At 73.8% G+C, this 57,671-nt stretch carries 45 protein-coding genes and 3 tRNA genes (1 of these 48 only partly in view); 30 read left to right on the top strand and 18 right to left on the bottom strand.

Annotated elements, in window-relative coordinates; translation table 11 throughout:
* The first annotated feature begins 442 nt into the window (after positions 1 to 442).
* The 4 genes from ACZ6EJ_RS03050 (at position 443) to ACZ6EJ_RS03065 (ending at position 3,098) form a co-directional block, all read left to right on the top strand.
* Positions 443 to 607 carry a hypothetical protein gene (locus ACZ6EJ_RS03050; protein WP_469264107.1) on the top strand — a complete coding sequence of 55 codons (165 nt, stop codon included), beginning with the start codon at positions 443 to 445 and terminating at the stop codon, positions 605 to 607.
* Between the two features lie 10 nt (positions 608 to 617).
* On the top strand, positions 618 to 911 hold the full coding sequence (locus ACZ6EJ_RS03055; protein WP_469264109.1) for a Dabb family protein: 294 nt from the start codon (positions 618 to 620) through the stop codon (positions 909 to 911).
* A 219-nt stretch (positions 912 to 1,130) separates the two neighbouring features.
* Positions 1,131 to 1,997 (top strand): RNA polymerase sigma factor SigF, encoded by an 867-nt coding sequence (locus ACZ6EJ_RS03060; protein WP_469264111.1) that lies wholly within the window; start codon positions 1,131 to 1,133, stop codon positions 1,995 to 1,997.
* A 234-nt stretch (positions 1,998 to 2,231) separates the two neighbouring features.
* A complete protein-coding gene (locus ACZ6EJ_RS03065; protein WP_469264113.1) occupies positions 2,232 to 3,098 on the top strand; it encodes an RNA polymerase sigma factor SigF in 867 nt (288 codons plus the stop codon).
* Positions 3,099 to 3,567: 469 nt separating this feature from the next.
* Here the strand turns inward: ACZ6EJ_RS03065 and ACZ6EJ_RS03070 are convergent, their stop codons facing one another.
* Positions 3,568 to 3,783: a hypothetical protein gene (locus ACZ6EJ_RS03070; RefSeq protein ID WP_030077455.1), complete on the bottom strand. Its 216-nt coding sequence runs from the start codon at positions 3,781 to 3,783 to the stop codon at positions 3,568 to 3,570.
* Positions 3,784 to 4,558: 775 nt separating this feature from the next.
* On the opposite strand from ACZ6EJ_RS03070, the gene ACZ6EJ_RS03075 reads away from it, so the two are divergent.
* The 4 genes from ACZ6EJ_RS03075 to ACZ6EJ_RS03090 all read left to right on the top strand — a co-directional run bounded on the left by ACZ6EJ_RS03075 (position 4,559) and on the right by ACZ6EJ_RS03090 (position 9,987).
* Positions 4,559 to 5,071: a MarR family winged helix-turn-helix transcriptional regulator gene (locus ACZ6EJ_RS03075; protein ID WP_469264116.1), complete on the top strand. Its 513-nt coding sequence runs from the start codon at positions 4,559 to 4,561 to the stop codon at positions 5,069 to 5,071.
* Between the two features lie 127 nt (positions 5,072 to 5,198).
* A complete protein-coding gene (locus ACZ6EJ_RS03080; protein ID WP_469264254.1) occupies positions 5,199 to 7,637 on the top strand; it encodes an MFS transporter in 2,439 nt (812 codons plus the stop codon).
* Between the two features lie 230 nt (positions 7,638 to 7,867).
* Positions 7,868 to 8,686, top strand: a complete 819-nt coding sequence (locus tag ACZ6EJ_RS03085; RefSeq protein ID WP_469264117.1) for a YceI family protein — start codon at positions 7,868 to 7,870, stop codon at positions 8,684 to 8,686.
* A 362-nt stretch (positions 8,687 to 9,048) separates the two neighbouring features.
* Complete coding sequence (locus ACZ6EJ_RS03090; protein WP_469264256.1) at positions 9,049 to 9,987, top strand: NAD(P)-dependent oxidoreductase; 939 nt, start codon at positions 9,049 to 9,051, stop codon at positions 9,985 to 9,987.
* Between the two features lie 197 nt (positions 9,988 to 10,184).
* Here ACZ6EJ_RS03090 and ACZ6EJ_RS03095 read toward each other — a convergent pair whose 3' ends face one another.
* Entirely contained in the window at positions 10,185 to 10,973 is a 789-nt protein-coding gene (locus ACZ6EJ_RS03095; RefSeq protein WP_469264119.1) for a TetR/AcrR family transcriptional regulator, read from the bottom strand.
* A gap of 102 nt (positions 10,974 to 11,075) precedes the next feature.
* Complete coding sequence (locus tag ACZ6EJ_RS03100; protein ID WP_469264121.1) at positions 11,076 to 12,812, bottom strand: MFS transporter; 1,737 nt, start codon at positions 12,810 to 12,812, stop codon at positions 11,076 to 11,078.
* Between the two features lie 752 nt (positions 12,813 to 13,564).
* Between ACZ6EJ_RS03100 and ACZ6EJ_RS03105 the strand changes: the two genes are divergently transcribed.
* Positions 13,565 to 14,464 carry an endonuclease/exonuclease/phosphatase family protein gene (locus ACZ6EJ_RS03105; protein WP_469264122.1) on the top strand — a complete coding sequence of 300 codons (900 nt, stop codon included), beginning with the start codon at positions 13,565 to 13,567 and terminating at the stop codon, positions 14,462 to 14,464.
* 181 nt (positions 14,465 to 14,645) lie between these two features.
* Here the strand turns inward: ACZ6EJ_RS03105 and ACZ6EJ_RS03110 are convergent, their stop codons facing one another.
* The 3 genes from ACZ6EJ_RS03110 to ACZ6EJ_RS03120 all read right to left on the bottom strand — a co-directional run bounded on the left by ACZ6EJ_RS03110 (position 14,646) and on the right by ACZ6EJ_RS03120 (position 19,461).
* Positions 14,646 to 15,392, bottom strand: coding sequence for a response regulator transcription factor (locus ACZ6EJ_RS03110; RefSeq protein WP_469264123.1), 747 nt, complete (start codon positions 15,390 to 15,392; stop codon positions 14,646 to 14,648).
* A gap of 541 nt (positions 15,393 to 15,933) precedes the next feature.
* Positions 15,934 to 16,827 (bottom strand): DUF2797 domain-containing protein, encoded by an 894-nt coding sequence (locus ACZ6EJ_RS03115; protein WP_469264125.1) that lies wholly within the window; start codon positions 16,825 to 16,827, stop codon positions 15,934 to 15,936.
* 51 nt (positions 16,828 to 16,878) lie between these two features.
* A complete protein-coding gene (locus ACZ6EJ_RS03120) occupies positions 16,879 to 19,461 on the bottom strand; it encodes a helix-turn-helix domain-containing protein (protein ID WP_469264126.1) in 2,583 nt (860 codons plus the stop codon).
* Between the two features lie 483 nt (positions 19,462 to 19,944).
* On the opposite strand from ACZ6EJ_RS03120, the gene ACZ6EJ_RS03125 reads away from it, so the two are divergent.
* Both ACZ6EJ_RS03125 and ACZ6EJ_RS03130 read left to right on the top strand, forming a co-directional pair.
* Positions 19,945 to 20,817 (top strand): hypothetical protein, encoded by an 873-nt coding sequence (locus tag ACZ6EJ_RS03125; protein ID WP_469264128.1) that lies wholly within the window; start codon positions 19,945 to 19,947, stop codon positions 20,815 to 20,817.
* A gap of 44 nt (positions 20,818 to 20,861) precedes the next feature.
* Entirely contained in the window at positions 20,862 to 21,983 is a 1,122-nt protein-coding gene (locus ACZ6EJ_RS03130) for an alpha/beta hydrolase (RefSeq protein ID WP_469264130.1), read from the top strand.
* A gap of 63 nt (positions 21,984 to 22,046) precedes the next feature.
* On the opposite strand, the gene ACZ6EJ_RS03135 is transcribed toward ACZ6EJ_RS03130, so the two are convergent.
* Complete coding sequence (locus ACZ6EJ_RS03135; RefSeq protein WP_469264131.1) at positions 22,047 to 22,262, bottom strand: hypothetical protein; 216 nt, start codon at positions 22,260 to 22,262, stop codon at positions 22,047 to 22,049.
* Between the two features lie 123 nt (positions 22,263 to 22,385).
* On the opposite strand from ACZ6EJ_RS03135, the gene ACZ6EJ_RS03140 reads away from it, so the two are divergent.
* Positions 22,386 to 22,775, top strand: coding sequence for a hypothetical protein (locus tag ACZ6EJ_RS03140; RefSeq protein WP_469264133.1), 390 nt, complete (start codon positions 22,386 to 22,388; stop codon positions 22,773 to 22,775).
* A 211-nt stretch (positions 22,776 to 22,986) separates the two neighbouring features.
* On the opposite strand, the gene ACZ6EJ_RS03145 is transcribed toward ACZ6EJ_RS03140, so the two are convergent.
* Both ACZ6EJ_RS03145 and ACZ6EJ_RS03150 read right to left on the bottom strand, forming a co-directional pair.
* Positions 22,987 to 23,059: transfer RNA gene (locus ACZ6EJ_RS03145), tRNA-Arg, on the bottom strand.
* 221 nt (positions 23,060 to 23,280) lie between these two features.
* Positions 23,281 to 23,371: transfer RNA gene (locus tag ACZ6EJ_RS03150), tRNA-Ser, on the bottom strand.
* Positions 23,372 to 23,634: 263 nt separating this feature from the next.
* On the opposite strand from ACZ6EJ_RS03150, the gene ACZ6EJ_RS03155 reads away from it, so the two are divergent.
* Together ACZ6EJ_RS03155 and ACZ6EJ_RS03160 are read left to right on the top strand one after the other, a co-directional pair.
* Positions 23,635 to 24,189: an SSI family serine proteinase inhibitor gene (locus ACZ6EJ_RS03155; RefSeq protein WP_469264135.1), complete on the top strand. Its 555-nt coding sequence runs from the start codon at positions 23,635 to 23,637 to the stop codon at positions 24,187 to 24,189.
* Positions 24,190 to 24,483: 294 nt separating this feature from the next.
* A complete protein-coding gene (locus ACZ6EJ_RS03160) occupies positions 24,484 to 28,800 on the top strand; it encodes a hybrid sensor histidine kinase/response regulator (protein WP_469264137.1) in 4,317 nt (1,438 codons plus the stop codon).
* 119 nt (positions 28,801 to 28,919) lie between these two features.
* Here ACZ6EJ_RS03160 and ACZ6EJ_RS03165 read toward each other — a convergent pair whose 3' ends face one another.
* The gene (locus ACZ6EJ_RS03165; RefSeq protein WP_469264139.1) at positions 28,920 to 30,569 is read right to left on the bottom strand and encodes a long-chain fatty acid--CoA ligase; all 1,650 of its coding nucleotides are present in this window, start codon (positions 30,567 to 30,569) and stop codon (positions 28,920 to 28,922) included.
* Positions 30,570 to 30,774: 205 nt separating this feature from the next.
* Complete coding sequence (locus tag ACZ6EJ_RS03170; protein ID WP_469264140.1) at positions 30,775 to 31,341, bottom strand: SigE family RNA polymerase sigma factor; 567 nt, start codon at positions 31,339 to 31,341, stop codon at positions 30,775 to 30,777.
* Positions 31,342 to 31,895: 554 nt separating this feature from the next.
* Between ACZ6EJ_RS03170 and ACZ6EJ_RS03175 the strand changes: the two genes are divergently transcribed.
* Positions 31,896 to 32,846, top strand: coding sequence for a bifunctional DNA primase/polymerase (locus ACZ6EJ_RS03175; protein WP_469264141.1), 951 nt, complete (start codon positions 31,896 to 31,898; stop codon positions 32,844 to 32,846).
* Between the two features lie 189 nt (positions 32,847 to 33,035).
* Positions 33,036 to 34,070 (top strand): hypothetical protein, encoded by a 1,035-nt coding sequence (locus ACZ6EJ_RS03180; protein WP_469264143.1) that lies wholly within the window; start codon positions 33,036 to 33,038, stop codon positions 34,068 to 34,070.
* Positions 34,071 to 34,317: 247 nt separating this feature from the next.
* Here ACZ6EJ_RS03180 and ACZ6EJ_RS03185 read toward each other — a convergent pair.
* Positions 34,318 to 34,404: transfer RNA gene (locus ACZ6EJ_RS03185), tRNA-Ser, on the bottom strand.
* Between the two features lie 87 nt (positions 34,405 to 34,491).
* A complete protein-coding gene (locus tag ACZ6EJ_RS03190; RefSeq protein ID WP_469264145.1) occupies positions 34,492 to 36,021 on the bottom strand; it encodes a S1C family serine protease in 1,530 nt (509 codons plus the stop codon).
* A 201-nt stretch (positions 36,022 to 36,222) separates the two neighbouring features.
* On the opposite strand from ACZ6EJ_RS03190, the gene ACZ6EJ_RS03195 reads away from it, so the two are divergent.
* The 3 genes from ACZ6EJ_RS03195 to ACZ6EJ_RS03205 all read left to right on the top strand — a co-directional run bounded on the left by ACZ6EJ_RS03195 (position 36,223) and on the right by ACZ6EJ_RS03205 (position 39,073).
* Positions 36,223 to 37,059 carry a glycerophosphodiester phosphodiesterase gene (locus ACZ6EJ_RS03195; RefSeq protein WP_469264146.1) on the top strand — a complete coding sequence of 279 codons (837 nt, stop codon included), beginning with the start codon at positions 36,223 to 36,225 and terminating at the stop codon, positions 37,057 to 37,059.
* Positions 37,060 to 37,132: 73 nt separating this feature from the next.
* Positions 37,133 to 37,813, top strand: coding sequence for an ATP-binding protein (locus ACZ6EJ_RS03200; protein WP_469264148.1), 681 nt, complete (start codon positions 37,133 to 37,135; stop codon positions 37,811 to 37,813).
* Positions 37,814 to 38,107: 294 nt separating this feature from the next.
* Entirely contained in the window at positions 38,108 to 39,073 is a 966-nt protein-coding gene (locus ACZ6EJ_RS03205) for a DUF5926 family protein (protein ID WP_469264150.1), read from the top strand.
* A gap of 425 nt (positions 39,074 to 39,498) precedes the next feature.
* Here ACZ6EJ_RS03205 and ACZ6EJ_RS03210 read toward each other — a convergent pair whose 3' ends face one another.
* Positions 39,499 to 40,233 (bottom strand): bifunctional DNA primase/polymerase, encoded by a 735-nt coding sequence (locus ACZ6EJ_RS03210; protein WP_469264151.1) that lies wholly within the window; start codon positions 40,231 to 40,233, stop codon positions 39,499 to 39,501.
* 703 nt (positions 40,234 to 40,936) lie between these two features.
* Between ACZ6EJ_RS03210 and ACZ6EJ_RS03215 the strand changes: the two genes are divergently transcribed.
* Together ACZ6EJ_RS03215 and ACZ6EJ_RS03220 are read left to right on the top strand one after the other, a co-directional pair.
* Complete coding sequence (locus ACZ6EJ_RS03215) at positions 40,937 to 42,307, top strand: PP2C family protein-serine/threonine phosphatase (protein WP_469264153.1); 1,371 nt, start codon at positions 40,937 to 40,939, stop codon at positions 42,305 to 42,307.
* A gap of 97 nt (positions 42,308 to 42,404) precedes the next feature.
* Positions 42,405 to 43,886 (top strand): aminopeptidase P family protein, encoded by a 1,482-nt coding sequence (locus tag ACZ6EJ_RS03220; protein WP_469264154.1) that lies wholly within the window; start codon positions 42,405 to 42,407, stop codon positions 43,884 to 43,886.
* A gap of 108 nt (positions 43,887 to 43,994) precedes the next feature.
* Here the strand turns inward: ACZ6EJ_RS03220 and ACZ6EJ_RS03225 are convergent, their stop codons facing one another.
* Positions 43,995 to 44,528 (bottom strand): ATP-binding protein, encoded by a 534-nt coding sequence (locus ACZ6EJ_RS03225; protein ID WP_469264156.1) that lies wholly within the window; start codon positions 44,526 to 44,528, stop codon positions 43,995 to 43,997.
* Between the two features lie 270 nt (positions 44,529 to 44,798).
* Between ACZ6EJ_RS03225 and ACZ6EJ_RS03230 the strand changes: the two genes are divergently transcribed.
* The 9 genes from ACZ6EJ_RS03230 to ACZ6EJ_RS03270 all read left to right on the top strand — a co-directional run bounded on the left by ACZ6EJ_RS03230 (position 44,799) and on the right by ACZ6EJ_RS03270 (position 55,165).
* The gene (locus ACZ6EJ_RS03230) at positions 44,799 to 45,611 is read left to right on the top strand and encodes a hypothetical protein (RefSeq protein ID WP_469264158.1); all 813 of its coding nucleotides are present in this window, start codon (positions 44,799 to 44,801) and stop codon (positions 45,609 to 45,611) included.
* Between the two features lie 132 nt (positions 45,612 to 45,743).
* Positions 45,744 to 46,499, top strand: a complete 756-nt coding sequence (locus ACZ6EJ_RS03235) for a YcnI family copper-binding membrane protein (protein WP_469264160.1) — start codon at positions 45,744 to 45,746, stop codon at positions 46,497 to 46,499.
* A gap of 42 nt (positions 46,500 to 46,541) precedes the next feature.
* The gene (locus tag ACZ6EJ_RS03240; protein WP_469264162.1) at positions 46,542 to 47,207 is read left to right on the top strand and encodes an SCO family protein; all 666 of its coding nucleotides are present in this window, start codon (positions 46,542 to 46,544) and stop codon (positions 47,205 to 47,207) included.
* A complete protein-coding gene (locus ACZ6EJ_RS03245; protein WP_469264164.1) occupies positions 47,204 to 47,650 on the top strand; it encodes a copper chaperone PCu(A)C in 447 nt (148 codons plus the stop codon). Before ACZ6EJ_RS03240 ends, ACZ6EJ_RS03245 begins: the two co-directional genes overlap by 4 nt.
* Before the next feature lie 13 nt (positions 47,651 to 47,663).
* The gene (locus ACZ6EJ_RS03250; RefSeq protein WP_469264166.1) at positions 47,664 to 49,691 is read left to right on the top strand and encodes a copper resistance CopC/CopD family protein; all 2,028 of its coding nucleotides are present in this window, start codon (positions 47,664 to 47,666) and stop codon (positions 49,689 to 49,691) included.
* 32 nt (positions 49,692 to 49,723) lie between these two features.
* Positions 49,724 to 51,016 carry an iron uptake transporter deferrochelatase/peroxidase subunit gene (efeB, locus tag ACZ6EJ_RS03255; protein ID WP_469264258.1) on the top strand — a complete coding sequence of 431 codons (1,293 nt, stop codon included), beginning with the start codon at positions 49,724 to 49,726 and terminating at the stop codon, positions 51,014 to 51,016.
* A gap of 414 nt (positions 51,017 to 51,430) precedes the next feature.
* The gene (gene pheA / locus ACZ6EJ_RS03260; protein ID WP_469264167.1) at positions 51,431 to 52,366 is read left to right on the top strand and encodes a prephenate dehydratase; all 936 of its coding nucleotides are present in this window, start codon (positions 51,431 to 51,433) and stop codon (positions 52,364 to 52,366) included.
* A 694-nt stretch (positions 52,367 to 53,060) separates the two neighbouring features.
* A complete protein-coding gene (serS, locus tag ACZ6EJ_RS03265; RefSeq protein ID WP_469264169.1) occupies positions 53,061 to 54,338 on the top strand; it encodes a serine--tRNA ligase in 1,278 nt (425 codons plus the stop codon).
* The gene (locus tag ACZ6EJ_RS03270) at positions 54,335 to 55,165 is read left to right on the top strand and encodes an HAD family hydrolase (protein WP_469264170.1); all 831 of its coding nucleotides are present in this window, start codon (positions 54,335 to 54,337) and stop codon (positions 55,163 to 55,165) included. Before serS ends, ACZ6EJ_RS03270 begins: the two co-directional genes overlap by 4 nt.
* A 66-nt stretch (positions 55,166 to 55,231) precedes the next feature.
* Here ACZ6EJ_RS03270 and ACZ6EJ_RS03275 read toward each other — a convergent pair whose 3' ends face one another.
* The 3 genes from ACZ6EJ_RS03275 to ACZ6EJ_RS03285 all read right to left on the bottom strand — a co-directional run.
* Complete coding sequence (locus ACZ6EJ_RS03275; protein WP_469264172.1) at positions 55,232 to 55,927, bottom strand: hypothetical protein; 696 nt, start codon at positions 55,925 to 55,927, stop codon at positions 55,232 to 55,234.
* A 321-nt stretch (positions 55,928 to 56,248) separates the two neighbouring features.
* The gene (locus ACZ6EJ_RS03280; RefSeq protein ID WP_469264174.1) at positions 56,249 to 56,968 is read right to left on the bottom strand and encodes an ABC transporter permease; all 720 of its coding nucleotides are present in this window, start codon (positions 56,966 to 56,968) and stop codon (positions 56,249 to 56,251) included.
* A gap of 29 nt (positions 56,969 to 56,997) precedes the next feature.
* Positions 56,998 to 57,671, bottom strand: the 3' portion of a protein-coding gene (locus ACZ6EJ_RS03285) for an ABC transporter ATP-binding protein (RefSeq protein ID WP_469264175.1). It continues 238 nt past the right edge of the window; 674 of the gene's 912 nt are visible here — the last part of the coding sequence; the start codon falls outside the window, past its right edge; its stop codon occupies positions 56,998 to 57,000.

Here is a 57,671-nt window from a genome sequence, read left to right on the forward strand (position 1 = left end):
CCCGCCCCCCCCCCCCCCCCCCCCCCCCCCCCCCCCCCCCCCCCCCCCCCCCCCCCCCCCCCCCCCCCCCCCCCCCCCCCCCCCCCACGCCCCCCCCCCCCCCCCCCCCCGGCAAGCAGGTCGGGGGAAGCGGCATCGGGGGGACAAGCCGCTTCCCCCGGTGGGAACAGGGCCTGCTGGTCGGCCGCCGCGGTCGGGGGGTACGCGCGACGGGGACCGGTGATGAGGTCCCGTTCCGGCCCACCGGGTTCCTGCCAGGTTCGGTGGGCTCGGTATCCAGTGTGCTGCGTCGCGGGAGGCGCGGGGGCGGACGAAAGGCCCCGATGGCCGGGCCGTAGGTCCTTAAAGTCCGCGTCAGTGATCGAAAGAGGCCACCGGATACGGCCATCCGTGCGGTTACAATCGCCCGATCGCACACAGGGTCGACGGGGGAGGCAGGGCTGTGGCGCAGGCGAGGAAGATCGCGCTCTACATAGTGGTGGTCTTCGTGCTGTACACGATCATCCAGTCTCCCGAGCGGGCGGCCGAACTCGTCCAGGTAGGGTTCGAAGGCATTTCCAGCGCCGCCAAGAGCGTCGGTGACTTCATGTCAGAACTGGTGAGGTAGGGAACCCCGGATGATCCGCCACCTGGTCCTTTTCAAGCTGAACGAGGGCGTCGAGCGGGACGACCCGCGGGTCGTCGCCGGTGACCGGGCCTTCCGGGAGCTGAAGGGGCGGGTTCCGGAGCTGGAGTTCTGGGAGTGCGCCTGGAACATCACCGACCGGCCGATCGCGTACGACTACGCCATCAACTCCGCGGTCGCCGACGAGGCCGCCCTCAAGCGTTACATCGAGCACCCGGCCCATCAGGCCGCCGCGGCGCAGTGGCGGGAATTCGCCACATGGGTGATCGCGGACTATCCCTTCTGATCTTTCTCCGCCATCGGTTCACTCCGGCGTGTCAACCCCCCACCGCTCTGGTGGGGGGTTTTCGTTTCTCCTGGCGTCCGATGGGGTCAACACGGCTCTTTGCGGTGCTTGCACACAGTGGGCATGTCTTGTGATGCTATGACCGCTTTTGACGGATGAGTTGACCGTAGTTGACCGCAAAGGGGTGGCGTCACCGTGCCGGCCAGTGCAGCGCCTCAAGTGCCACCCCAGAACGCCCAGACCGAGGACGTCCGATCCGAGGGCCGGCAGACCGACAGCATCCAGACCGAGACCCCGGACCCGACCGCCACACCCGCCAGAGCCCGCGGCGCGGACACCCGAGCGCTCACCCAGGTCCTCTTCGGCCGGCTCAAGGACCTGGAGCCGGGGACTCCGGAGCACGGCCGGGTCCGCGCCGCCCTCATCGAGGCGAACCTTCCCCTCGTGCGGTACGCCGCGGCGCGGTTCCGCAGCCGCAACGAACCGATGGAGGACGTCGTCCAGGTCGGCACGATCGGACTGATCAACGCGATCGACCGGTTCGACCCGGAACGCGGCGTCCAGTTCCCCACGTTCGCCATGCCCACCGTCGTCGGCGAGATCAAACGCTACTTTCGCGACAACGTGCGCACGGTCCACGTCCCGCGCCGACTGCACGAGCTCTGGGTCCAGGTGACCGGCGCCACCGAGGACCTGACGACTGCCCACGGCCGCTCGCCCACCACCGCCGAGATCGCGGAACGGCTGAAGATCTCCGAGGACGAGGTGCTGGCGTGCATCGAGGCCGGGCGCTCGTACCACGCGACCTCCCTGGAGGCCGCCCAGGAGGGCGACGGGCTGCCCGGACTGCTCGACCGGCTCGGTTACGAGGACCCCGCGCTCGCCGGTGTCGAACACCGCGACCTCGTACGGCACCTTCTCGTCCAGCTCCCCGAGCGCGAGCAGCGCATCCTCCTCCTGCGCTACTACAGCAACTTGACCCAGTCTCAGATCAGCGCTGAGCTGGGCGTCTCGCAGATGCACGTGTCAAGGCTCCTGGCCCGAAGCTTCGCTCGATTGAGATCCGCAAACAGGATCGAGGCGTAGCCGGAACGGGTAGACCCTCCACAGGCGGATTCTGACGGCGCATAAGCCCTGCACCCCCTGTTTCCAGGGCGGATTCGGCACTGACTTGTCGACAAGTCACTACAGCGTGTTGCCGACATGTGACATTCTGCTCGAAGCGCGTTTGCCGCAGCCCCGCCTCCGGTATTCAGGTGGAGGCTGCGTTCCTCCGATGGTCGCGGCCGCCGCGACCGTCCGCGACCTCAAGGGGGTGGCATGTCCGAAGAACAGGGCAGCTCGAAGGTGCTCACGCTCACGAAGAGCGTGCCGGCACCCGCCGTGCTCACCAGCTCACCGGAAGCCATCGACACCCGTACGCTGTCCCGCTCCCTGTTCCTGCGGCTCGCCGCGCTCGGCCCCGCCTCGGGTCCCGAGGGTACGGACAGTCCGGAGCGGACGTATGTGCGGGACACGCTCATCGAGCTCAACCTGCCGCTCGTGCGGTACGCCGCGGCGCGGTTCCGGAGCCGCAACGAACCGATGGAGGACATCGTCCAGGTCGGCACGATCGGCCTGATCAAGGCGATCGACCGGTTCGACTGCGAACGGGGCGTGGAGTTCCCCACGTTCGCGATGCCCACGGTCGTCGGCGAGATCAAACGCTTCTTCCGCGACACCTCCTGGTCCGTACGCGTGCCCCGGCGCCTCCAGGAACTGCGGCTCGCACTGACCAAGACCAGCGACGAGCTCTCCCAGAAGCTCGACCGCTCACCGACCGTCCCGGAGCTGGCCCGCGCGCTCGGGGTCTCCGAGGAGGACGTGGTCGACGGTCTCGCCGTCGGGAACGCCTACACCGCCTCCTCGCTCGACTCGCCCTCCCCGGAGGACGACGGCGGCGAGGGTTCGCTGGCCGACCGCCTCGGCTACGAGGACGCGGCGCTGGAGGGCGTGGAGTACCGGGAGTCCCTGAAGCCGCTGCTGGCCAGGCTGGCCCCGCGCGAGCGCCAGATCATCATGCTGCGGTTCTTCGCGAACATGACGCAGTCGCAGATCGGCGAGGAGGTCGGCATCTCCCAGATGCACGTCTCCCGGCTCCTCACCCGCACCCTCGCCCAGCTCCGCGAGGGGCTCATCTCCGACTGATCCGCCCGCCATGCGGTCGATGCGGCGGCGCGCCGGACTCGCCGCCGCAGCCGGTCGACGGAATGACAGGGTGGCGCACCCGCGGTTCGATCGGCCGCCGAGGCACGGTGACCCACCGCCTCGGCGGCCGCGCCGCGTCCAGACGGCGTACAGACCGCTTCCAGGCGCCGTGCGGACCGTCCGGGCGGGCCGGGGCGGTCACCGCGGGCCCTGAGCGGCCCCCGGCCGGGCAGGGACGGCCGTGCGGGGACGCCTTCGGGCCCGCGCATACTCCGGCCCACTCCGGCTCCCCTGGGCGGCATTCTCGGCGGCCGCAGAGAAGGGGAGGGGGCGGTACGGGCCACCCGGTCGCGGGAACAGCCCCCCGGCGTGCCGGAAGAGGCGGGCATACGAAGAACCGCCCACGGGAGCGGGCGGTCCGCCGGTCGCGGCGCCGCCGTCCGTCCCGCGGGCGGTCGGGTCGTACGGGTCAGCCCAGGGCGAGCCAGGCCACCGCACCGAGGACGACGACGACCGCGATCACCGCCGCGATCACCCCGACTCTCGGCCCGGACGAGGTCGCCGCGGGCTGCTGCCGGCGCTGCGGCTCGCCCTCGTCGACGAAGGCGCGGAACATCTGCGTGCTGCCCGCCGGGTCGTGGTTGCCCTCGGGGCCCGGCTGAGGGGCGTGGGGGTTGTGTGCCATGGGGCAGGACCCTAGCGAACTCAGGTCAACGACCCAACTCCCGGGGGCCGTACCGCACCGCGTCGGACCTGCGACAGCGCCGGGTGCGGGCCGGAGTGCGCCCCCGCAGCCCACCCACCGGAGCGCGCACCGGCGCGCGCGGGCGTGCCCCCGGCCGGGCCCGCGCACCCCGGCCGTACGGCGCGCCCCCGGCGTAAACGCGCACCTCCGGCGTACCCGCGTGGCTCGGGCGCACACCCGCCACACCCCCGCCGTGCTCACGCGCGCGCTCCCTCCCCGCACGCCCCGCTGTACCCGCACGCCCTGTCGGCGCCCCGCCGCACGACCCGCACCCCCGGCCGCACCGGCGCACGCCCCAACCCGCGCCGCACCCCGCACCCCGTATTCGTACAGAGCGCGGACAGGACGCGGAGCCGTCCGCACGCACCGGGCCCGCGTACGCGGCAGAGCCCCGCCCACCCCGCACCGGCACGGGCACACCCCCGCCCGCACACCCCGAGCCGGCGCAGGACCCCCAGCCGCCCCCAGCCGACACCCGGCGTGCCCGGAACAGCCAACCCCGGAGCCCCCACCCCGGACCCCGCACCTCGTGACAACACCTCCCACCCCCCGTGACCAGGCCCTCCGCGCGCCCCTGAGGTGCCTTGACCCGCACCCTACGGAGGCTTTTGGGTTCCTTTACTCCTGCAAGCGCCTTTTCGTTTGCCTGCAGCAACCAACGGCTTCTATGGTTGCCCTAAGCAACAACCTGTACGTCAGTGCGTTGGGGGGTCCCGTGGCCGCACGGAGCCAGTACGAAGAACTGGCCCGACAGCTCAGTGCCGTCGGAGCCGTCAAGCGAGGGCTCGCCCGCGCCCTGCCTCCCGAGTGCCCCGGCGGATCCGCCGCCGTGCTGACGCTCCTGGAGCGGCACGGCGAGATGCGGATCAGCCGGCTCGCCGAACTGCTGGCCGTGGACATGTCGGTGACCAGCCGCCATGTGGCCCATGTGGCCGAACACGGCTGGATCGAACGGTCCCCGGACCCGGCGGACAAGCGGTCCCGCATCCTGCGGCTGACCCCCGGCGGTCACGCGCAGCTCGACGAGCTGACCCGGCGGACCACCGAGATGTTCGCCCGCAACCTCTCCGACTGGACCGACGAGGAGGTCGGGCAGCTCAACGCGTTGCTGTCCCGGTTGCGGGACAGCTTCGCCTGCCGGGGCTCCGGCGGGTGCGCCCCCGGAAGCCACACCGGCGACTGCCGGACCCGGCACGGCGACGACGCGGACACCCGTACACCTGTGTAACAGAAGCAAATACGCACGGATAAGGAACTCAATGGCTACGACCACACCCACCGGTGTGCGGGGCGGCCACGCCAAGCACGGCGGTCAGGGGGGCCACGCCGGCCCCGAGGCCCCCGACGGCGTGCCGATGACTCACCGGCAGATCATGGAAGCGCTCGCCGGGCTGCTGCTCGGCATGTTCGTCGCGATCCTGTCCTCGACGGTCGTCTCCAACGCCCTGCCGGAGATCATCTCCGACCTCGGCGGCGGCCAGAGCGCCTACACCTGGGTCGTGACGGCCTCGCTGCTGGCCATGACCGCCACCACCCCGCTCTGGGGCAAGCTCTCGGACCTCTTCAGCAAGAAGCTGCTGGTCCAGATAGCCCTGGTCATCTACGTCCTGGGCTCGATCGTCGCCGGGCTCTCGACCAGCAGCGGAATGCTCATCGCCTGCCGGGTCGTCCAGGGCGTCGGCGTCGGCGGCCTCTCCGCCCTCGCGCAGATCGTGATGGCCGCGATGATCTCCCCGCGCGAGCGCGGCCGCTACAGCGGCTACCTCGGCGCGGTCTTCGCCGTGGCCACCGTCGGCGGCCCGCTGCTCGGCGGCGTGATCACCGACACCAGTTGGATGGGCTGGCGCTGGTGCTTCTACGTGGGCGTCCCGTTCGCGGTGATCGCCCTCTTCGTGCTCCAGAAGACCCTGAAGCTCCCCGTCGTCAAGCGGGAGGTCAAGGTCGACTGGTCCGGCGCGCTCTTCATCAGCGCCGCCGTCTCCCTGCTGCTGGTCTGGGTGACGTTCGCGGGCGACAAGTACGACTGGCTGTCCTGGCAGACCTACGCGATGGTCGCGGGCTCCGTGCTGCTCGGCCTGGTCTTCGTCCTCATCGAGTCGCGGGCCAGTGAGCCGATCATCCCGCTGCGCCTCTTCCGCAACCGCACCATCACGCTGGCCTCGGTCGCCTCGCTGTTCGTCGGCATCGCGATGTTCGCGGGCACCGTCTTCTTCAGCCAGTACTTCCAGCTCGCCCGCGGCAAGTCGCCGACGATGTCCGGCGTCATGACCATCCCGATGATCTCGGGCCTCTTCCTCTCCTCGACGATCTCCGGCCAGATCATCACCAAGACCGGCCGGTGGAAGGCGTGGCTGGTCAGCGGCGGCTTCCTGGTCACGGCGGGGCTGGGGCTGCTCGGCACGATCCGGTACGACACCGCCTACTGGCACGTCGCGGCCTACATGTTCGTCCTGGGCCTCGGCATCGGCATGATGATGCAGAACCTGGTCCTGGCCACCCAGAACCAGGTCTCGCCCGAGGACCTCGGCGCCGCCAGCTCCGTCGTCACCTTCTTCCGGTCCCTCGGCGGCGCGATCGGCGTCTCGGCGCTCGGCGCGGTCCTCGCCAACCGCGTCACCCGCTACGTCAAGGACGGCCTGGCCGACCTCGGCCCCGAGGGTGCCGCGTTCGGCCACGGCGGCACCGGCGGCGGGGGCATCCCCGACCTGGACAAGCTGCCCGAGCCGTTCCGCACGGTCATGGAGGCCGCGTACGGGCACGGCGTCGGCGACGTCTTCCTGTACGCGGCGCCGGCCGCGCTCGTCGCCTTCATCGTGACCCTCTTCATCAAGGAGGTCGCGCTGAAGTCCAACGCCGCGAACGACGCCCCGCAGCCGGTGGAGGCCGCCGCGGTGACCGCGCCGACCGCGGTGCGGACCGGGGCCCCCGCCCCGGAGCCCGCCCTCGTCGGCGGCGCCGGACCCGTCTCGGAGGGCGTGGCCGGGGTCTCACCGGCGGACGCCCCGGACACCGTCGACGCACCCGGCCAGGGCACCCCGGTCCACGGTGTGGTGCGCGGCGCGGAGGGCGCGCCGGTCGCCCGCGCGGCCGTCACCCTGATCTCGCTCGGCGGCCGGCAGCTCGGGCGCTCCGTCGCCCGGTCCGACGGCGGCTACACCCTGGACGCCCCCGGCTCCGGCAGCTACGTGCTGATCGCGTCGGCGGACGGTTTCCAGCCGCAGGCGTCCACCGTGGTGGTCGGCGGGGAGCCGCTGGCCTTCGACATCCTGCTGTCCGGTACGAGCGGCCTGGCCGGAACCGTACGGGCGGAGGGGTCCGGTGCGCCGGTGGAGGGCGCGATGGTGGTCGTGACCGACGTCCGGGGCGACGTGCTGGCCACCGGCGCGTCCGGAGCCACCGGCGAGTTCGCCTTCGGCGAGCTGGTCCCCGGTTCCGTGACCGTCGCCGTCAACGCGGCCGGGTTCCGTCCGCTCGCGCTGCCGGTGGAGATCGGCGGTCAGGGCGTCACCCGCCTCGACGTGGCCCTGCGGCCCGGCGCGGTGCTCCAGGGCGTCGTGCGGGCCGGGTCCGCCCGGAACCCGCTGGCCGACGCGCGGGTCACGCTGATCGACGCGGCGGGCAACGTGGTCGGCACCGCGACGACCGGCGAGGACGGCGCGTACGCCTTCACCGATCTGGACACGGGCGAGTACTCGGTCGTCGCGACGGGTTACCCGCCGGTGGCCGCGGCCCTGACCGTGGGCGGCCGGGGAGTGGACGGGCACGACATCGAACTCGCTCACCCCGGCGAGTGATTGACCCTTCCGGGGCACGGGCACGTGCTTCGTGACGCGCTCCCGTGAAGGGATCGCAAAGACCCTGGTCAGCGGCGTCTCCCACGGAGAGGCTGGCGTGACCGGCGGACATGGGCCCCGGTGCGGGGCGGTGGGCGGGGGACGGCCCGCCGACCCGCTCCGGGGCCCGACTCACGTGGCCCCGCGGTCGACGAACCGCGCGGGCCATCGAGCTAGGAGAGAGATACGGGATGGGACTTCGCGCACAGGTACGGACGCGGGACGGCTGGGCGGTCCAGCACGCCGTCGTGACGGTCACCGACATGACCGGCGCCCAGGTGCTGCGCGCCGCGGCCGACGAGGACGGGAGGGTCCGCACGGACGGTTCGCTGGCGGCCGGTGCGTACACGGTGATCGTCACGGCGGTCGGGTACGCCCCCTCCGCCTCCACCGCCCTCGTCACCGCGAGCGGGCGGATCGAGGCCGGGCAGATCGTGCTGGCCCGGCAGGGCGGGATGCGGCTGCCGCCGCCGGGCCCGTGGTCGCTGGACCCGGCGCACTCCTCCGTCGCCGCGGTCGCCCAGCACCTGGGGATCTCCAGCGTGCACGGCCGGTTCACCGACTTCGGCGGCCGGATGGAGATCGCCGAGGACGTCACCCGCTCGCAGGTCGACGCGGTGATCAGCGCGGCCAGCATCGACACCGGCAACGAGATGCGGGACAAGCACCTGCGCTCGGCGGACTTCCTGGACGTGGAGCGGTATCCGGAGATCGCCTACCGCTCCACCGGCCTCACCCCCGCCGGACCCGACCGCTGGACCGTGCACGGCGAGCTGACCATGCACGGCGTCTCCCGCCCGGTCGACCTGGACCTCAGCTACCTCGGCACCGGGCCCGACCCGTGGGGCGGCACCCGCGCGGCCTTCCACGCCTCCGCCGAACTGCGCCGCGACGACTTCGCGATGAACTACAACCAGGTCATCCAGGCGGGCATCGCCGCGATCGGCACGACCCTGCGGGTGGAGCTGGACATCCAGGCCGTACAGGGCGAGGCGCTGCCGGGCCAGTGAGCCGGACCCGACCCTAGGGTGGGGACATGACATCTCGCGCCCTGGGGGAGCCTGTCGGTGAGGCGGAGCCGGCCGGTGAGCTTGGACTCGCCGGTGGGACGAAGCCGGTCGGTGAGGCGGAACGCGCCGGTGAGGCGGAGCCGGCCGGTGAGCTTGGACTCGCCGGTGGGACGAAGCCGGTCGGTGAGGCGGAACGCGCCGGTGAGGCGGAGTCTCCGGTACGGGGCTCCCGGCCGGGTCCCCGGCGGTCCGCCGAGCCCGGACCGGAGCCCTCCGGAAGCTGCCCGTCCGGTCGGCCGTCCCGTGGGCCGTCCGGCTGCCCGACCGATGGGCCGACCGATGGGCCGACCGCTCCGGGTCCGCTGCCCGCCCCGGAAGCCCTCGCTCGGGCGCGGCTGCTCGTCGCGCCCGAGCTGGACGGGGCGCTGGTGCGCGAGGTGGAGCGGATCGCCGGGCGCGCGGCGGAGCGGCTGGGCGACGTCCCTCCCGACGCCCCGTTCGTCTGCGTGGGGGCCGCGCTGCCCCCGGCACTGCGCACGGACCGCCTGCTCTGGTTCCACAGCGTCAACGCCGGGACGGACGCGCTGCTCTCCGCCGCGCCCTGGCCGACCGGGGCGCTGCTGACCCGGACCGTGGGCAGGATGGGCGAGCGGATCGCCCAGTACGTCCTGGGCTGGGTGCTCGCCGAGTGCCAGTCCGTTCCGGAGTTCGCCGCCCTGCACGCCCGCGCCGAGTGGCGGCGCCTGCCCTCGGAGCTGGTCGCCGGGCAGACCGCCCTGGTCTACGGCGCCGGGCGCATCGGCACGGCGGTCGCCGGGCTGCTGCGCGGGTGCGGGGTGCGCACGGTGGGCGTCGCCCGTACGGCGCGGTCCGGGCCGGCGCCGGGCTTCGACCGGGTGATCGCGGCCGACGAGGACGGGGCGGCGCTGGGTTCGGCCCGGTGGGTGGTCGCGGCGCTCCCGGCGACCGCCGCGACGGAGGGCTTCTTCGGGGCCGCCCGGTTCGCCTCGGTGCGGGGCGCGACCTTCCTCAACGTGGGGCGGGGCGCGACGGTCGACCTGGGGGCGCTGGAGACCGCGCTGCGGGAGGGCAGGGTGCGCCGGGCGGTGCTGGACGTCCTGCCGGAGGAACCGGCCGCGCCCGGCGACCCCGTCTGGCGGCTGCCCCGTACGGTGATCACCTCGCACTCCGCGGGGATCACCGCCGACGAGGACGTGGTCGCGGACTTCACCGTGTGCTGGGCGTCCGTGACGGCGGGCCGCCGCCCCGCGTTGACGGTGGACACCGCACGCGGTTACTGAACGGGTCCGGTGAGCGGGGGCTTGCCGATACGGACCCGCGACGGGCCCGGTGAGCGGGGGCGCGCCGATACGGACCCGCGCCCACGCGCGTACGTCCCGGCGCCCGCCACGCCGGCGGCACCGGCGGCCGTCACGGCTGCGGCGCGGTCCGCACGCACAAGGCGCGGTCGCGCACGCCGCGCACGCCCCGGCGGCCGCTACGCGCGCGGCGCGGTCCGCTCGGCGGCGGCGCGGTCGCGCGTCGCCTCGATGCCCGCGATCAGCAGGTCCAGCGCGTAGCCGAAGTCCCGCTCGCGCATCTCCTCGACGGTGTCCCCGCCCCGCGCGTCCATCAGATCCTTGGACGAGTCGATGAGGTCGCGCAGGCGCGGCATCGACCGGATCGAGCCCATCGCCTGCTGGTAGTACTCGTCCTGGGTGTACCCGGTCGCCGCGCACCGGGCCTTGAAGTGGCCCTCGACCGTGCCGAACCCGTAGACGAACTGGAAGACCGCCGCGAGCGCGCCCGTCTGCCGGTCCAGGGGGAGGCCGGTGGCCCGGACGACGTCCCGGACGGCGTACGAGAAGAGCATCGAGTTCGGGCCGATGTTGAGGAAGGTCCCCGCCAGGGGGGAGACCCAGATGTGGCGGACGAGCAGTTCGCGGTAGCTGCGGGCGATCTCCCGCAGCCGCTCCTGCCAGTCGCGGTCGTCGCGGGGCGGGGTGATCTCCGCGTACACCGCGTCCAGGGCCAGTTCCAGCAGGTCGTCCTTGGTGTCGACGTACCAGTAGAGGGACATCGCGGTGACGTCCAGCTCGGCGGCGAGCCGGCGCATCGAGAACTTGGCCAGGCCCTCCGCGTCCAGCAGCCGCACCGACGCCTCGGTGATCCGGTCCCGGTCCAGACCCGCCGGGGACTCGGACCTGCGGGTGCGCGAAGGGGTCCGCCGGTCCAGCCACACGCTGGTCCGCACGGTGTTCTTCCCACGGTCGGACGCGGCCACCATGGCGCACTCTCCTCGTCTCGCGCGGACCGCCCGGCCGCGACGGCCCTGCCGGAAGACGACGTACCGGACGATCGCGCTCCGGTACGCGCGTCCGCTCCGATGCTATGCCGCCGGTCCTGTCGCGTCTGCCCCGTCTCCGGCCGCCCCCACCTGCCCGGACGGCTCCGCCCGAACGGGCCGCTCCACCTGTCCGGCCGCCGCCGAGGTCTGCCCGGCCGCCGCCGGCGGTTGCTCGGCTTCCGAGGTCTGCCCGGCCGCCGCGGGTGCCTTCCCGGCTGCCGCCGGTGGCTGCCCGGCCGCCGCCGACGCCTGCTCGGCTGCCGCCGACGCCTTCCCCGCCGCCGCCACCGCCTCCGTCCGCTCGGCCCGGCGCAGCAGCAGCGCGGCGAGCAGGCCGCCCGCCAGCACCGCGACCGCGCCGACCAGTTGGCTGGTCTCCAGGCCGGAGGCGAACGCGTCCCGGATGTGCTCGCGCTCCTCCGGCCCGCCGGCGGCGGCCACGGCGGCGGGCAGCGAGGCGGCGCCGACGGACGCGGGCACGAGGGCGGCGAACCGGGAGTTCAGCACCGCGCCGAGCACCGCGACCCCGAGCCCGTTGCCGAACTCGGCGAGCGTGCCGTTGACGCCCGCGCCCACCCCGGCCTTCTCCAACGGGATGGCGCTCATGATGGCGTTGGCCATCGCGGGCATCGCCAGCGCGATCCCCGCGCCCATCACGACCAGGCCGAGGAGCATCCCGCCGTACCCCTCGCGGCCGAGCACCGCGATGGCGGCGAGACCGGCCGCCAGGCAGCTCATCCCCGCCGCGATGGTGGCGGGCGTCCCCATCCTGGGCACGAGGCGCGCGCCCAGCCCGGTGAGGTTGAGGGCGACCACGGTGAGCGCCATCGGGGCCGTCCGCAGACCCGCCTCCAACGGCCCGTACCCGAGGACGAACTGGAGGTGCTGGGTGAGCAGGAAGAGGGACCCGCCCATCCCGAAGGCGACCAGGATCGCGCCCGCCACCGCGCCGATGAACTTCTGGTTCCGGAAGAAGTGCATGTCGAGCATCGGGTACGGGATGTGCAGCTCCCACAGGACGAACCCGGCGAGCACGGCCGCGCCGGTGAACGCCGTCAGCAGCACCCGGCCGGACGCCCAGCCGTGCTCGGGCCCGGAGATGATCGCGAAGACGATCGCGGCCATCCCGATCGTGGACAGCACCGCGCCGAACAGGTCGGGGCGCTCGCTGCGCGGATTGGTGAACTCCGGCACCAGTCGGACGACGGCGACGAGGCCGATCAGGACGACCGGGATGTTGATGAGGAAGATCGCACCCCACCAGAAGTGGTCGAGCACGACCCCGCCGACGAGCGGACCCGCCGCGAAGCCGAGGGAGTTGACGGTCGACCAGATGCCGATCGCCTTGACCCGCTCGGTGTCGTCGAAGATCTGCACGACGACGGCGAGCGTGGTGGTGAGCAGCAGCGCGCCGCCGATGCCCATGCCGGCGCGGGCCGCGATGAGCTGGCCGGAGGAGTCCGCGAGCCCGGCCGCGAGCGAGCCGATGCCGAACAGGGCGAGCCCCACGACCAGCATCTTCTTGCGCCCGTAGCGGTCGGCGGCGCTGCCCGCGGTGAGCAGCAGCCCGGACTGGACGAGCGAGTAGGCGTTGATCATCCACTGCACGTCGGCGGTGGAGGCGTCCAACTCCGTGGTGAGGGAGGGGATCGCGACGTTGAGGACGGTGTTGTCGAGCAGCACGGTGAGCTGGGCCAGGCAGATGACGCCGAGGATCAGCCAGCGTTGCGGATACGCCTGGGGGGTGAGGTCGTGACGCGGTGCGGCGGGCGCCGTCATGCGGGCTCCTTGGGCTGCGATGCGGTTGTACGGTGTATGGGAGCTGAGCGATATACACCGTAAGGCAGTCCTGTACACCGTACAACCCGGTATTCCGCCGCCTGGCCCATCCCGAGGCGCACCGCACGCCGAGCGGCGCGTTCCGGGGCCGGTTCGCCCGGCGCGTGGGGGTCCCGCGGGGCCCGTCCGCATGGCGCCTTCCGCGGGACCCGCCCGCCCGGCGCTGCGCTCCCCGTGGCCCGTCCGCCCGGCGCGTGGGGGTTCCACCGGGCCCGCCCGCCCGGCGCTGCGCGTTCCGGGGCCGGTTCGCCCGGCGCTGCGCTCCCCGTGGCCCGTCCGCCCGGCGCGTGGGGGTTCCACCGGGCCCGCCCGCCCGGCGCTGCGCGTTCCGGGGCCGGTTCGCCCGGCGCTGCGCTCCCCGTGGCCCGTCCGCCCGGCGCGTGGGGGTTCCGCCGTGTCCACCCACCCGCCACGCGGACCCTGCGCGAGCCCCGCGCCGGAGCCCGTTCCCGCGCCGTACGGCCGGGACGGTGGGCCTCGGGGCGTCCGGGCGGTACGGTTTTCGACGCCGACCGCTCCGCCCGCCCGTTCGGGCCCACTCACTCGGACCCGCCCACTCGGACCTTCTCGCTCGGGCCCCCCGCTCGCGCTCCGGCCCCTCCGACCTCGGACCCGGTCCCGATCCGCCCGATCCGCCCGACCGCCCCGACCCGACCCGTCCCCGTGCGTGACCCCGGCCCCCTTGGAGAGCCATGTCGCTACGTCGCCGTGTCCCCCGACTCCTCATCGCCACGGCCCTGTTGGGCGCACTGGCAGTCCCACCCGCCACCGCCGCCGCGCCTCCCCCCGCCCGCCCCGGAGCCGTCGTGCCGCTGCGCGTGGCCACGTACAACATCCACGCCGGGGCGGGCGTGGACAACGTCTTCGACCTGGACCGCCAGGCCGACGAACTGCGCGCGCTGGACGCCGATGTGATCGGGCTTCAGGAGGTCGACCGGCACTGGGGCGACCGCAGCGGGCGGCGGGACCTCGCGGGAGAGCTGGCGCGCCGCTTGCGCATGTACGTCTCCTTCGCCCCGATCTACAGCCTGGACCCGGCCGAACCAGGCGGCCCCCGGCGGGAGTTCGGGGTGGCGGTGCTCTCCCGCCATCCGATCGCCTCGGCCGAGAACCACGAGATCACCCGCCTCTCGACCCAGGACCCCGACCCGGTCCCGGCCCCCGCGCCGGGGTTCGGGGAGGTCGTCGTACGGGTGCGGGGGCTGCCGGTGCACGTGTACGTGACCCACCTCGACTACCGCCCGGACCCCGCCGTCCGCGTCGCCCAGGTCGCCGACACCCGCCGCGTCATGGCCGAGGACCGGGGCCCCAAGATCCTGCTCGGCGACTTCAACGCGGAGCCCGAGGCCCCGGAACTGGCACCGCTCTGGCGCGAGTTGGCGGACGTCGATCCGGGCGCGCCGACCTTCCCCGCCCACCGCCCGGTCAAGCGCATCGACTACGTCGCGGTGTCGAGGGCCGACGCCTGGCACGGCGGGGTCCTCGTACGGTCCGCGCGGGTGCCGGCGAGCGTCGCCTCGGACCACCGGGCGGTCGTGGCGGACCTGGCGCTGCCCCGCGTCCGGGCCCGGCAGGCGGAGAGGACGGGCTGAGCGGCCGGGACAGGAGACGTGGGGAACGGGCACACGTGGAGCCGGGCCCGCGTAAGGCGGACGGCCGAGGGGCGGCCGTGGGCACGCACGGCTGAGGGGACGCCCCGCCAAGGGACCGTACGGCTGAGGGGCGGCCGTGGCCCGGCCGCCCCTCAGCTCCCCTCCGCCGTTCCCGCGCCCCCTACGCGCCGGGCTTGATCAGATAGCCCGCCCCGCGCCGGGTGTGGATCATCGGCGCCCGCCCCGCGTCGATCTTCTTGCGGAGGTAGGAGATGTACAGCTCGACGACGTTGGCCTGGCCGCCGAAGTCGTAGTGCCAGACCCGGTCCAGTATCTGCGCCTTGCTGAGCACCCGGCGCGGGTTGCGCATCAGGAAGCGCAGCAGCTCGAACTCGGTGGCCGTGACGTGGATCGGCTCCCCGCCCCGGCTCACCTCGCGGCTGTCCTCGTCCAGCACCAGGTCCCCGACGACGAGCGTCGACCCGCTCCGCCCGACGGCGGCGTCCGCGCCCGAGCGGCGGATCAGCCCGCGCAGCCGGGCCACGACCTCCTCCAGGCCGAACGGCTTGGTCACGAAGTCGTCGCCGCCCGCCGTCAACCCGGCGACCCGGTCCTCGGCCGCGTCCCGAGCGGCCAGGAAGAGCACCGGCACATCGGCGTACTCCCGGCGCAACCGGCCCAGCGCGGACAGCCCGTCCATGTCCGGCAGCGCCACGCCCATGACCACCGCGTCCGGGCGGAACCGGCGGGCGGCCCGGACCGCCCCGGCCCCGTCCCCGGCGCTGCGCACCTCCCAGCCCTCGTACCGCAGGGCCATCGACAGCAGCTCGGTGAGCGGCGCCTCGTCGTCCACGATCAGGACCCGCACGGGGGTGCGGTCCGGCCGGAGCGGTTCGGTACGGCGCTGGGCCGAGGTCGTCGTCGTCATGGGCCCACCCTCCGAGGCGGCCGTGAGAGGAGCCTGACCCGTTCCTGTGAATCACCTGAGAAACCAGGAGGGGGGGAGGGAGCGGGACGGCTGCCGGACCGGCCCACCCCGACGCACGTCACCCCCGGACGCGCCCACCCCGACGCATCTCACCCCCGGACGCCACACCCACGTGCCGGCGCACCCCGACGCACCGCACCCCCGGACGCCACACCCGCGCACGCGCCCCCGCGCGCCCCGAACCCCCGCCCCGCTCCGGCCGCGTACGCCGGCGGGACCGCCCCCGGACGCGCCACCCCGACGCGCCTCACCACCGGACGCGCCCACCCCGACGCACCTCACCCCCAGACGCCACACCCGCGCACGCGCCCCCGCGCGCCCCGAACCCCCGCCCCGCTCCGGCCGCGTACGCCGGCGGGGCCGCCCCCGGACGCGCAACCCTGACACGCCCCCCCTGACACGCGCAGCCCTGACGCGCGCACCCCGAACGCACGCCCCCGGCGGCCCCGCTCCGACGCGCACCCGGCCCCCGGCACACCCGTCAGAACAGCCCGTCCTGCACGCCCCCGCCCCCGCCCCCGAGGTCGACGAGCGGGACGCTCACCTCGCCGGGGCCCTCCGCCGGGACCGCCGCCAGCTCCCACCCGGTGATCAACCGCGTGTCCAGCACGACGACGCGGCCACCGTCCACCGCGAGGTGCAGATCGGGCCCGGCAGCCGCCACGAGACGGCCCGCGACGACGCCCCCGGCCACCAGTTCGCGCACGGACCCGGTGGGAGCGGGCGCACGGTCCAGGCCGAACAACCCCACCTGGTCGACGACCTCCAGCGGAAGCCGCTCCAACGACTCGGGCCACCCGCGCCCCGCCAGCCCCGCGGCCCGCCCGTACCACTCCGCCACCTCGACGGCCCGCTCCGCGCACCCCGGCAGCCGCCCGCGCACGGCCCGCTTCCCGGCATACGGAATCCGGTCGGGCACCCCGAGCGCGGCCCGCAGGACCTCCTCCGTCCGCCGGGCCGCCATGAGGGGCCCGCGCCCCAGCCAGCAGAACGCGACGGCCCCCTGCTCCCGCAGCCGGGCGGCCCCGCGCTCCTCCCCGGTGATGCCGACCTTGACCAGTCCGGGGCCGAACCAGGCGAGGTAGACCCGGTACGTCCGGGGGTCGTCCGCCAGCGTGTCGGCGGCCACCGAGTGCGCCCGGTCCAACCGCGCGCACTCCGCGCACCGCCCCCCGGTGCCGCGCCCGGGCACCACCGCCCCCAGCGGGCACGCGTTCCCCCGCGCCCCCGCGCAGGCCCGCTCCCCCACGGCCCGGAAGCCGACGGGGTCCCCGTACGCGAGCACGCTCACCCGGCGCTCGGCGCCCCTGGCCCACGCCAGCTCGGGGCCGCTCCCCGGCCACCGCACCCCGGCGCACCGCCACCCACCGGACACCTCGGACCCCGTCCTTCGCACCAGATCACCGGCCGAGCCGGTGCGGCGATGCTAACGGGGCGCGGGACCAGAGAACGTCGCCGGTGCGTAGTTGCCCTGCCGTTGGCGGTAGGTATGGCCGAGGTGGTGCTGGAGCCGGACGTGGCGGAACTGGTAGACCGCGCCGGAGCGGCGCAGCACGCCCCGCCGGTAGGCGTCGTCGAGGAACGCGCCCGCGCCCCGAGGCAGCTTCCCGGTGAGGGGCAGCAGCAGCCGGCAGAAGACCAGCCACTGCCCCCAGGCGGTGAAGCAGAGGGCGTACGAGAGGCCGCCGCCGAGTCCGCCGACCGCCCCGACGACGAGCCCTTCCGCCAGGCTCCAGCTCATCGGCCCGAGGAAGACCCCCAGCAGGCGGACGATCAGGCCGCCGCCGAGCGCGATCGTGAGGGTGAGGACGGGCACGATGACGAGGACCTGCCGGTACACGGTCACGCGGTTCGCGGCGAGCAGACCGGCCGGGGTGGCCGCGGAGCCGACGTCCAACGGCGTCTCCAACACGGCCAGCAGCCCGAAGACCAGCCCGGCGGCCGAGCTGAAGACCAACCCGAAGGCCAGCATGTTGATGAGGACGGTCTCGATCAGCGCGGGGTCCGTGAGCGAGCGCCCCTCGTACAGGGCGCGCTGGAGGGCGAACGCGGACGCGCACCCGATCCCCGTCACGAACCCGCCCGGCAGCACGGCCGCGAACCGGTGGGTGAACATGCGGAGCGGTCTGCGCCCGAGGCCGTCGGCCCTGCCGGGCAGCCGTATCCGCACATGGCTCGGTGCGAACGCGCCGCCGCCGAAGACGGTCATCGCCCCGTAGAAGGACCCGAAGGCGAGACCGCCGAGCGGCCCGACCACCGCCCCCTGCACCAGCGCCTCGCCCAGAGGGAGCCGGACGACGAGCAGCACGACGGCCCAGTCGGACACCGCGACGCAGAGCGCGGACACCACGGCGACGGCCAGGACGCGCGACGAGCGGGGCAGCGACTCCCCGATCTGCCACCAGGCGAGGTCCTGGCGGTCCCGGTCGAGGCGGACCAGGTGGTGGGCGAGGTGGCCGAGCCAGTGCCGGGCGCGCTCGGGGTCCCAGTCGCGCCGTCGGCCCCGGTCGCCCGCCGCGTCCCGCTCCGCGACGCGGGGGCGGTAGACCGCGGGCACGAAGCCGGCCAGCAGATGGTCCTCCAGGGAGTGCGCGGTCGGGAACCGGGCGGCGTCCAGCAGTTCGGCCGGGTCCCGCCCCGGAGCCTCGCTGTACATCGTCCGCGCCAGCGAGATCATCAGCGGGGTGCTCAGCACCTCCGCGAGGCGCCGCACCGGCTCCTCACCGGACCGCAGCGCCGCCAGCACAGGGCCCCACGGCTCCGCGCCCTCCCCGCCGCCGCGTCCGCCGGCTCGGTCCTCCCGGGCGGCCGGGCGGGCGGTCCGGGACAGGTAGGACATGAGGTCGTCGGGGGCGAGGCCGGTGAGTTCGATCCCGGCGGCCCAGACGAGGGGCGCGCGGGCTTCCCGTACCGCCTCGGCGTACTCCGTGCACCGGCTGGTCAGCACGAGCGGCAGCGAGGACGCGTTCAGCGCGACGAGCGCCTCGTGCCGCAGCCCTTCGGCGATCTCGTCGAACCCGTCCAGCACGGGGAGGACGAGCCCGGCGTCGACGAGCGCGGCGGCCAGGGTGGAACCGCTCGGGGTCCGGCGGGCGAGGTGCGGATAGTCCCGCAGGAGGAGGTCGGCCAGCCAGTCCCGCAGCGTCACGTCCGTCGGGTCCCAGGCCCCGACGCTGAAGATCACCGGAACCCGGCGGGCCGGGGCCGGGTCCGCGAGGAGGTCCAGGACGAGCCGGATCGCCATGATCGACTTGCCCGAACCGGCCCGGCCGAGCATCACCAGCCGCCCGGACGGAATCCTCCGGTACACCTCGGCCACGCTCCGCAGATCCCCCGCCAGGTCCATGGGACCGGGCCGGGCCCCCGCCGGAAGGCGCTGGATGTTCTCCGCGTGGTCGGTGAGGCGTTCCGGCGCCCGGTTCCACCGCACCGGCAGCGGAAAGGGGTCGTGGACCCGGCGCTGCTCCTCCTCCCGCTGCCAGCGCCGCCGGACCTCCCCCGCCAGTTCCTCGGCCGCGTCGGCGAGGACACCACCGGTCCACGGCCGAACGGGAGAAGGAGCCGGGGGCGGGGAGTGCGCGTCCCCCGGCTCCGGCGGACGCACGGCCGGCACATCCGCCGGTCGTACGGGAACGGCTCCGGGCGCGTGCACGGACGGCGCGGACGCGGATACGGGCGGGTTCTCCGGCGGCTGTACGGGAAGGGGCCCGGCCCCGTCCCCCGGCGCGGGCGAAGGCAGTGCGGGCACGGGTCGCGGCACACCCACCGGCTCGGCCGACGGGGTGCGCGCCGACCCGAGGGCGGCGGCCAGGCGGCGGCGGTCATCGGCCCCCAGCTCCAGGGCGTCGGCCAGCAGGTGCACCGTGCCCAGCCGGTGGTCGGCGGCCCGGCCGGTCTCCAGCCGCCGGATGGTGCGAACGCTCACCCCGGACCGCTCCGCCACCTGCTCCTGCGTCAGCCCCGCCTGGGTGCGCAACCGGCGTACCAGTACGCCGAGCCGATCCGTCACGTCGGTCCCCCCACTCGTCCCCCCGCGGGCGGCGGCGAGTCTAGCGCGGCCGCCCGACCGGCCATAGGTGACCGGTGCCTTGGCCTGTCCCCCGAGCTGCGGGAACACCACCATCGGGAGTGCCCCGTCCCGGTCCGCCCCCAGCGGTGGGCCGGCGGGGGAAGACCGTGGCAGTCGACGGACGACGCGTGAGGGATCGGCATGGCCTACCGCTACTGGTGCGGAGAGTGCACCGCGAGAACGCCGTGGCTCAGTCGCTCCCGAGCCCGGCAGCAGCAGATCGACCACTACGCCAGGAGGCATCCCGGAGTTCCGCCGGGCGGTCATGTGGAGGTCCATCGGGGGAGTCCACAAGGCGGCCTGGCCTGCCTGCCGCTCCTGGGAATCGTCATCGCGCTGCTGGTCGTCGCGGCCTCGTGCCGTCGATGACCGCTCCCGACCGCCACCGCCCGTCCGTATGCCACCCACCTGAGAGGAACACCCGTGCGTGAACGACGCATACCCGGCCCGCTCGCAGGAGTCCTCGCCTTACTCCTGGCCCTGACCGGCCTCACGGCCTCCGCGACCGCCGCCACCGCATCCGGGACCGGAGCGGCGAAGCGCGTGTTCAACGGTATGCAGATCCTCTTCCAGCCGCAGACGCCCGACGCCTTCTGCACGATCGGGGCGGTCGGCACCGACAAGTACGCGCGGAAGATCGCGATTTCCGCGGGGCACTGCCTGAACGACAAGAACTACGCCGACCGGGACATCCCCGAGAACGTCCAGCCCATCTACGACCGGAACGACGTCGGGTACGGCCCGATCGGCCATCTGCGGTTCTTCAAGGACCCCGAGGGCTCGATGGTGGGGCACGCCACCAAGGACTACATGATCATCGAGCTGGCGCCCGAGGTGGTCCTCTCCTCGCAGGGCCCGCACCTGAGGCAGACCGGTGAGCTGGAGGTCCCGGACGGCCGGCCCAGCCCCAACGCCCTCAGCCCGGCGCGGCCGGAGGAACGCCTCCTGGGGACCGCCCTGTTCAACACCAACGAGCTGGTGGTCTCCGGTCAGCTCGGCACCACCTACGGCCGCGTCACCAACGCCTCCCAGGGCGTCTACCAGTCGTGGGCCGCGCACCAGGGCGGCGACTCCGGGGGCCCCGCGATCTGGCACGTGCCCGGCACCCCCTACCCCTCCGCCCAGAACGGCTTCCAGGCGTCCGGCCCCTGGGCCGGGATCACCAAGGCCAGGGCCCTGGGCGTGCCCCCGTACGTCTACACCAGCTCCGCGAACATCCTCGCGGACCTGCGCGCCCGCGACACCGCCCGCCCCGGCGTCTACGGCGCCGGGTTCCAGGTCACCGACAACCCGTGAGCACCCACCGAGCCCGACCGGCCTCCCCGAAGGAGCACCCCCTCATGAACCCCCTGCTGTCCGGCGCACGTGCCCTCGCCGGGCTCCGCGCCAAGGCGGTGGCCGCGGCCGCCGCGACCGCCGCGATGACCATGCTCTGCGCGTTCGCCGCGCCCGCGGCGCAGGCCGACGCCCCCGGCATCCCGGACTTCACCGACGGCCACGGCCTGACCAGGGTCGCGGACGCCACCGAGGTGCGCTCCGCCACCGACTTCACGATCACCGTGACCACCAAGGAGGTCTCCGGCCGCCACAAGATCCGCGTCTTCCTCCCGGAGGACTACGCGTCCGAGCCCGCCAAGCGGTGGCCCGTGACGTACTTCCTGCACGGCGGGGGCGGCAACGTGGACGACTCCGCGGCGGCTCCCGCGCTGCGCTCCGACGCGATGATCACCGTCGTGCCGGACGGCGGCCTCAAGGGCTGGTACGCCGACTGGGTCATGCAGAACACCTCCGCGGGCGCGGCCAACTGGCAGACCTTCCACCTCACCCAGGTGATCCCCTTCATCGACGCCAACCTCCGCACCCTCCCCGCCAAGAAGCACCGCGCGGTCGTCGGCCTCTCGATGGGCGGTTACGGCGCCCTGCGCTACGCCGAGGTCCGCCCCGACCTGTTCGGCCACGCCGCCTCGCTGTCCGGGGGCATCGACTTCGGGATGTCGGCGATCCGCGCGGCCGTCGTCGCCACGGAGCTGAACCTCACCGGCGCGTGGTGCGCGGCGAGCACCTCCAGCGCGCCCGGCTCCGAACGGTGCCCCGGCCACGGACCGTACGTCGACAGCGACGCGATCTTCGGCTCCCCGTACCCCGTCTTCAACGCGGACCGCGTCTGGAACGCGGTCAACCCCGCCTCCCCGACCAACCTCGCCCGGCTGCGCGGAACCGAGGTCGCCCTCTACACCGGCGACCAGGACATGATCGACAGCGTCACGGCCGTCGCCTCCCGCACGGTCAAGGCCCGCATGGACCAGCTCGGCCTGCCCGCCCGCCTCGTCGACTACGGCGACGGCTCCTCGCTGTCGCCCACGTGCGACGGCGGCCACAACTACGGCTGCTGGGGCCCCGCCCTCGCCGACTACATCCCCCGCCTGGAGACCGCCTTCGCCTCGGCGAACACCCCCGCGTAACCGGGCCCCCGCCCCGCCGCCTCTCCGGGGAGGCGGCGGGGCGTTCCCGTGCCCCGGCACCCGCTACGACGACGCGTTCCTCCGGCCCGGCCACCACCGCGTCCCGCGACAGACCACCCAGAGATTGACCACCCCCAGCACCACTCCCAGGGCCGGCCACCCCACGGACCCGCCGTCGCGGTGGTCCCGGACGCCGATCCAGAGCAGGAGGACGGCCAGGGGGAGCCCGGCCCGGTCGACGGCTCTGCTCAACTTGTCCGGCATCGAGGGCAAGTTCACCCACCGATGATCATCCGACGCCCACCGCCCCCGCAAGGACCGGCCATCCCGATCGGGTCACGCCGCCGCTTGTCCTGATCACCCCTGTCGCGGACGGCGCTCACCTCGCTACCCTGCGTGCCCATGGGGAAAGCAATGCGTGCGTACTGGGGATACATGGCCGTCGCGGCTCTCATCGTCGCGTGGAGCCAGCAGTGGTCACTTCCGATCCTCGTCGCCCTGTCGGTCGCGGTCTCGGCGTACGCCTCGTTCCAGGTGCCGGTGTGGTGCGGCGCGGTCAACCGGGACGGCCGTACGTACTGCCGCAACAACGCCTACGGGGTCCTGATGGGCTGCCGCAACCGCCAACACCGGTGGCAGAAGCTGAAGCTGATCGTCCTGCGCAGCAAGATGGGCGACGTGAGCCGTGCCGTCTTCCCCACGGCGAAGGAGAAGTTTAACGCCGTCCTGGCCGTGGGCGGCCTGCTCTCGGCGGCCGGCGCCGTGATCGTCCCCGCCCTGACGGGCACGTGACGACCCGCCCCGACCTGTACCGAGCCGCCCAGGTGCACGATGACCGCCCCGGCGGGTCCGCGCCGAGGCGAGCGAGGCCGGGGCTCGTACCGCGATCGGCAGGCTGCACGACGCGACGGGCGGTACCGGCTGACAGGGTCGCTGTACTTCACTGCCGTACGGGCAACGCCAGAGGCCCCCAGGATTTCTCCTGGGGGCCTCTGGCCTGCTGTGCACTCGGCAGGATTCGAACCTGCAACCTTCTGATCCGTAGTCAGATGCTCTATCCGTTAAGCTACGAGTGCTTGGCGTTCCGGGCTTTTTTGCCCCGGTCGGCGTTGCGAGAACAACATTACATGACCTGCGCCGGGACGCGAAATCCATTGGCCCCACCGTCACTGACCTGCGGAAACAGCCTCCCCAGCCGGATCTCGGCCACCCTCCCCGCCCCGGCCCCGCAGCCGTCCGCCCTCCAGCCGGGAACGCCCGAAGCCCCGTGCCAGGGGCACGGGGCTTCGGGGTGGTGCGGAGGCGGAGGGATTTGAACCCTCGATGGGCTTTAAGACCCAAACCGCATTAGCAGTGCGGCGCCATAGACCGGACTAGGCGACGCCTCCAGCGCACCTCGCGCGGACGCGAGTGGTGCGTGCAGATGATGACACAGTTGAGCGTCGTGCCACCAATCGCCGCCCAGGTTACTAGCCCTGCGGGGGCCGGGGCAAAGCCGTTGGGCGTGTGGCGCAACGTCCGGGCGGGGCGCGCGTTAGAGGGGTGGGGCCGCGGCCCCGCCAGTCAGCCGTCCGTCGCCCGTCGCCGTCGTGCCAGCGGTCGTCCGTGATCGCCGGGGCCGCCCGTGACGCAGAGATCCTGGAGCTCGCCCATGCTGCGCCGTCTCGCCCTCACCGCCGTCGTCTCGCTCGCGGCGCTCGCCACCGCCGCGCCGACCGCCATCGCCGCACCCGCCTCCGGCCCCGTGCCGCTGGCCCAGCCCACCTCCGGGCCGCTCGCCGCCGCCCGGCCGGCCCTCGGGCCGCGGCCCGCGCCGGTTCCGTCGCTGCCCGGCTTCCCGAGCGGCGGCGCGGGTCCGGCGGACGAGGCGCGGACCCGGCTCACCGTGACCGTGCGGGACACCGGGGTCGCCGGGGCCGACGGGACGTTCGAGCTGGAGTGCGCGCCCACCGGGGGCAGCCACCCGCGGGGGCAGGCCGCCTGCGACCGGCTGGCCGAGGCCGGAAGCACGCGGGCCGGGCGGCAGGAGCTGTTCCGCCCGACGCCCAAGGGGACCATGTGCACCATGATCTACGGCGGCGACGCCACCGCGCGCATCGTCGGCACCTGGGAGGGCCGGGCCGTGGACACCACCGCGAGCCGCCGCGACGGGTGCGAGATCGCGCGCTGGAACAGCCTGGTGCCGCTGCTCCCGGACGTGCAGTAGCCCGGTTCCCGGCACGTCGTACGGCGTGTGCCCCCACGCCGCCCCGGTGGGCGCCGCCGGTCCGCGCGCACCGGAGCCGACCCGCTTCCGGCGCACGTCACCGGGTGCGCCGACGCCCGCGTCGGAGGCCGGCGGCGTACACCGCGTGCACAGAACCTTGGTGAGAGCTCCTCCTCATCCGCCGACCCCGGAGCTTTCCCAGCCCGTAGACTCCTCCAGTGACAGCGTGCGGTCCGAGGAGCAAGATGGGGCCGGCTGTCGGCAAGGTGCGGTAACCAGGGAGGAAGCGTCGTCGTGAGCAGCAGGCCGTCCCGAGGCACTGCTCGCCTCGCAGCCATACTCGATGCCCTTCCTGACGGGCTGCTGCTCGTCAACTGCAACGGCACGGTCGTCAACGCCAACTCCATCGCCCTGGAGATGTTCGAGACGCCGGGCACCGCGCTCGTCGGTCGCGGACTGCTCGATCTGCTGCCGGAGTTCGACTCCAAGCTGATTCCGGGTTCGATGCGCCGACCGGAGTCCGCGGACCCGCAGGGCCGGACCAAGCCGACGCGGATGATCGCGCGCCGCACCGACCGGCACGAGTATCCGGTCGAGGTCACCAGCGCGAGCCTGGACAGCGGGCAGGCCGCCTACAACGACATCCACTCCAGCTACACCGGCGACGAACTCCTCATGCTCGTCGTACGGGACCTCTCCGGAACCGTCGACATCGAAGCCGAGCTGGCCCGTTCGCAGCGGCAGACCGAGATGATCCTGCGCGCCGCCTCCGAGGGCGTCGTGGGCACGGACACGGACGGGCGCGTCGTCCTGGTCAACCCCGCGGCCGCGCAGATCCTCGGTTTCCGGGCCAGCGACCTCGGCGGCCAGGAGCTGCACCCCCTGATCCTGCACTCGCGGGCGGAGGGCGACCCGTTCCCGTACGAGGAGTCGCCGCTCGCCGACACCCTCCGGTCCGGGCGCAAGCACCGGGTGCGCGGGCAGGTGCTCTGGTCCAAGAGCGGCGCACGGGTGCCGGTGGATCTGACGACCGCACCGGTACGGGACGGGGAGCAGCTCGTCGGCGCGGTGATGACGTTCACCGACCGCAGGCCGTACGAGGAGCTGTCCGCCCAGCACGAGGGCGCCGTCGCCGAGCTGACCGAGAGCCACACCGCTGAGGTCGAGGCGTTGCGCGAGGCGCACGCCGCCGAGCTGGCCGCGCTCAAGGAGGCCCACACGGCCGAGCTGGCCGACCGGACCGAGCGGTACGCCGCCGAGCTGGAGGAGCAGGCCGAGCGCCTCGCCGCCCTGACCGCCCAGCACTCCCAGCTCACGGCCGTCCTCGGCGGCTCGCTGCGCGGGCCCCTGGAGGAGCTGCGCGGCGAGCTGTCCACACTGGCCGCCGACCCGGCCGGGCAGTTGTGGCCCGAGGCCAACCAGATCCTCCACCACCTCGCCGCCGGGTACGCGCGGATGACCACGCTCATCGACAACGTGCTCGGCTACCAGCGCCTCGACACGGGCGCGGAGGGCCTGGTCAAGGCCCCCGCCATGCTCGACGCGATCGTGGCGGCCGGCGTCGACGGGGCGGTCGAGCTGATCGGGCCGGGGCGCGCCCAGTTCGCCGTGCACGCTCCGTCGATCGAGGCCGAGGTGGACGCGCGGCAGCTCGCGACGGCCCTGGCCCATCTGGTCGCGGACGTGGCCGGGGTCGACTCGACGGGGAAGACCCGCCCCGTCCCCGGCGGCGGATACGTCGACTCCACCGTGGTCGTGGCGGCGGCCCAGCGCGGAGACGTCGTACGGATCGAGGTGCGCGGCCCGTTCGCGGGGGGCGACCCGGTCCACGAACCGATCGTGCGCGGCATCGTCCAGGCGCACGGCGGGGTGCTCCAGACGCACGAGATGCCGGGGATGAGCGGCAGCGCGTACGTGCTCGACGTGCCGATCGGCTCCGGTTCGGGCACCATCGCGGCCCCGAACACGCCGGGACACGTGCCGCACGCACCCGTTCCGGGGCACGCGGCGGAACGCGGTTCGACGGACGAGCAGGCGTCGGGGGCGGGAGACGCCTCCGCGCCGGGCGGCGCGCTTCCGCCGGCAGGCGGCGGCGCGGACTCGCCCCCGGGGGACCTCGGGGCGCCGGGCGTCACCAGTGGCGGGCGGCGGCGGGCGCGCAGGCCGTCCACCGACGCGTTCCTGGGCAGGCCCGTCCCCGCGCCGGAGGGTGCGGGCGACGGCGGGGCCGTGCCCCCGTCCCCCGACGACCGCCCGGACGCCGAGCCGACCGGTCGGCGCAGGGCGCGCCGCGGTCCGGCCGCGCCGGAGGAGGAGCAGGGCGCGGAGTCGTTCCCGGCCCAGCAGAGCGAGGGCTCCGGGCGCCGGCGCGGCCGCCCGAGCCCGGCCGAGGTCGAGCCGGGCGCGGCAGGCCGCCCCGGAGCGGCGTCGCCGGAGCACCCGCCCCAGCGGCAGGCTCTGGCCCTGACGTCCGGAGTGCCCTCGGAGGGGTCCGTGGTCACCGCCGCCGAGGGCGCCCAAGGGGTCGGCGCTCGCCCGCAGCTCGGGCAGACCGTGCCGCCGCAGGGTGTTCCGGTGGACCCGCAGCAGCCGGTGCCGCCCACCGGGCGGCGGGCCCGGCACGACGGCGACGACCGACCGGCGCTGCCCGCCCTCGCGTCCGGCAGCGCAGCCGGTACGGCTCCGGAGCAGCCCCCGCAGGCCGGGGGGCGGCGGGCCCGGCGCGCGCTGTCCCTCGCCCAGGAGCGCACCGCCGCCGAGACCGGGCCGCGGACCGCCTTCGCGCTCCCTCCGGCCGACGCGGACCGGGCTCCGACGCCGGGGCCCGCGGCCGCTCCCGGCGGGGCGGGCCCCTCGCACCACGGGCGCAGCACCCCGGACGCCGTGCACACGCCGCCGCAGGCGCACCCCGTCGCCCCGGCGCAGCCCGGTTGGCCGGCGCCCGAGGGGTCCGGGCAGCCTTACCCGGCCGCCCCGGTCGCGCACGACGGTGGCGTACCGCAGGGTCCGGTCCAGGCTGGACGCCGGACGGCGGCACCGACACCGGTTCCGGAGGACGCCTCGTGGGGCGGTGACGGGCCGGGCGGCCGGCCCGCGGCCGCCGAGCGTCCCGCCGGCTCGCATCTCGGGCAGCCCGCGCCCGCCGCCGGGCCGACCGCCCGTGCCACCGGTGCGGCATCCGCCGCCGAGCAGGGGGCGCTCCCGGCCGACGACGACGCGGCCGGGCCGGCTCCGGGCGCGCGACGGCAGCCGCTGCCCGTCGAGGAGCCGCCGCCGGGCGGCAACCCGGACTCGACGCAGGGGCGTGCGTTCAGCGTGCGGACGCTGGGCCAGGGCGTGCCGTTCGCCCCCCACCTCACCCCGCCCCAGCAGGGGCGCCCGGCCCCGCAGGCCCCACCGGCCCAACCGGTGCCGCAGGGCCGCCGTCGTAAGCTCGCCGCCCCGCCGGAAGCCGCATCGCAGCAGGACCGCGCCGGACGGACGAGCCCCCCTCCCGGCCCCCCGCAGCACCGGACCCCCGGCCCGAACCAGGGCCTCCAGCAGCACCGGCCTCCGGAGCAGAGCCACGGTGCGCAGCAGCACCGGCTTCCGGGTCAGAACCAGGGTCCCCAGCAGCGCCAGGCGACGAAGCAGGACCAGGCTCAGGGCCCTGTCCAGGCGCCGGGCGAGCCGGGGGAGGCCCGGCCCGGCCGCCCCGTACCGCCCGCCCCCGCGAGCGGGCCCGATTACGGCGACGGGCAGTTGCTCGCGCCGCCCGTGGCGGAGGGGCGCGCGTACGCCATAGGGGCGCCCGACGAGGGCGCCGAAGGTCCCGAGCCGCTGGACGGGCCCGGAGGGGCGGTCGAGGTCGCGAACCGGCCCCATCCCTACCCGGTCGACGACGAGCTGCCGCCCGAGCCGCTGGACAACCCGCGCCGGCTGCTCGTCTGGCCCGCGCCCGACGTGCCGACCCAGCAGGCGCTCAGTGACCGGGGCTACCGGCCGGTGATCGTGCACTCCCGCGAGGAGGTGGACGCCCAGATCGCCGCGTTCCCCGCCGCGCTCTTCGTCGACCCGCTGACCGGGCCCATCACCCGTACCGCGCTGCAGTCGCTGCGTCAGGCGGCCGTCGCCGCCGAGGTGCCGGTGCTCGTCACGGCGGGGCTGGGGCAGGCGACCAGGGAGGCGGCGTACGGGGCCGACCCGGCCGTCCTGCTCAAGGCGCTGGCCCCCCGCGACAGCGAGCAGCATCCGCCGCGCGTACTCCTGATCGAGGAGCACGAGGAGATCGCGGTGGCGCTGACCCACACCCTGGAGCGGCGCGGGATGCAGGTGGCGCGCGCCGCGACGGACAGCGAGGCCGTCGACCTGGCGGGCCGGATGCGGCCGAACCTGGTGGTGATGGACCTGATGCAGGTACGCCGCCGGCGCGCCGGGATCATCGACTGGTTGCGGGCCAACGGGCAGTTGAACCGCACCCCGCTCGTCGTCTACACCTCGGCCGGAATGGACCCATCGGACCTGTCGCGCCTCGGTTCGGGCGAGACCGTGCTCTTCCTGGCGGAGCGGTCGACCAGCGACGAGGTCCAGTCCCGGATCGTCGACCTGCTGGCGAAGATCGGCACCAACTGACCGCTCACGCGGCATGGGGGGGGCGGTACGGGATTCCCGTACCGCCCCCGCCATGTTTCACGTGAAACCCTTACCGTCCCGCCATGTTTCACGTGAAACATGGCGGGACGGGGAGGCGTTCAGAGCTGGGTGACGTCCAGCTCGCCGTCCGCGTACTGCTTCCGGATCACCTTCTTGTCGAACTTGCCGACGCTCGTCTTCGGCACCGCGGCGATCACCGACCAGCGCTCCGGCAACTGCCACCGCGCGATGCCCGACGCGGCGAGGAACGTCCTCAGCGCCTCGTAGTCGGTCCCGGTCGCGCCCTCCTTGAGCACGACGGTCGCGAGCGGCCGTTCGCCCCACTTCTCGTCCGGTACGGCGACGACGGCCGCCTCCGCGACGTCCGGGTGAGCCATCAGCGCGTTCTCCAACTCCACGCTGGAGATCCACTCGCCGCCGGACTTGATCACGTCCTTGGCGCGGTCGGTGAGGGTGAGGAAGCCGTCGGGGCTGATCACCCCGACGTCGCCGGTCTTCAGCCAGCCGTCCTCGCTGAACTTGTCCTCGGGGCGCAGCACCTCGCCGTCGGCCCCGCCGAAGTAGGAGGCGGTGATCCACGGACCGCGTACCTCCAGCTCACCGGCGGACACGCCGTCCCACGGCAGGCGCTCGCCGTCGGGGCCGACCAACCGGGGTTCCACCGACGCCGGGAAGCGGCCCTGCGTGATCCGGTAGGGCCACGCCTCCTCCTCGCTCAGTCCGGCGGGCGGGTGGGCCACGGTGCCCAGCGGCGAGGTCTCCGTCATGCCCCAGGCGTGGCAGAGCCGGACGCCGAGCTTGTCGTACGCCTCCATCAGCGAGGGCGGGCACGCCGCGCCGCCGATGGTCACCTGCACCATGGAGGTGAGGTCGCGCGGGTTGGCGGTGACCTCGGCGAGCAGGCCCTGCCAGATGGTGGGGACCGCGGCCGCGTGCGTCGGGCGTTCGCGCTCGATCATGTCGGCGAGCGGTGCGGGCTGGAGGAACCGGTCCGGCATCAGGATGCTGACGCCGGTCATGAACGCCGAGTGCGGCAGCCCCCACGCGTTCACGTGGAACTGCGGCACGACGATGAGGGTGGTGTCCTTGTCGGTCAGGCCCATCGACTCCGGCAAACCGACCTGCATCGAGTGCAGGTAGAGGGAGCGGTGGGAGTAGACGACGCCCTTGGGGTCGCCGGTGGTGCCGGAGGTGTAGCACATGACCGCGGCCTGGCGCTCGTCCAGCTCGGGCCAGTCGAACGTGGTGGGGCGGTCCGCGATCAGCTCCTCGTACTCGTGCACGCGCGGCGTGACGCCGACCAGCGCGGAGCGGTCGCCCGGCCCCGAGACGACGACGTGCTCGACGCACGGCAGGTGGGGCAGCAGCGGGACGAGGAGGGGCAGCAGCGTCCCGTCGACGATCACCACCTTGTCGTCGGCGTGGTTGACGATCCATGCCAGTTGCTCCGGAGGCAGCCGGAGGTTGAGGGTGTGGAGCACCGCGCCCATGGAAGGAACGGCGAGGTATGCCTCCAGGTGAACCGAGTTGTTCCACATGAGAGTCGCGACGCGCTGGTCGCCGTCGACGCCCAGCTCGCGGAGCGCGTGGGCCAGTCGCGCCGCGCGTGCCCCGATCTCGGCGAAGGAGACCCGATGCGGCTCGGGCTCGCCGGTCCAGGTCGTGACCTGCGACTTCCCGTGGATGGTCATCCCGTGGTGCAGGATGCGGGTGATAGTCAGCGGTACGTCCTGCATGGTGCTGAGCACGGCGTCCTCCCGTTGGGCGCTACGCGGCAGTAAGGTTCCGCTGATTCTGCGCACATACCATCTGGTATGTCACTACTCATGGGCGAACATTCCTGGTCCACTCCCGCGCGGAACGGCCGCAGCGGCGCCGGAGCCGGACCGTTGAGTCGCCCTTCGACCGCCGCGGGGGCTTCGGGCGACGGCGACCGGGGCGGGGTGGGCGCGCTCAGCGGACCGGCGTGAGCTCCGGGTCCTCGCGGAGCTTGCCGAGGGCGCGGGAGACGGCGCTCTTGACCGTACCGATGGACACTCCGAGCACCTCCGCCGTCTGCGCCTCGCTGAGGTCCTCGTAGTAACGCAGCACGACCATCTGGCGCTGGCGGTCCGGCAGTCTGAGCACCGCGCGCCACATCGCGTCGTGCAGCGACTGCCGCTCGGCCGGGTCCGGCGCCGCCATGGCCTCCCGCTCGGGCAGCTCCTCGCAGGCGAACTCGTCGACCTTGCGCTTGCGCCACTGCGAGGTGCGGGTGTTCACCAGGGCGCGGCGCACATAGCCGTCCAGCGCCCGGTGGTCCTCGATCCGCTCCCACGCGACGTACGTCTTGGCGAGCGCCGTCTGCAGCAGATCCTCCGCGTCGCACGGGTTCGCGGTGAGGGACCGCGCGGTGCGCAGCAGGACCGGCCCCCGCGCCCGTACGTACGAGGAGAAGGACGCGTAGGGCGCGTGGGGGTGGCCGGTGGCTGCGGCAGGGGCCACCCCCACCGAGGCGTCCGTGCGGACTGGCGTGGTCATGCCTCCACGCTAGGAGTGGCCGTCGCCGCGGGGATCGGCCCCAGGTCCCGAAGCTCCGTCCGCCTCAGGTTGTAGGGGCGGCACGCCGTCCACCTCCTGGAGGGGGAGGGACGGCGCGCAGGCCGTCAGGGTCCGCCGCGGGGCCCGGAACCGAAGACCGGCCGCCGACCAGCCACCGACCGCCGGAGCCGGCCGAGGCAGCGGCGGCGGCTCGCGCGAGGGCACGCACCCCTCACCCGCGCCCCCCTTCGCACGAGCCACGCCATCACACACCCCCTCGTGCGGGCCGCTCCTTCACACGAGCCGCACCGCCACGCACCCCGTCGCACGAGCCGCCCCTTCACACGAGCCGCACCGCCACGCACCCCGTCGCACGAGCCGCCCCTTCACACGAGCCGCACCGCCACGCACCCCGTCGCACGAGCCACCCCTTCACACGAGCCGCCTCGTCGCGCACTCCCTCACCCAAGCCGTGCCGCACGCCACCGCGGATCCACCCTGCTCGGACGGGGACCCCCCTTCCCATACTCGAACGCGTGTACGAAAATGGTTCCATGGCCATCACCGACCGGCAGACCCCCACCCTGGCCCTCGCCCACGCGCTCGCCGCCGCCGAGCGGGGGCTCCCCGTCTTCCCCCTCTCCGCGACCAAGCTCCCCGCGCTGCGCTCCCCCCACCGGGGCGAGCAGCCGGCGACACTGTGCCGGGGCGCGTGCGGGCTGCCGGGGCACGGGGTGTACGACGCCACCACCGACCCGGCGGCGGTCCGCGCCCTCTTCGCCGCCGCGCCCCGAGCCACCGGTTACGGCATCGCCTGCGGACGCGCCCCGCACCGCCTCATCGGCATCGACCTGGACGTCGACACCGCCAACGGCGACGACTCCGCCGGCGCACTCCGGCAGTTGGCCCTCCAGCACCTGTTCACCATCCCGCCGACGGTCACCGTGCTCACCCCCAGCGGCGGCCGGCACCTCTGGCTGACCGGCCCCGCCGACGTGACGGTCCCCAACTCCGCCGGCCGCCTCGCCCCCGGCATCGACATCCGGGGCGCCGGCGGCTACCTGGTCGGCCCCGGCTCGGTCACCGCCCACGGCCGGTACCGCCTGGCCCCCCGCACCGCCCGCCTCGCCCCGGCCCCCTGCCCCCGGTCCCTCCTCCGCCTCCTGACGCCCCCGCCCGCCCGCACCGGGCCCGCCGCCGGAATCCGCGGATCCGGCGGGGCCCACGGGGCCGCCGGGCCCGCCGACCCCGGCCGCCGGGGCGAGGGCCTGGTGCACTTCGTCATGGCCGCCCACGAGGGCCAGCGCAACACCCGCCTGTTCTGGGCCGCCTGCCGGGCCTACGAACACGGCTTCGGCGACGCCCTCGCGGACGCCCTCACCGCCGCCGCCGTACGCACCGGACTCCCGGAGCACGAGGCCCGCGCCGCGATCGCCTCGGCCGCCCGGCTGACGTCGGGACGGGGCGGCGTGGCGGGGCGCCCGTACCGGCCGGGCGCGGCCTGACCGCTCGCACCCGACCGGGCGGCCGCGCCCGCGCGCCCCTCTCCCGCCGCCCCGGCCCCGTTGCCGGTTTCCGGCAGGAAGCGGGCCGGGAATGTGCGGGGAACGCCCCTGCCCCTTGTCCTCCCCCCGCTACAGAATGCTGGGGTGACCCCGACGCAGAGCAGTGAGCCCGAAACCAGAAGCCGTTCGATGACGCGCGCCGCGGCAGCGCTCGGCACGGTGTTCGTGCTGGCCTCCGCTTGGCTGCTCCTGATCCCCGTGGTCGGCGCCCGCGACGCGGAGCGCGCCTTCACCACGGCGACCGCGTGCCCGGCCTCCGGCGACCGGGACGACGACTGCCTGCGTACGGTCGCGGCGACGATCGACCGCACCGAGAAGGAGACGACGCGCAAGACGTCCTCGTACTGGCTGTACGTCACCGAGGCCGACGGGACGTCCAGCCGCACCCGGATCGACGGCAGCCCGAAGCACGACCCGGTCGCCCGGCCCGGAGCGGACGTCCGGGTCACGTACTGGCGGGGCCAGATCCGGTACGTCGACTTCCCCACGGCACGCCGCTCCACCAACGCGGACCCGCGCGGCGGCTACCGGACCCCCCTCGCCGCCGGCCTCGGCCTCGGCCTCTACGGGACGGCCTTCCTGATGGGCGCGTACGCCATGTCCCGGACCGGGCGCCGCTCGACCAGGGCCCACCCCTGGCAGGTCGGCCTCACGCTCAGCGGCGGGGCCGCCCTCGCCCTGCTCGGCGCGGCCGCGCCCTGGCCGACCGACGACATCGGCGGGGCCCTGCGCCTCACCGGCCTGGGCGCACTGGTGGTCCTGGCGGGCTGCGCGGCCGCCGTACCCTTCCTGCGGCGACGCGACCGGGGCGGGGACGCGATCACCGTGCGCCCGTCCGCGCCCGCCGAGGAGACGTGCTTCCCCGGCGTGGTCCTGGGAAACGTCCCGTACGCCGGCGACGCGGGCTTCCTGGTCGCCGGCCCCGGCCTCCTGGCGACGACCCCCGACCCCACGGGGGCCTTCCACCGCAAGGAGACCCCCCGCACCCTGACCCCCCTGCGCGTCCGCCGCCCCCGCACCACGGACCCTGCGGGCCGTCCCGACTACGACGGCCGGGCCCTGGTCCTGGAGTGCGAGGACGGAGGCGTACCGGTCCTCGTCGTCACGAGGAAGAAGGACATGCCCACCGCCCTGGGCGCACTCCAACCGTCCCCGACGCCATGACACCTGCGCACGCGGAGCGGAGCTGGACGGCGACGCCCTCGGGGCGCCCCGGCCCCGCCTCCCTGGACGGCGTCGACCTGAGCCCCCGTCGTCGAGCCACCCCCCGCTCCCCGACCGGCGACGTCACCCGGCAGCCCGCCCACCCGCTCCCGCCGACCACCCGGCAGCCCGCGAACGACGCGACCCGCGCGGCAGCGCAACGCGAACGGCCCCCGACCGATGCACCTGGTCGGGGGCCGTTCATCTGCGGTGGGTGTGGGATTTGAACCCACGGTGACATCGCTGCCACGACGGTTTTCAAGACCGTTCCCTTAGGCCGCTCGGGCAACCCACCCCGCGTCGGCCGCACCGCGCCCGTGCAGGGCGACGGGTCCGTCAGGCCCGTGTGGGGCCGGTTCGACGCGTGGGACAGCCTAGCCGGTCAGCTGTCGCCCTGGCGCTGGCCCAGGGTGACTTCGGCCGTGGCCGTCTTGCCGTCGCGCTGGTAGGTCAGGGTCACCTTCTCGCCGGGCTTGCGGGTCCAGATCTCGCCGATGAGGGTGGGGCCGCTGTCGATCACCGTGTCGTTGAACTTCGTGATCACATCGCCCGCCTTGAGGCCCGCCTTCGCCGCCGGGCCGCCCGGAGTGACGGCGGCGGTGCCGTCCGCGCCCTCGGTGGGGATCGTCGCGCCGCCCGTCTTCTCCTCCATCGTGACCGTCGCGCCGATCACCGGGTAGACCGGCTGACCGGTCTTGATCAACTGCTCGGCGACGTTCTTCGCCTGGTTGATCGGGATCGCGAAGCCGAGGCCGATGGAGCCGGCCTGGGACTGGCCGAGGCCGCCGCCGGTGGACTGGATCGCGGAGTTGATGCCGATGACCGCGCCGGTCGCGTCCAGCAGCGGGCCGCCGGAGTTGCCCGGATTGATCGAGGCGTCGGTCTGCAGGGCGCTCATGTACGAGTTCTTGTTGCTGGAGCCGTCCCCGGAGGCGACCGGGCGGTTCTTCGCGCTGATGATGCCCGTGGTGACCGTGTTGGAGAGGCCGAAGGGCGCGCCGATCGCGATCGTCGAGTCGCCGACCGCGACGCCCTCCGAGTTGCCCAGCGGCAGGGGGGCGAGGCCCGCGGGCGGGTTCTTCAGCTTGAGCACGGCGACGTCGTAGCCCTGGGCCCGGCCGACGACCTCGGCGGCGTACTTCTTGCCGTCGGAGAAGGTCGCCGACAGTTCGCCCGACTCCGCCGCGGAGGCCACGACGTGGTTGTTGGTGAGGATGTGGCCTTCCTTGTCGTAGACGAAGCCGGTGCCCGTGCCGCCCTCGCCGCCACCGCCCTGCGCGTCGATGGTGACCACGCTGGGGAGCGCCTTCGCCGCGACCCCGGCCACCGTGCCGGCGGGGCGCTTCAGGTCCCTCGGGCTGTCCGACGCGGAGATGGTCGTCGAGCCGCCGGAGGACCGGTCGTCACTGCGGTCGGCCGCCACGAAGCCGAGCGCGCCGCCGACGCCGCCCGCGACGAGCGCCGCCACGGCCACCGCCGCCACCAGCCCGCCGCTCCGGCGCTTGCCGCGCGCCGGCTCGCCGCCGCCGGGCGGGACCGGAGCGCCCCACACCGGACCGTGGCCGCTTCCCCCGGCGTACGACGGGACCGCGGGCGGCGGCCAGGCCGCGGCGCCCGCGGGGGGCTCGGACGGCGCGCCGTACGGGGAGTGCTGCGGGGGCCGCGGCGCGGAGGGGGCGGCCGGGCCGCCCTGGTGCGTGGGGTTGTGGCGCGGCGCCTCGGCGTGCGCCGACGCGCCGGGGGTGTGCGGGGCCGGTGTGTGCGTGGTGTCCTGGGCCGGCGCCACCGGTGACGGAGGGGCGGCGCCCTCGGGGGCCGGCGCGGGAGCGGCGGGCGGCACGGGAGGTGCGGACGGAACGGACGGCACGGCCGGTACCGCGTTGCCCTCGTTGCCCTCGTTCTCGGTGCTCACAGCTCTTTACTCCTCGGTTCCACTCGGCATCCAGTCGGCATTCGGCAGGAAATCCGCTGTGCACGTGTATGAGGTCAGCTTTTCCCACAGCGCGTCTGGCCACTGTAAGCAGGACCTGTGCATCCGCCCACCAATCTTTACATCAGACAAAACAGGCCTCCAGGGTGACATGGGCTCAGCCACCCCCGCAGCGGTGACACCATGACTCGGGTGACCCATGTACGGCACCCCAGACCGCACGGCCCGATCCAGGTCGTCGCCCATCGCGGGGCCTCCGACGACGCTCCCGAACACACCCTGGCCGCGTACCGCAAGGCGATCGAGGACGGCGCCGACGCCCTGGAGTGCGACGTCAGGCTGACCGCGGACGGGCATCTCGTCTGCGTCCACGACCGTCGGGTGAACCGTACGTCGAACGGGCGCGGCGCCGTGTCCGCCCTGGAGCTGGCCGACCTCGCCGCCCTCGACTTCGGCTCCTGGAAGGACCGCGAGGAGTCGCCCGACTGGAATCCGGTGCCGGGCGAGCTGACCTCCGTCCTCACGCTGGAACGGCTTCTGGAGCTGTTCACCGAGGTACGGGCGACCGGGCGGCCGCTGCAACTGGCCATCGAGACCAAGCACCCCACCCGGTGGGCCGGGCAGGTCGAGGAGCGGCTGCTGCACCTGCTCGACCGCTTCGACCTGGCCAGGCCGCCCGCCGACGGGCCCTCCCCCGTCCGCGTCATGAGCTTCTCCGCGCGCTCCCTGTACCGCGTCCAGGAAGCGGCCCCCACGCTGCCCACCGTCTACCTGATGCAGTTCGTCTCGCCCCGGCTGCGCGACGGCCGCCTGCCCGCCGGCGCCCGGATCGCCGGACCCGGTATGCGGATCGTGCGCAACCACCCCGGCTACGTCGAACGGCTGCATCGCGCGGGACACCAGGTGCACGTGTGGACCGTGAACGAACCGGCCGACGTCGAACGCTGCGCGGAGCTGGGCGTCGAAGCGATCATCACCAACCGTCCGAGACAGGTCCTGTCCCAACTGGGCCGTAACTAGCCCCTGAACATCGTCCGATGATCGTGTTACGGGGAGTGCACCGGCGCATTCACGGCGCATCCGATCGTCACGAGTGCGTCACCGGCAGTGCGATGGCCGGTTTCCGGTCCAGCTCAGTGGGGCATCCAACCCGTGGCGTGGGGCAAAGGAGGTCTCGGGGGTGGCGTTGGTGGCGGCACAAGAGGTGCCCGCATCGTCGAGCATGGCCGTTCCTCATGGCCCTGCCGGCGTGGGGCAGGCACGACACCGGATGCGGAAGCAGTTGCTCGGCACCGGGGTCCCCGAGGCGGTCGTCGACGACGCAGTTCTGATCCTTTCCGAACTCCTCAGCAACGCCTGCCGCCACGGCAGACCGCTGGGGCGGCACACCGACGTCGGCGACGGCGACATCCGCGCCGCGTGGCACGTGGACTCCGAGGGCGCGCTGACCGTGGAGGTCACGGACGGCGGCGGTCCGACCCGCCCGGTCCCGTCCACCCCCTCGGTGACGGCGCGCGGCGGCCGGGGGCTCAACATCATCAACGCCCTGGCGGAGGAGTGGGGCGTCCGGGACGACGTGTCCGGCGAGGTCACCGTCTGGGCCCTGGTCTCCTCCCAGAAGCCGTCCGACCTCAGTGGAGGCGCTCTCGACGGGGACGGCGGCACGAACGGCACCAGCCGCGACGGCCGCGGCGTCATCGGCCGTGGACGCGTCGCGGGGTTGGCCGGGTTTCCGGGGCTGGACCTGTCCGAGGTCTTCGACGACCTGAGTTGACCGCCGAGAGGCCCCCGTACGCCCGCGGACCGCCGGGCCGCCGGAGGTCCCTGGGCCCGACCGGCCCCCGTACGCCCGGAGCCCCGACCGCCCCCGTACGCCCGGAGCACCGGCAGGTCCCCGCGCAGCCGACCGGCCACCGTACGCCCGCACAGCCGACCGGCCCCCGCACACCCACCGCCCCGTACACCTGCCTCCCCCGGCCCCCCGCACGCCCGACACGGTGCCGCGCCGTGCGCCGAGGCGGCTAGGCTCGCGCCGATACGCACCGTCGCACTCGGGAGAATGCCCACCATGGCCAAGAAGCGCCCTCAGTCCAAGGCCGGGAAGCAGCAGCTCAAGGACGGTGAGGTACCGGTCGTCGGAGCCCGTGAGCCCTGTCCCTGCGGTTCGGGCCGCCGCTACAAGGCGTGTCACGGACGCGCCGCCGCCCAGGCCGTGACCGAGCTCGTGCACCGGCCCTTCGAAGGGCTCGCGGGCGAGTGCGACTGGGTCGCCCTGCGCGAGCTGGTGCCCGCCGCCACGGTCGAGCTGGCCCTCAAGGACGGGCTGCCCGACGGCGTTCCGTCGGTGACGCTCGCCACCGTCCTGCCGATGGCGTGGCCGGCGCTGCGCCGCGACGACGGTTCCGTCCTGCTCGCCCTCCAGAACGACACCTCCTCCGGCGACCTCGGCCGGGACCTCGCGGACACCCTCCAGCGCGCGTTGGAGGCCGAGCCCGGTTCGCCGGTGACCGCCCGCCGTGTGCCGGCCGACGGGCCGCGCCTCCAGGACCTCCTCGACCCCGGCGCCGCGTTCGCACCGCACGTCCACACGGGGTTCGAGTTCTGGGTGCCGGACGCGGAGAACGCGGCGCCCGAGGTGTCCGCCTCGCTGGAGCGCGCGAACGCCGCCGCGATCCCGACGGTGCGGCTCGTCGGCGTCGACGCCGCGTACTGGTGCGAGACCCCGGAGAAGAACCACCTCCGCTGGGTCATGCCCCACCCCGAGGAGCGGCTTCTCGACGCGCTCGCCCGGCTGCACGCCGCGGGCGTCTCCTCGCTCGGCGAAGGGACCCGGCTGGTCGGCTCGTTCCGGGCGCACGGACTGGTGGTCCCCGTCTGGGACCTGCCCAGCTCGATGGGGGCCGAGGCGTGCGAGAAGCCCGCCGCCGCGTTCGCGGAGCGGCTGGCGTCCGCGCTCGCGTCCCACGCCCCGCTCACCGCCGAGGAGCGTCGCGCGCGCAGCGGGCTCACCAACCGCCAGGTGACGCTGAGCTGACGGGCACGGCGTCCCGCCCCGCGCGGTGACCCGTGTCACAACTCCCCGTACTCATCGGTAAATCGCCGTCTCCGCCGCCGAGATCGAATTTGCGAACGGCAGATCTCTTGTTACGGTTCTAAAAGCTCGGTCGCTGGTGCATCCCCCGTCGCCAGCGACCGAGCGTTCAGTTCTTCCGGCCGCGGCCCGCCCGGTGACACGCCCCGCGCGCGACCGCCCCGCCCATACCCCCCTCCCGACGCCGCGAAGTCCCGTTCCCGGAGCGGCCGTCGCCGGTCCCGTCTCCCGTACGCCGCCGTCGTACCGCCAGGTCGTGCCGTCAGGACACCTGCGCCACCGGCTTTCTGACGTCGCGGCAGGCCGGTGTCCGAGCAGCAGTGCGCCCCGCCCCAGGAGTGCCGGGGCGGGGCGCGTCGGCGTGCCGGTCAGTACGCGAGGCGGCTGCCGCCGCCCGGTGCGCCGGTGCCGGCCTCGACCAGGGCGTCCAGGACGGCCTCGACGTCCGGGAGCCAGGGCGCCGCGGCCACGGGGCCGCCGCCCTTCGCCCGCCTGCGGGACGTCGGGGCCGAGGCGTCGAGCGGTGCGGGGGGCCGCTCCCAGCGGACCTGGCCCGCGCCGGTCCCGGACGGGGGGAGGACCAGGTAGCCGCCCTCGCCGTGGAACCGGACCGAGCTGGGCACCCAGTCCTTGGCGTACAGCAGCTCGCCGAGCCGTTCCAGGGTGTACGGGGCCACCAGCAGCGACCAGCGGGTCGGCGTCGCCACGACGGGGCCGATCCGCATACCGAGGGCGTCGAGGACGGTCAGCGCGCGGGCGCCGGCCGCGGCGGGCAGGCTCACCGCGCAGGGGCCGCGGCCGCCGGTCGCCAGCATCACCGGGGCGGCGGGCCGGTTGGTCCACCACCAGCGCACCATGCGCGCGTCCGTGGTGGCCGCCAGCAGGCCGGGATCGAAGGGGTGTGCGCCGGGGACGACGCAGTCGGGTTCCGGGCAGGCGCAACCGGGGCCGCGCTCACCGCGCGGGGCGGCCGGCGCCGTTCCGACTCCGGGGAGCACGGGCCACTGCCATACGGTGGCGCAGGTCAGGGCCGCGTCGAGCCGGGCGGTCTCCTCCTTGCGCCGGAGCCGGAGCCTGCGTCGCCTTCCGAGGATCTCGCGCATGAGCGCTCGTTCCTTTCCGTTGAACGCCGAGTCCACATGACGCCACGGGGTGGGGAACACCTCGTGCGCGTCTCTTCGCTGTGCGTACGTACTCATCAGTTCTGCGGTACGGATGTGCCGTCGGTACCGAGCGTGAGCCGAGCCGAGCCGAGTGGAACCGATCCGAATAGAACCGATCTGGGTGAAACAGAGCCGAACCGAGCAGAATCGAGCGGAGTCGAACGGTGCGGGGCCGTACGGGTCGAGCCGAGCGGGCCGAGCCGGGGCGGCGTCACAGCGCGAGGGCGGCGTGCGCGCCTCGCCTGCCGTCCCTGGTGCGAACACCCGCCGCTCGGGGCGGAGGCGTCATCTCACGAGTGAGGACGCCCGAGCCCGCTGCCGGGTTCCCTCGCGGTCACCACTGCTCCCGCGCATCACCGATTACGTACCCAGCGCGCCCGGAATGACGCTCCCCCGGCGACGTGATCCCGGAGGCGCCCCTGGAGAGCGGCTCCAGTCGATCGCAAATGGCGTTCATGGGGTGCATTTTTCGGCCAAGTTACGCGAGAGTGGGCGTCCGCGAATCTCCCGAACCCCTCAGGGACAATGCTGGACATCGGGCGACTTGTGCGTGTACATGTGGATGCATTGATAGTGGCGCAGAATCCCCTGGGGGGTTTGCGATGCTATTCGACGAATCACACCGGTCGGAAAGCTGGCTGCCATGAGAGCCCCACACCCGCCGAAAGTGGCTGGAATCGATCCAGAGGTTCCGGTTTCAACGCACACTCCGGCCCCCCTGACCCAAGTCCCCGCACCCCCCGGCGCCTTCCTCCAGGACCGGCTGGCGGGCTGGGTCTCGGACCTCACGACCCTCCACGAACTCACCGAACGGCTGGCCGCGACGGACACCCTCGACACCGCCCTGCACGAGCTGTTGAGCGCCGGAGCCGCCCTCGTCGGAGCCCGTCGCGGCCTTCTCGTTCTGGAACCGGCGAACGGGGAGGGCCCCCGCACCACCCTCGGCCTCGGGCTCGGCCGCGCCGAGCTGGGGCTCATCGAGACCGTGCCGCGCGCGGCCACCGCCCTGGGCCGCGTGCTCGACGGGGCGGCGACCGCGGCGGACGGCGTCACCAGCCCCGATCTGTTCGGCGACGAGAGCCTGGACCCCCTCCACCGCGAGGTCGCCACCCGGCTCGGATACGCCGCGAGCCACACCCTCCCCCTCGCCTCCGAGGCGGCCGGCCTCCTCGGCGGCGCCGCCTGGCTCTACGACGAACCGGCCGAGCCCTCGCAGAAGCAGCGCCACCTCGCCGGGCTGTACGCGCGGTACGCCACCGCGCACCTGGCCCGCCTGATCGAGCTGGAGCGCGCCCGCGCGGACGTCGCCGCCGTCGCGGAGGAACTGCTGCCCAGCCGGCTCCCCCGGATTCCCGGCGTCCGGCTGGCCGTCCGCCACCGGACCGGGCCGCGGGGCGGCGGCGACTGGTACGACGCGCTGCCGCTGCCCGACCACACCCTCGGCCTCGCGGTCGGCTCGGCGGGCGGGTCCGGGCCGGGCGCGATGGCCGCCATGGGCCGGTTGCGCGCCAGCCTGCGGGCGTACGCCGTGATGGAGGGCGAGGACCCCGTCGCCGTCCTCTCCGACCTGGAGCTGCTGCTGCGGCTCACCGAGCCCGCGCGGACCGCCACCGCCCTGTTCGCCTACTGCGAGCCCGCCGCCCGCAAGGTCGTCCTCGCCGGGGCCGGGCACACCCCGCCCCTGGTGCTCGGCGACCGGCGCTGCGAGTTCGTCGAGACGACGCTCTCCGCGCCGCTGGGGATGCTCGCCTGCTGGGAGGCGCCGAGCGTGGAGTTCGCCCCGGCGCCAGGCGAAACGGTGCTGCTGTACACGGACGGGCTGCTGCGCCGCACCGGCGACCCGATCGACCGCGCCTTCGCCCGGCTGCACTCCGCCGCCGCCTCCGTGCCGAAGGCCGCGCGGCGCGATCCGGACGCCGTCGTCGACCACGTCCTGCGCACGCTGCTGCCCGACGCCCCCGACCTCGGCGGCGCCACCGAGGACGTCGTCCTGCTCGCCGCGCACTTCGACTGAGCCCCCGCCCCCGGTAACAGGCCCTTCGGCCCTGGGCCCCCTTCCGCACGCCCGTACGATGGGGTCGGCCCAGTGTCGTAGCAAGGAGAGACGAATCGTGTCTGAGGAGCTCATCCCGGAGACCCCGGAGCAGGAGACCGAAGAGAACGAAGCGGCGGAGCCGATCAAGCAGCGGAAGAACGGTCTGTACCCGGACGTCTCCGACGAGCTTGCCGCGAACATGAAGACGGGCTGGGCCGACACGGAACTGCGCGACCTCGCACCGATCGCCCAGGCCGAGCACACCGCCGCCCGGCGCGCCGCGCTCTCCGCCCGCTTCCCCGGCGAGCGGCTGGTCATCCCCGCGGGCAACCTCAAGACCCGCTCCAACGACACCGAGTACGCCTTCCGCCCCTCCACCGAGTACGCGTACCTCACCGGCGACCGGACGCACGACGGCGTGCTCGTCCTGGAGCCGACCGGCGCGAGCGGCCACGAGGCGACGATCTACCTGCTGCCGCGCTCCGACCGGGAGAACGGCGAATTCTGGCTCGACGGCCAGGGCGAGCTGTGGGTCGGCCGCCGGCACTCCCTCGCCGAGGCCGAGCGCCTGCTGGGCATCCCCGCCAAGGACGTCCGCGAGGTGGCCGCCGCGCTGGCCGAGGCCACCGGCCCCGTCCGCAACGTCCGCGGCCACGACGCCGGCATCGAGGCCGCCCTCACCGACAAGGTCACCGCGGAGCGCGACGAGGAGCTGCGCGTCTACCTCTCCGAGGCCCGTCTGGTGAAGGACGCCTTCGAGATCGCGGAGCTGCAGAAGGCGTGCGACGCCACGGCGCGCGGCTTCGAGGACGTCGTGCGGAGCCTCGACAAGGCCGAGGCGACCAGCGAGCGCTTCATCGAGGGCACCTTCTTCCTGCGCGCCCGGATCGAGGGCAACGACATCGGCTACGGCTCCATCTGCGCCGCCGGCCCGCACGCCACGACCCTGCACTGGGTCCGCAACGACGGCGCCGTCCGCGCCGGCGAGCTGCTGCTCCTGGACGCCGGGGTCGAGACCAACGACCTCTACACCGCCGACGTGACGCGCACCCTGCCGATCAACGGCACGTTCACCCCGCTCCAGCGCAAGATCTACGACGCGGTGTACGAGGCCCAAGAGGCGGGCATCGCCGCCGTGCGGCCCGGCGCCCCCTACCGCGCCTTCCACGACGCCGCCCAGCGCGTGCTGGCCGAGAAGCTCGTCGCGTGGGGGCTGCTCGGCGACCTCTCCGTGGACAAGGTCCTGGAGCTGGGCCTCCAGCGCCGCTGGACCCTGCACGGCACGGGTCACATGCTCGGCATGGACGTCCACGACTGCGCCGTCGCGCGCACCGAGACGTACGTCGACGGCGTGCTGGAGCCGGGCGTCTGCCTGACGGTGGAGCCCGGACTGTACTTCCAGGCCGACGACCTGACCGTGCCCGAGGAGTACCGGGGCATCGGCGTCCGGATCGAGGACGACATCCTCGTCACCGAGGACGGCAACCGGAACCTCTCCGCCGCGCTGCCGCGCCGGGCCGACGAGGTCGAGACCTGGATGGCGGAGCTGAAGGGCTGATCCCTTCCGTACGGACGGCCGGCTTCCGGGGCGGCCGTCCGAGCCCGGTACGGGCCGTGCCTGGCTCCCCGTGCCGGCTGTGCGGCCGTTCGGCCGAGGGCGTGCTGCTCACGACACCGTGAGCAGGGCGCCCTCCCGCCATTTCAGGACCTTGTCGAAGCTCACCACCGCGCCCCGGCCCGGCCGGTTGCCGAACTGGACGTGGTCGGAGAGCTGCTCGATGAGGTCCAGGCCCCGGCCGCTCTCCGCCGTCCACGGCACGTCGGCGGGCGCCTGCGCGGAAGGGTCCGCGTGGTGTGCCGGGTGGTGCGCGTGCCGGCGTTCGGTCGGCGCGGCCGGGCGGATCGCGCACCGGGCGGGGAAGCCCGGTCCGGAGTCGGCGACCTCGATACGGCACTTCTCGCCGTCCAGATAGGCGGTGATCCGGTACTGCCCGGCGTCCGCCGTGGGCCGACCCTGGGGGGCCGACCGCTCGCCGCCGTGCTCGACGGCGTTCGCACAGGCTTCGGTGAGCGCGATCGACAGGTCGAAGGAGACGTCCGGGTCGACCCCCGCGGTCTCCATCGTGCCGAGCAGGAATCGACGGGCGAGCGGAACACTCGCGGCTTCACGCCGCAAGTGGAGAGACCACCAGATGCTCATCTTCCAGCCTCCTGGCTGCGGCTCGACGTATCGGTACGTATTGCCCGCGTGGCACTTCGTAAGCCCCGCCCAGCCGGGAGAACGCTCGATCGGCGGATGCGGATGTTGGGCCGGCCGGTGTATGGAACCGGCCGGGGGCGGGCGCTCGGCCGCCCTCCCCGGTGCCAACATCCCCCGCGAACGGGCACGACAAGCACGTTTGCGGACGGAGTCCGATCTTCCGGACCTGCCGTACCGGGACGGGCGGCGCAGTGCGATGATGGCCCGGCCATGTCCACGCCTCTCGCACACGCCGGAGCCGGTCTGCGGCTCATGAGGGCCGCGGTGTTCACCGCGGTCTGCGTCGTGCTGTCCGCGGCCGGGCATGTGTTCGCCGCCGGCGCGGCCGTCCCCGCGTGGACGCTGCTCGCCGGATTCCTCGGCGTCCTCGCCGTCGCCGCCGCCCTCGCCGGGCGGGAGCGTTCCCTGCCGTCGATCGCGGGCGCGCTGACGGGCGGTCAGGTCCTGCTGCACACCCTCTTCACGTACGGCGCCCATGGCGGCGCCCCGTCCGCCGCGCCCGCGGACGGCGGCGACCCCGTCGTCCGGTTCGCCGCCTCGCTCGTGTGCGGGGCGGGGCCGGGGCAGTTGGACGCCGCCGACGCCCACCGCGTCGTCTCCACGGCGGGCATCGACCCCGAGAGCCTCGTGCGGGGCCACGGCCACCTCGCGGCGGCGCCGGACACCGCCTCGGGCCTGGCCGCGGTCACGGCGCTCCTGCCGGGCCTGCCGATGCTGCTGGGCCACCTGCTGGCCGCGCTCGCCACCGGGTGGCTGCTGCGGCGCGGCGAGATCGCCCTCTTCCGGTTGGTCCGGCTCTCCGCCCACGGCGCCCAGGCGCTGGCGGCCGGGGCGCGGTTGCGGTCCCTGCGGTCCGCGCTCGCCCTCGTCCGCGCGCTGCGGACCGGTTCGCGCGAGCAGGCCGCGGCCGGGCCGCGCGTCCGCCGCCGGGCCGACGACACGCCGCCCCCGGACGCCGGGGACCCTCTGCAGGACCTGGTGATCAGGCGCGGGCCTCCGGCCCCGTACGCCCTCGCAGCCTGACGCGACGCCTGCCGCCGACCGGATCGTCCCCCCTTCCAGGGCCTCCGGAACCGGATCACGAGGCGTCGTGACGCCGTCGCGCACCCGCGCGCCGGACCACCGTGTTCCCTTTCCTGTGGAGTGATTCCCGCCATGAAGACGTCCCGTGTCTCCCGCACCGCCCGTGTCTCCCTCGCCGGCGGCGTCGCCGCGTCCGCCGTCCTGCTGCTCGCCGGACCGGCCGCCGCCCACGTCAGCGTCCAGCCCCAGGGCGAGGCCGCCAAGGGCGGTTACGCGACGCTCAACTTCAAGGTCCCCAACGAGCGGGACCAGGCCGCGACCGTCAAGGTCGAGGTGAACTTCCCCGCCGACCACCCGCTGTCCTCCGTCACCCCGCAGGCCGTCCCCGGCTGGAAGATCGACATCACCAAGAGCAAGCTCGACAAGCCTCTCGAGGTGCACGGCAAGAAGATCTCCGAGGCCGTCTCGAAGGTCACCTGGACCGCGGACGGCGGCAAGATCGCCCCCGGTTACTTCCAGCAGTTCCCGGTCTCCGTCGGCCAGCTCCCCGAGGACGCCGACCAGCTCGTCTTCAAGGCGATCCAGACGTACGACAACAAGGAGGTCGTCCGCTGGATCGAGGAGCCCACCGCAGGCGGCGAGGAGCCCGAGAGCCCGGCCCCCGTCCTGAAGCTGGCCGCCGCCGCCGAGGACCAGCACGGCGGCGCGGCCGAGGACGGCGACGACCACAAGGCGGCCGGCGCCGCGTCGTCCGAGGAGAGCGACGCGGCCGCGTCCTCCTCCTCCGCCGACACCACGGCCCGCACCCTGGGCATCATCGGCATCGTCGTCGGTGTCGCGGGCGTCGCGTTCGGTGTGCTCGCCGGGCGTCGCCGCACCACGGCCTGACCGGCCGCACCCCACCCGCACCCCACTCAGGACACCTCTGTCATGCGCAACAGAAAAGCAGTGACGGCCGCGGCGTTCGCCGCTGCGGCCGCCCTGGCCCTCACCGCCTGCGGCTCCGGCTCCGGCGACGACCCGGCGGGCTCCTCGCCCGTGGCCGACGTCAGCGCCGCGCCGAAGGACAAGGCCGCCACCGTCCTCGACCGGCCGTTCACCAAGCCGAACCTCGTCCTCACGGACACCCGCGGCAAGGAGTACGACCTGCGCGAGGCGACCAAGGGCAAGCCGACGCTCATCTACTTCGGCTACACCAACTGCCCCGACGTCTGCCCGCTGACCATGAGCAACATCTCCCTCGCCAAACGGGAGCTGCCCAAGGCCGACCAGGACAAGCTCCAGGTCGTTTTCGTCACCACCGACCCCGAGCGCGACACCCCGGCCTCGCTCGGCAAGTGGCTCGGCGCCCAGGACCCCGCCTTCACCGGCCTCACCGGCGACTTCCCGACCATCCAGGCCGGGGCGCGGCAGATCGGCATCGGCATCGACGCGCCGAAGAAGGAGAAGGACGGGACCGTCGTCTCGATGCACGGGGCGCAGGTCATCGCCTTCTCTCCCAAGACGGACGAGGGCTACGTCCTCTACGGCGAGGACACCACCGCCGAGGAGTACACGAAGGACCTCCCCAAGCTGATCCGGGGGGAGGCGCCATGAGACGCCGCACGACCCTCGCCGGCGTCATCGCCCTCACCGCGGGGCTGACGCTGGCGGGGTGCTCCACGGACGGCGCACCGGAGCTGAAGGTGGACGACGCGTTCATGCCGCAGCCCGTCAGCGACATGGCCGCCGCCTTCCTGACCGTACGCAACGACGGGGACGCCACCGACCGGCTCACCTCGGTGACCAGCCCGCTCTCCGACGACGTCACGATCCACGAGACGAAGGACCGGACGATGCGCCGGGTCTCGTCCTTCGAGGTCCCGGCGGGCGGGAAGCTCGATCTGGAGCGCGGTGGCAACCACATCATGTTCACCAAGCTCAAGCAGAGACCGCGGCAGGGCGAGAAGATCCCCGTCGAGCTGCACTTCGAGAAGGCCGACCCCATCACGGTCGACCTGCCGGTGAAGGAAACCACCCACAGCCCGAAGAAGCAGTGAGGGACCGCCCGTCATGACCACCACCGCCCCGCGCCTCGGCCCGCTCCCGATCCGGCGTCCCCTCGCCGCCGCCGCGCTCGTCACCGCCCTGGTCGGCCTGTTGTTCGGGCTGATGCTGGCCGGCGCCGGCCCGGCGTCCGCGCACGCCGCCCTTACCGGCAGCGACCCGCAGGACGGGGCGGTGGTGGCGACCGCGCCCAAGGAGGTCACCCTCAGCTTCTCCGAGGCGATCGCCGTGGGCGCCGACTCGTTCCGGGTCCTCGACCCGAACGGGGAACGCGCCGACACGGGCGGTGAGCCGCGCGACCTGACCGAGGGCTCCGCCGTCCGGTACGGCGTCGCGCTCCACCCCGGTCTGCCGGACGGCACGTACACGGTCGCCTGGCAGGCCGTCTCCGCCGACAGCCACCCCATCTCCGGCGCCTTCACGTTCTCCATCGGCGCGCCCTCCGCGACCACCGTGGCCCTGCCCTCGCAGGAGGCGGGCGGCGGGCCGGTCGGCGTCGTCTACGACATCGCGCGGTACACCGCGTACGCCGGGTTCGTCCTCCTCGTGGGCGGCAGCGCCTTCGTCCTCGGCTGCTGGCCGCGCGGCGCGTCCCACCTGCCGACGCAACGGCTCGTGGTGCGCGGCTGGGTCGCCCTGACCGCGGCGACCCTGGTCATGCTGGCGCTGCGCCACCCGTACACGGGCAGCGGGAGGTTCGCCGACGCCTTCGATCTCGACGGGCTCCAGGCCGCCCTGGACACCAAGCCCGGCGCGGCCCTGGTCTCCCGGCTGCTGCTGCTCGGGGCCGCCGCCCTCTTCGTCGCCGTGCTGTTCGGCACGTACGCCCGGCGCGAGGACGAGCGGGAGAAGAAGGACCTCACCTTCGGGCTGTGGGTCGGCGGCGCCGTCGTCGCGGCGGGCATCGCCGCCACCTGGGCCGTGTCCGAGCACGCCTCGACCGGCATCCAGACGGGCATCGCCATGCCGGTGGACGTCGTGCACCTGCTGGCCGTCGCCGCCTGGCTCGGCGGACTCGCCGCGCTCCTGGTGGCGCTCTACCGGACGCCCGGCATCGAGGGAGCGGCGGTACGGCGCTTCTCGGCTGTCGCGTTCGGCAGCGTCGTCGTCCTCGCGGTGACCGGGGTCTACCAGTCCTGGCGGCAGGTCGGCTCCTGGTCGGCCCTGACGGACACGCGGTACGGGCAGCTCCTCATCGTCAAGGTGGCGCTCGTCGCGGTCCTCCTCGCCGTCGGGTGGTTCTCCCGGCGCTGGACGGGACGGCTGGCGACCGCCTCCGCCGACGCGGAGGCGGAGGCGGAGGCGGAGGCGCGGGAGACCGTGGACGCACCGGAGGGCAAGGAAGCTCCGGACGCCGGGGAGGCGTCGGGCGCCGGGGAGACGCGGGACGCCGTCCCGGCCTCGGCCGTGGCGTCCGGTGAGGCGGCTCCCGACGAGGCGGCTCCCGACGAGGTGGATTCCGCGCGCGCCGCGCAACTGGCCCGTCAGCGGGCCGTCCTGACCGCGGCGAAGGAGAAGCGGATACGGGACGCCGACCCCGAGCGCTCCGGGCTGCGCCGCTCGGTACTGGCCGAGGCCGCCGTCGCCGCGGTGCTGCTGGCCGTCACCACCCTGCTGACGTCGACCGAGCCGGGTCGGACGGAGGTGGAAGCCGCGAACGGCGCCACCGCCGTGACCGCTCCCGCCGCCGGGAGCCCCGTCAACCTGACCCTGCCGTTCAACACCGGCGGCCGGAACGGCAAGGGGACCGTCCGCATCGACATCGACCCCGGCCGCACCGGCTCCAACGACCTCCACGTGTGGATCGACGGCAGCGACGGCAAGCCCATGAACGTCCCCGAACTGAAGCTGGCCCTCACCCTGAAGGCCCAGCAGATCGGCCCGCTGCCGGTCGTCCCCGACTGGCTGGCCGACGGTCACTGGTCGGCGAGCGGCGTACAGATCCCGATGGCGGGAGACTGGACGATCGACGTGACGGTACGCACGTCGGAGATCGACCAGGTCACCGTCGACGAGAACGCGAAGATCGGCTGAGCACGTTGAGCGACACCACCAGCAAGAAGGCCGTGGCGCGTACCCGCCCCTCCGACGCCCCCGGCACCCCCGTCACCGCCGGTGTCTCGCGGCGGCGGCTGCTGGGCACAGCGGGTGCGGCGGGCGCCACCGGATTGGTGCTGGGAGCCGGGGGCGGGGCGGCCGGGTACGCCGCGACCCGCTCCGAGGAGCCCACCGCACTGACGGCCATCGGGGCGACCGAGGCGATGTTTCACGGGAAACATCAACCGGGAATCACCACTCCGCTTCAGGCCCGCGGCCATCTCGTCGCCTTCGACCTGGTGGCGGGGGCGGGGCGCAAGGAGGCGGCGACGCTGATGCGGCGCTGGTCGGCGGCGGCGAAGGAGCTGATGGCCGGCCGGCCCGCGGCCGGCGGGTCCGACGGTCCCGGCCACGACACCGGGATCGCCCTGGACGCCGGGCCGTCCTCCCTCACCGTCACCTTCGGCTTCGGCCGTACGTTCTTCGCCCGCACCGGCCTGACCGCCCGGCTGCCGGCCGCGCTCGACCCGCTGCCCGCCTTCTCCTCCGACCACCTGGACGCCAAGCGCTCGGACGGCGATCTGTGGGTGCAGATCGGCTCGGACGACGCCCTCGTCGCCTTCCACGCCCTGCGGGCCGTCCAGAAGGAGGCCGTGGGAACGGCACGGGTGCGGTGGCAGATGAACGGCTTCAACCGCACTCCGGGCGCCACCGCCCGCCCGATGACCGCCCGCAACCTCATGGGGCAGGTCGACGGCACCGGAAACCCGAAGCCGGAGGACGAGGACTTCGACCGGCGCGTCTTCGTCCCCGCCTCGCCCGGCGCCCCGCAGGAGTGGATGGAGGGCGGCTCGTACGCGGTCGTCCGCCGGATCAGGATGCTGCTGGACGACTGGGAGAAGCTGCCGGTGGACCGCCAGGAGCGGGTCATCGGCCGCCGCAAGGCGGACGGCGCGCCGCTCAGCGGGGGGACCGAGACCACGGCGATGGACCTCGCCAAGGCGGGCCCGGACGGCCGGCTCGTGATCCCCGACAACGCCCACGCCCGCATTTCCTCGCCCGAGGAGAACGGCGGGGCCGCGATGCTGCGCCGCCCCTTCTCGTACCACGACGGCATCGCGGCGGACGGCGCACCGGACGCCGGCCTGCTCTTCATCTGCTGGCAGGCGGACCCGTTCCGCGGGTTCGTGCCGGTGCAGCGCAAGCTCGACCGGGGCGACGCGCTGTCGCCGTTCATCCGCCACGAGGCAAGCGCCGTGTTCGCGGTGCCGGGCGGGGCGGCGGAGGGCGAGTACGTGGGGCAGCGACTCCTGGAGTCGTGAGGCCGGAAGCCGGCCCGCGCCCGGTGCGTCCCCCGCAGCCGCCCGCGGTCGGCGCGCGCCTGTCCGCCCTCGGCGCCCGCAGCGGGCCCGTGCCCGGCCCGTACGGCCACCCCGCGTCCGTCGCACCACCCGCGCCCGTCACGTACGGCCACCGCCCGTCGCACCAACCGCGCCGACCCGTACGGCCCCGCGCCCGTCACGTACGGCCATCGCCCGTCGCACCACCCGCGCCCGGCACGTCCGGCCACCGCCTCGCAGCACCCCCGCCGCCCGGCACGTCCGATCGCCCGCAGCGGCCTGTGCACCGACCGGCTCCCGCCTTCCTCCGCCGGGCCCGCGGCCGTCCCCCGCACGCCCCCGGCCCGTATGGTGAGACGGCCCGGCGGAGGTCGGACGGCGCATTAGGGTGACCGTATGTCAGCCACGCGCTACGCCTATCTCGGCCCCGAGGGCACCTTCACCGAGGTCGCCCTCCGCACCCTCCCGGAAGCCGCCACCCGGGAGCTCGTCCCGATGGTCTCCGTACCGGCCGCGCTGGACGCCGTACGCAGCGGAGAGGCGGCGGCGGCGCTCGTACCGATCGAGAACTCCGTCGAGGGCGGCATCACCGCGACGATCGACGAGTTGACCAGCGGGCAGCCGCTGATGATCTACCGCGAGGTGCTGCTCTCCATCACCTTCGCGCTGCTCGTGCGGCCGGGGACGAAGCTGTCGGACGTCAAGACGGTCACCGCGCACCCGGCCGCCCAGCCGCAGGTGCGCAACTGGATGGCGGCCCACCTCCCGCAGGCCGTGTGGGAGTCCGCGGCCTCCAACGCGGACGGCGCCCGGCTGGTCCAGGAGGGGCGGTACGACGCCGCGTTCGCGGGCGAGTTCGCCGCCTCCACCTACGGCCTGGAGCCGCTGGTGACGGAGATCCACGACGCCGAGAACGCGCAGACCCGTTTCGTCCTGGTCGGACGGCCGGCCCGGCCCTCCGCGCCGACCGGTGCGGACAAGACCTCCGTGGTGATCTGGCTCGGCGACGACCATCCCGGCGCGCTGCTGGAACTCCTCCAGGAGTTCGCGGTGCGCGGCGTCAACCTGATGCTGATCCAGTCCCGTCCGACCGGCGAGGGCATCGGCAACTACTGCTTCGCCGTGGACGCGGAGGGGCACATCGCGGACCGGCGGGTCGGGGAGGCCCTGATGGGGCTGAAGCGGATCTGCCCGAAGGTGCGGTTCCTCGGCTCGTACCCGCGAGCCGACGTCTCTCCGGGCGAGGTCAGCCCGCCGCGGCCGAGCACCTCGGACACGGCGTTCACGGACGCGGCGGACTGGCTCGCGCGCAGCCAGGACGGGCGGCTCTGACGGAAGGGCCGGGCCGCCCCCGCGCCCGGCCCGCGTGCATGGACGACCGCCGTCCGGGCGCCCCGTCCGCCCGTCCGACGCCCCCTCCCTCGCCCCGCGCTCCCGGCCCGCTGTCCGCGCGCTCCGCAGCGGTGCTATCGACGGATAGTCACGCGCCCGCGCCGTTATCCACAGGATGCCCTCTCGGCCTGGGGACAAGTCGACACCCCAACGCGACATCGTCGACAAATCACCCTGCCCGCCCGAGGCCGTCCACAGAGGAGCGCGTCGGCGCGAACACTCCCCGCCCCGCCCCATTCCCTTGATCGACTCCTCGGAACGGGAATTTCCCACCCGAAAGAGCCCGCGAGGTGGGTTTGAGCGGAAAAAGCGCACCACCCGAGCCCCTTCCGACACAATCCCCTGCGACATCCACAGAACTTCCTCACAGCCTGTGGATAACTATTCCGAGTGGGCCCACCTGTGGACAACGACAGCCGTCCGCGCCCCCAACTGCCCCCCGACCACGGCCGGTAGGTCAAGTCGAGTCGCACCTTCTGCCCTATTCCGGGGAGTCGGTCACCCTCGGGTGACGCCGTCGCGAGATCCGCCCGCGATTTCCCTCCAGGAATATCAATTCCGGCAATTCGGTCAAAGTGACACGCGCAGCCCTATCGATTCGAGAGCGAGAAGCGTGCACCGGTAGCCTGGAGGGGTGATTGACCTTCGCCTGCTCCGTGAGGACCCCGACCGTGTTCGCGCCTCCCAGCGTGCCCGTGGAGAGGACGTCGGCCTCGTCGACGCCCTGCTCTCCGCCGACGAGCTGCGCAGGTCGTCCGGCGTCCGCTTCGACGAACTCCGCTCCGAGCAGAAGGCGCTCGGCAAGCTGATCCCCAAGGCCTCCCCCGAGGAGCGCGCCGAGCTCCTGAAGAAGGCCGACCAGCTCAAGGCCGAGGTCAAGGCGGCCGACGCCGCCCAGGACGAGGCCGACGCGGAGGCCAAGCGCCTGCTGCTCCAGCTCGGCAACCTCGTCCACCCGGACGTGCCGGTCGGCGGCGAGGAGGACTTCGTCGTCCTGGAGACCCACGGCACGATCCGGGACTTCGGCGCCGAGGGGTTCGCTCCCAAGGACCACCTGGAGCTGGGCGAGGCGCTCGGCGCGATCGACATGGAGCGCGGGGCGAAGGTCTCCGGCTCGCGGTTCTACTACCTGACGGGCGTCGGCGCGCTCCTGGAGCTGGCCCTCGTCAACGCGGCCATCGCCCAGGCCACCGAGGCCGGCTTCGTCCCGATGCTGACCCCGGCGCTGGTCCGCCCGCGCGCCATGGAGGGCACCGGCTTCCTCGGCCAGGCCGCGGAGAACGTCTACCACCTGGAGAAGGACGACTACTACCTGGTCGGCACCTCCGAGGTACCGCTCGCCGCGTACCACATGGACGAGATCATCGACGCCGACAAGCTGCCCCTGCGGTACGCGGGCTTCTCCCCCTGCTTCCGCCGCGAGGCCGGCACGTACGGCAAGGACACGCGCGGCATCTTCCGCGTCCACCAGTTCGACAAGGTCGAGATGTTCTCGTACGTCGACCCGGCGGACGCCGAGGCCGAGCACCGCAGGCTCCTGGACTGGGAGAAGCAGTGGCTCACCGCGCTGGAGCTGCCGTTCCAGGTCATCGACGTGGCCACCGGCGACCTCGGGTCCTCGGCCTCGCGCAAGTTCGACTGCGAGGCGTGGATCCCCACGCAGGGCAAGTACCGCGAGCTGACCTCCGCCTCCAACTGCGACGGCTTCCAGGCCCGCCGCCTGTCCGTCCGGATGCGCGAGGGCAAGAAGGTCCAGCCGCTGGCCACGCTGAACGGCACGCTCTGCGCCGTACCGCGCACGATCGTCGCGATCCTGGAGAACCACCAGCTCCCCGACGGCTCGGTCCGGGTGCCCGAAGTGCTCCGTCCGTACCTGGGTGGACGCGAGGTCCTGGAACCGGTCGCCACGTGACCTTTCCGTACAAGCTCGTCGCGACCGACCTCGACGGCACGCTGCTGCGCGGGGACCACACGGTCTCCGAGCGCACGCGCCGAGCGCTGGCCGAGGCCACCGCGGCCGGCGCCGCGCACATCATCGTCACCGGCCGGGCCGTCCCCTGGACCCGGCACATCCTGGACGACCTCGGCTACGAGGGGCTCGCCGTCTGCGGTCAGGGCGCGCAGGTCTACCACGCGGGCGAGCACCGGCTGCTGACCTCCCTGACCCTGGACCGGCAGCTCGCCGGCCTCGCGCTGTCGAAGATCGAGGCGGAGATCGGCCCGCTGCTGCTGGCCGCCAGCCGCGACGGGCTGGACGGCGACGTGCTGGTCGGCCCCGGCTACCGGGTCCACGAAGGCCCGCTCCCGTACGTCTTCGTGGACGACGCCGCCGAGATGTGGACCGCCCCGCTGAACAAGGTCTACATACAGCACCCGGAGCTGGACGACGACGCGCTCGCCCGCGCCGCGCGGGCGGCCGTCGGCAGCCTGGTCGACGTGGTCATGGCGGGCGCGGGCGTGGTGGAGATCCTGCCGCTCGGGCTGAGCAAGGCGACCGGGCTCTCGCTCGCCGCCCGCCGGCTGGGCGTCAAGGCCGCCGACACCATCGCCTTCGGCGACATGCCGAACGACATCCCCATGTTCGGCTGGGCGCGGCACGGCGTGGCCATGGCCAACGCCCACGACGAGCTCAAGGCCGTCGCCCACGAGATCACGGCGTCCAACGAGGACGACGGCATCGCGGTCGTGCTGGAGGAGCTGCTCCGCTCCGGCGGCGGCGCCCTGCCCGCCTCCGGCTGACCTCGTACCGCCGCCCGCCGACGCCGGAACGCGTCGGCGGGCGGCGGCCTCCGCTCAGGGCCCCGGTCAGCGGTGCGCGCTGCGGCGGCGCAGGTCCTTGAGCTGCCGGGCGAAGGAGTCCAGACGCGCGTCCAACCGGCCGACGTCCTGCGACACGTCCGTCAGCCGCAGACTCATCGCACCGATCACCTGGTGCGTCACCTCCGCCTTCCGGTCCAGGCTGTCCAGGCGCTCCGACATCCGGCCCAGCACCGGCCCCAGCTCCTGGAGCGCGCTGCCGACGCCGGTGAGGCAGCTCTCGATGCGCGTGACGCGGTGGTCGAGGGAGGCGTACCGGGCGCGCAGTGCCTCCTCGGCGTCGAGGAGGTAGGTGCGCACGCAGCGGGCGATGTCGCTGTCGCGGAGGAGCATGGCGACGTTGAGCACGGTGCGGCGGGTGTAGACCCGCAGTTGCGTTGCCGCCTGTGGATAACTTTCCACCCCCTCACGGACCCATAGCGACATCATGTCGCTATGGAATTCCTGCAGCTCAGAGCCGCGCAGCACGCGCAGTCCGTGCTCGGTCAGCTCCTCTTGATGGCGATCGGTCAGCCTCCTGACCGAGGTTGTGGATACTTCGAAGTACCGCGCCACGTCCTCGGTGCGGACATGCATCCCGTCAGGGAGCATGACAAGGCTCTTCACCTTGTCGAGGACGTCGACGCGCCCCATCTGCTCGACGCGCAGCGCGCGTGATTCGAGCAGGGCGACTTCCGTGGGCATGGGTACGCCTTTCGTGTGCGGGAACGACAGAGGACGCCCCTGACCCCGGAGGCCGCGGGGTGGAGGACGCTCACGGTTGCCACTCACTCGATGACCGGTCCGGTGGGCTCGTCCCCACCCGGTTCCGGCACTCCCCGATGTCACGAACGCTACGACGCCACGGATTCCAATCGCCTCCACGCGTCCTGCCCAACGACCCGATAAACGTACGGTCACGCGCACACCCGTCCGGTCGCACGACGACCCCCGCCCGGTCGGGGGCGGGGGTCGTCGCGGACGTACGGGATCGGCGTACGGGCGTCCGTACGGGTCAGGGCCGGTTCACTCCTCGCCGGCCAGCTTCAGCGTGCGCAGCTTCTGCCCCGCGTACCAGGTGGCGGCCACCGTCACGCCGACCAGCAGGGCCGTGGCGAGCGGCAGGCCCACGTCCGAGGTGATCGCTCCGTCGTCCGCCGTCCGCTGGGCGACCGCGAGGGCCCACTGCTGGACGCTGAGGGTCCGCGCGCCGGGCACCAGGCTGCCGAAGAGGGTCTCCCAGACCAGGGCGTAGACCAGCCCCAGGACCACCGCGTGCCGGCTGACCGTGCCGAGCAGCAGGAACAGGGCGCTGTACGCGATCGAGGCGACCAGCGCCGCGATCGTGTAGGCGACGGCGATCTGCTGGCCGTTGCCGTTGAGGATCAGGCCCGCGATGAGCGTCGGCACGGCGGAGAACGCCATGGTCACCGCGATGGCCACGATCAGCTTGGTGAAGATGATCGTGGGCCGCTTCACCGGCTTGGCGAGCAGGTAGACGATCGATCCGTCGTCGATCTCGGGGCCGATCGCCCCGGTGCCCGCGATCACGCCGATCAGCGGCACCATCGTGGCGATGGCGAACCCGCCGAGGACGTCCGCGGCGACCTGGTCGTCGACTCCGGCGAACGCGCGTACGGCCGCGGCGATGACCAGCAGCAGCGCCGGCAGGACGAACAGGATGGCGGCCCGGCGCCGGCCGAGCAGGGCCCGGTAGGTGAGCCGGGCGACTGTGGGGTCGTACATGAGGTGCACAGCTCCTTTCAGGCCGCTACTCAGGCCGCTACGAGGTAGGAGAAGACGGATTCGAGGGACTCGTCGGACGGCGAGACGGTGAGCAGTCGGATGCCCTGCTCGCGGGCGACCTTCGGCAGCAGTTCGGTGAACCGCCCGAAGTCGACGGCCTGGACGCGCAGTGCCTTCTCGGTCACGTCGACCTCGATGCCGGCCGTGGACGGGTCGGCGATGAGCGCGGCCGCCAGGGCCCGGTCGTCGCTGGAGCGGACCAGATAGCGGTGCGGCCGGTCCGTCATCAGCCGGCGGATCTTCCGGAAGTCCCCGGACGCGGCGTGCCGGCCGGCCACGATCACCTCGATGTGCGAGGCCAACTGCTCGACCTCCTCGAGGATGTGGGAGGAGAACAGGACCGTGCGGCCCTCGGCTCCCATCCGCCGCAGCAGCTCCATGAGCTGCATCCGCTGGCGCGGGTCCATCCCGTTGAACGGTTCGTCCAGCAGCAGCACCGAAGGGTCGTGGACCAGCGCGGACGCCATCTTCACGCGCTGGCGCATCCCCTTGCTGTACGTGGAGATCTTGCGGTCCTGCGCGTACTCCATCTGGACCGTGGCCAGCGCCTTCTGCGCCTCGGCGGCTCCCAGCCCGTGGAGTTCGGCGTTGGCGACGACGAACTCCCGGCCGGTGAGGAAGTCGTACATCCCCTCCCGCTCCG

Source organism: Streptomyces sp. NPDC041970, assembly GCF_055588985.1.

Coding starts and splice junctions, on each gene's coding strand:
- ACZ6EJ_RS03055 (WP_469264109.1), top strand. CDS start 618: ATGATCCGCCACCTGGTCCTTTTCAAGCTGAACGAGGGCGTCGAGCGG.
- ACZ6EJ_RS03065 (WP_469264113.1), top strand. CDS start 2,232: ATGTCCGAAGAACAGGGCAGCTCGAAGGTGCTCACGCTCACGAAGAGC.
- ACZ6EJ_RS03070 (WP_030077455.1), bottom strand. CDS start 3,783: ATGGCACACAACCCCCACGCCCCTCAGCCGGGCCCCGAGGGCAACCAC.
- ACZ6EJ_RS03080 (WP_469264254.1), top strand. CDS start 5,199: ATGACTCACCGGCAGATCATGGAAGCGCTCGCCGGGCTGCTGCTCGGC.
- ACZ6EJ_RS03085 (WP_469264117.1), top strand. CDS start 7,868: ATGGGACTTCGCGCACAGGTACGGACGCGGGACGGCTGGGCGGTCCAG.
- ACZ6EJ_RS03095 (WP_469264119.1), bottom strand. CDS start 10,973: ATGGTGGCCGCGTCCGACCGTGGGAAGAACACCGTGCGGACCAGCGTG.
- ACZ6EJ_RS03100 (WP_469264121.1), bottom strand. CDS start 12,812: ATGACGGCGCCCGCCGCACCGCGTCACGACCTCACCCCCCAGGCGTAT.
- ACZ6EJ_RS03105 (WP_469264122.1), top strand. CDS start 13,565: ATGTCGCTACGTCGCCGTGTCCCCCGACTCCTCATCGCCACGGCCCTG.
- ACZ6EJ_RS03110 (WP_469264123.1), bottom strand. CDS start 15,392: ATGACGACGACGACCTCGGCCCAGCGCCGTACCGAACCGCTCCGGCCG.
- ACZ6EJ_RS03130 (WP_469264130.1), top strand. CDS start 20,862: ATGAACCCCCTGCTGTCCGGCGCACGTGCCCTCGCCGGGCTCCGCGCC.
- ACZ6EJ_RS03140 (WP_469264133.1), top strand. CDS start 22,386: ATGGGGAAAGCAATGCGTGCGTACTGGGGATACATGGCCGTCGCGGCT.
- ACZ6EJ_RS03155 (WP_469264135.1), top strand. CDS start 23,635: ATGCTGCGCCGTCTCGCCCTCACCGCCGTCGTCTCGCTCGCGGCGCTC.
- ACZ6EJ_RS03170 (WP_469264140.1), bottom strand. CDS start 31,341: ATGACCACGCCAGTCCGCACGGACGCCTCGGTGGGGGTGGCCCCTGCC.
- ACZ6EJ_RS03175 (WP_469264141.1), top strand. CDS start 31,896: ATGGCCATCACCGACCGGCAGACCCCCACCCTGGCCCTCGCCCACGCG.
- ACZ6EJ_RS03180 (WP_469264143.1), top strand. CDS start 33,036: ATGACGCGCGCCGCGGCAGCGCTCGGCACGGTGTTCGTGCTGGCCTCC.
- ACZ6EJ_RS03195 (WP_469264146.1), top strand. CDS start 36,223: ATGACTCGGGTGACCCATGTACGGCACCCCAGACCGCACGGCCCGATC.
- ACZ6EJ_RS03205 (WP_469264150.1), top strand. CDS start 38,108: ATGGCCAAGAAGCGCCCTCAGTCCAAGGCCGGGAAGCAGCAGCTCAAG.
- ACZ6EJ_RS03210 (WP_469264151.1), bottom strand. CDS start 40,233: ATGCGCGAGATCCTCGGAAGGCGACGCAGGCTCCGGCTCCGGCGCAAG.
- ACZ6EJ_RS03215 (WP_469264153.1), top strand. CDS start 40,937: ATGAGAGCCCCACACCCGCCGAAAGTGGCTGGAATCGATCCAGAGGTT.
- ACZ6EJ_RS03225 (WP_469264156.1), bottom strand. CDS start 44,528: ATGAGCATCTGGTGGTCTCTCCACTTGCGGCGTGAAGCCGCGAGTGTT.
- ACZ6EJ_RS03230 (WP_469264158.1), top strand. CDS start 44,799: ATGTCCACGCCTCTCGCACACGCCGGAGCCGGTCTGCGGCTCATGAGG.
- ACZ6EJ_RS03235 (WP_469264160.1), top strand. CDS start 45,744: ATGAAGACGTCCCGTGTCTCCCGCACCGCCCGTGTCTCCCTCGCCGGC.
- ACZ6EJ_RS03240 (WP_469264162.1), top strand. CDS start 46,542: ATGCGCAACAGAAAAGCAGTGACGGCCGCGGCGTTCGCCGCTGCGGCC.
- ACZ6EJ_RS03245 (WP_469264164.1), top strand. CDS start 47,204: ATGAGACGCCGCACGACCCTCGCCGGCGTCATCGCCCTCACCGCGGGG.
- ACZ6EJ_RS03250 (WP_469264166.1), top strand. CDS start 47,664: ATGACCACCACCGCCCCGCGCCTCGGCCCGCTCCCGATCCGGCGTCCC.
- pheA (WP_469264167.1), top strand. CDS start 51,431: ATGTCAGCCACGCGCTACGCCTATCTCGGCCCCGAGGGCACCTTCACC.
- ACZ6EJ_RS03275 (WP_469264172.1), bottom strand. CDS start 55,927: ATGCCCACGGAAGTCGCCCTGCTCGAATCACGCGCGCTGCGCGTCGAG.
- ACZ6EJ_RS03280 (WP_469264174.1), bottom strand. CDS start 56,968: ATGTACGACCCCACAGTCGCCCGGCTCACCTACCGGGCCCTGCTCGGC.